A 57671-nucleotide genomic window follows, 5' to 3' on the forward strand; every position below is an offset into this window, starting at 1 on the left:
CTGCTTCCAGAGGTGCATATCCAGCCTCGACTAATCTTACTGGTTCTCCGTCATCAGCTACATTGATCAAACCTGATCCTCCCAATCTAGTGTAGAGATCTAAGCCTTCATTGTCTGCTCGCTGTACGATGGGCTCTCTTACTGATTCTAACAATTGCCCAACAGGCCCGATCACCTCACTTGAAGTAATATTTGCTTGTGCAGCACCTTCTACCACAGCTTGTACAAAAAGATCGTAATCTGCATTGTTGATTCTGCCATTCATACGACTATTTCTCACCGGGTCGTGAGCTGCTTCCATGTCTAAGCCAGTGTATTGAAAATTCTTTGCCCCTGTAGCCTCAGCTAAAAATTCCGTAAAATCTAATACCAAAGTAATAAAACCAGATGTCTCCCCTCTACCTACTTCATTTAGTAAAACAGAAAAATACGGCTGCAATGCATCATATTTTCCACCCTCGTTTTCTGCTATTGTCAAAACTGTATTGGTCACTACAGTTCTAAGATTCAAGAAACCTTGCTCTATGGTCTGTCCTGGATTAAGTGGGTCAGTGACTCTAGCTTCTCCACCAAGCTGAACAGCATAAAACGAGTCATCCATCATCATCGGCCCATCATCATCTCTATTACAGGAGGTGAAAACCAGGGCGGCTATTACCATTGATCCGGTTAGCCATACATTTAACTTTTTCATAATCATAAAATTTAGTGTTAGTTAATTTTCAAATGTTCTTTGGAAGAATGCTCCCAGCTTCCATGTCAAAGAATTCTTATTGATAGCTGGACAACTTTGGGCAAGCATTTCATCTGATGGCTGATAAAGACTTGCGCTGAGGTAAAAATCTTTACTGATTGCATCTACGATCTCCTGAGGAGCTTTTTTGTTTCTATCATAAAGACAAACTATATGACCTGACTCTTTATTGACCCTCACATCTTTTACACCCTCCATCAGACTGGTGTAGGTTTTGATTTTGACCGCACTGAGAGAATCTAGGGGAGATTCAAAGTCAATCCTACTCATGGTCAAATTAGGCATAGCGCCCTGCTTCGGTTGAGTGACCATGTACACATGAACGGCTAGCGTTACGATCAACGCTCCGAAAACAATCATTAATCCTAAAACAATCCTTTTAAACATGGCTCAATTCATTTGATTTTTGTGATATACGAACCCCCCAATTGCTTTGGATTTTGAGGGTCAAAAAAAAATAGAGATAATTTTTAATTGAATGTCTATTTTATTAGTTTTGGGAAAATGATTTAACATGAAAAGACAGCTCAACATTCTCATTTTCTTCACCATAGTGGTTTCATCATGTCTTGGTAGTTTTTCTGAAGGAGAGCTTCTTTTTAGGAATGGTGAATACGAAAAAGCTATTTCTGAATTCTCGAAAACACTTTTTGTCCATGTGACAGACATCAAATCTCTACATCTAAGAGCCAGGGCATACGAAGAATTGGAGAATTTTGAAGAAGCATTTGAAGACTATAAAAGGATCATCAATATAGACCCAAATTATGCTCAAGCACATGCTGGGATTGGTAAGCTCTACTGGAAAATGGATAACTTCAGGGAAGCAGAAAAGCACTTATTAATTGCCGCCAAGCATGACGGTGGAGATTTTGAGATCTTGTTTTTGCTCGGCAGGGCTATGCTTCAAAATGAAAATTATAAAAGTGCTGAAGAGTTTTTAGGCTATGCCAAAGAAAAGCGTCCAAAGGATGCAAGGGTGTATTTTTATCAAGGGATGGCTAGATCAGCATTAGGGGATACATTTGGTGCGGCTGGCTCCTTCAATATGTCATTGTCATTGGACCCAGACAACCTAGTGACACTTTATAATCTTGGAATCGCAAACATGGCAACTGGTGCCTATCATTGGGCATTGGAAGATTTTGAAGCCCTACTGAAGAAAAAGCCTGATCATGTCGACGCACTTGCCCGCAGAGGAATGTGTAAGAAAGTACTCCGAAACCCTACCGCATGTAATGACATTATTCAAGCCGCCAACCGAGGAAGTGAAATCGCTCGAATGAATATGGAAGGGTGCTAAACAAATAAAATATTGAATTTTGATTAATATTATTGTCCACAATTACACGAGTATTTAAATACTTCCCACATTCCACAGCCTTCCGACCACAGCTGATTGAAATGAACCTCATATAATATTATCAAATGGTAACTAGTAAGAAATCGAATATGCTTTTTCTAGCAAAGATAAGCCATGAGATTTTAGATTAGAGCGTATGCTTTAATGCATTGGAGACCATTTTCTTTTTAGCAGCCTTGTCTAAGGAAACATTGATTTCGAAACAAACTAGAATAATCAGAGAGGTAATAAAAAGCCACAACATGACCGCGAGCATGGTCCCGATGGAGCCATAGAGCTTGTTATATGTGGCGAAATTGTTCAAATAATAAGAGAACAAATAAAATCCTAGGGTAATTAACAGTCCCGCAGTAGTAGACCCAGCCGAAAAGAATTTCCACTTATCATGTACCGCAGGTGCAAATCTAAATATATATGCAGTAGCGACCATAAAAACCGTCAAAAGGACAAAAAACCTGAAAAAAGCTAAAAGATAATAATATAGATTACTTGACACTATTTCCCACTCAGAAATATTATACAGTACACTGCTTCCCAAAATCATGATTACCACAGCTCCACAAATCGATAAGACTAACACAAAGATAATTCCCACAGCTATCATTCTAGTCTGGACAAAAGTTCTATTTTCTTTAGTTCGGTAGACAGCGTTGAAAGCACTCATAAGAGACATCACACCATTGGTCGCTAGAAAAAGGGCTAAGAAAAACCCAAGTGATAATAAGCTTTGTCTAGGTTTACTGACTATATCCATGATCGTTGATTCAGCCTCTCCATATATACTTGGAGGGATGATCTCAGCAATGAAAAGCAGGATATTCTGGGTGGTGACATTGGGAAAGAAAAAACCTACATAAGGAATCATATTGAGTAAAAAGAGCAACAATGGAAACATTGCAATCGTGAAACTAAACGCTACAGAACCAGCTCTTTCAATAATCTCATCTTTTCTGATCTGCTCAAGAAAAATCTTGCCCACATCGTAAACATTTTGGTCTGGATTGCCAAAATGAATTGAGCGGAGTTTTTTTGCCTCTCTTGTAAACTTGATCGATAATAGTCTAAGTCTTTTTTTCACCAAATCACTATTCAAAATACGGTTTCAAAATTTCCAAAAGATACTGAGGTGGCCTGCTTGGCCTATGTGTGTCAGTTTTTAGAAAGGTTAAAGTTGTCTTCCCTGTAGTAATCAATTCATGCACTTCGTTGAAAACTTCGTATTCAAAAGTAATCCTAATACCAGGCATTTCAGGAATTTTAACTTTAATTGTCAGCAATTCATCGTATTTACCTGGTTTGAGGTACTTTGTTTGTTGTTCCAAAACAGGCATCATGATTCCATCTGCCTCCATCCTTTTGTATGAAAATCCTACTGACCTCAATGCCTCTACCCTCCCCACTTCAAAGTACATGGCATAATTACCATAATACACGTAGCCCATTTGGTCTGTCTCAGCATAGCGAACTCTGACTTGTGTTTCTGCTTGGAACATCCTTAATAAATTTTCGCTTTGTTCAATGCATTTTGATATCTCCGAGCATTGTTGAGGTGCTCATTGAGATTGGTAGCAAATGCATGATATCCTGAGAAATCATCTTTTGCGCAGAAATAAAGATAGTTATGATCTTCATAATTCAAAACTGCGTCCAATGCTGATATTTCTGGCAAATTTATTGGACCGGGAGGAAGGCCTAAATATTTGTAGGTATTATAAGGACTTTCTATTTCTTTATGGACATTAAGCACTCGCTTGATAGAAAAGTCCCCAACAGCAAAAACCAATGTTGGGTCAGCCTGTAAGGGCATATTGATTCTTAACCTATTAAGATAAACTCCCGCTACCTTAGGTCTCTCATCAGTTTTTTGAGTTTCCGCCTGCACAATAGAAGCCAAGGTAGAAACCTCTGATTGAGAAAGTCCAAGTTCGCTGGCTTTTTGCCTGCGCTCATCGGTCCAAAAACGCTCGTATTCTTTGTACATCCTATCAAAAAGATTCTCGGCACTGGTATTCCACCATACTTCATAAGTATTGGGAATAAACATAGACATGATTGTCTCCTCTTCAAATCCAAATTTTCTGATATAAACCGAATCCGTTAAGAGTCCATAAAAGTCAAGTTCTTGCACTTCTATGTTCTTGGTGATTTTTTCTGCTAGATCTTCTTTTGTTCTCACATTATTGAAAGTAATTCTAACAGGGGTCTGGTCTCCAGATCGAAGTTTTCTCACCAATGCCAGATTATTCATCCTTGGCTGTATGGTATAAAGCCCCGGCTTCACTAGCTCTTGATAGCCTAGCACCTTGGCCACAAAGCTAAAGGTAATCACATCTTGAATAGCCTCAGCATAATACAAACTATCCGACACAGTCTGAAAGGTGACGTTACTCGGAATTTTGAGCAAATAAGGTTCCTCTTTCTCCAATAAAGTATTGGGACTGAAGAATGCTTGATAAAAATAAAAGGACAGCGATGTCAAAAGGACCGAAAAGGTGATGACACCGATGAGGTAATATTTTGTTTTCTTATCGTCAAACATATTTTTAAAGAAATCTCTTTGATAAAGCGCAAAAATAGGGAATTTTGTTCAGCGAGCTTTTCAATTTCAAATTTTGATGTCGACAAGGATACAAGTCACCTGTGCAATTATCTTTTACGAGGGTAAAATCCTATGTGCTCAAAGAGGACAAAATATGTCTCATGCTTTAAAATGGGAATTCCCGGGTGGCAAAATAGAAACAGGGGAAAGTCAACAGGAATGTATAAAAAGAGAAATCAAAGAGGAATTAAACTTAGAAATTGAACCTATCCAATTACTCCAATCAAACTTTCATCAGTACCAACCTGACAAAGAAATTGAACTTATTCCTTTTGTTTGTCGCTATATAAAAGGTAAATTGATTTTGAAAGAGCACAAGAAAATAGTCTGGTTAAGGCCCTGTGACCTATCAAAGCTAGATTGGGCACAAGCAGACATCCCAATAGTCGCTCAAGTCCAAGTGATTGAGTCTTTCAATAATCTTCCTTCGTAAGGGAAGTTATCAAAACAACTACCAAAAACTATGGCTGCAGAACTTATCAAATTATATCCTGAGAATCCAGAAATGAAAAAAATAGAACACATTGTCAATGTGTTAAGAAATGGAGGGATCATCATTTACCCAACCGATACTGTATACGGTATGGGTTGCGATATTCACAATCAAAGGGCTGTAGAACGAATTTGTCAGATTAAAGGGATTAAACCGAAGAAGCACAATTTTTCGTTTATTTGTTATGATCTGAGTAATATTTCCGAATACACTAGAGCACTGAATACCCCAGTTTTCAAAATGATGAAAAAGGCATTACCAGGCCCTTACACCTTTATTTTAGAAGCTAATAATTCAGTTCCGAAGATACTCAATAGCAACAAGAAAACTGTAGGAATCAGGGTTCCTGATCATTCTATTCCAAGGCTTTTAGTCAAGGAATTAGGTCAACCAATTCTCACCACCTCTATCAGAGACGAGGATGATGTCATCGAATACAGTACAGATCCTGAGTTGATTTTTGAAAAATATCAGCACTTGGTGGATATTGTTATTGATGGGGGGTATGGGAATAATGTCGCTTCTACAGTCATCGATTGTAGTGGTGAAGAAATAGAGGTCATCAGAGAAGGCTTAGGCAGTATAGACGAGATACTTTAATTAAATTAGGGGATTTTACTTATGGCCATTATCACGGAGTTGTTTTACCTTCCACCAATTGAATATTTCGCGGCTATATGGGATGAAGATGTAATATATCTTGATTTAGAAGAAAACTATCAGAAGCAAACCTACAGAAATAGAACACAGGTTCAATTAGCCAACAAAACAGAAACCTTAAGTGTACCTGTAATTGGAGGAAATAAAAAGATCAGAACAAGTCAAATAAAAATCGATCATGATCAAAAATGGCTAAATGTGCACCTGAGAGGTATACAAAGTGCCTATGGAAAGGCACCTTATTTCGAATATTATTTCCCCTATTTCGAAAAGGTTTATACAAAAAAATTTGACTTATTAGCAGATATGAATTTGGACCTACTGACAGTTTGTCTGAAAATGCTTCAAAGTAAAATCAGTGTTCAAAAACTGGATCAGTGCATGCCTAATGGAGGAAATAAAGACATCAGAGGGTTAATCAATGCCAAAAAGTCCTACCAAGAGAGGAGTATATACAAAGCCATACCCTATCAACAGCTATTTGGCTTAGACTTTGTTCCTAACTTGAGCATAATCGATCTATTATTCTGTATGGGACCAGAATCAAAAAGCATTCTGACCCAATCACAAAAAAATGATTGAACAATGAGTAAAAGGATTGTGTTTTTAAAACAAAATCGGTAACATTAGAATAGAATTCAAATCATTTAGAAAGGATATAAATGGAAGCAAAATTTTCAAACAGAGTCAAAGAGGTGATCTCCCTAAGTCGCGAAGAAGCTTTGCGTTTAGGACATGATTACATTGGTACAGAACACCTCTTGCTGGGCATGATTCGTGAGGGGGAAGGAGTGGCTGTTTCCATATTGAAGAAGTTGGGAGTTCCTTTGGATGAACTCCGTAATTCTGTGGAACGTGCTGTGAAAGGCACTGCAACCCACAATGTAAAGAACCTTGCCAATATACCGTTGACAAGACAATCTGAAAAAGTATTAAAAATCACCTATCTGGAAGCTAAGATTTTCAAAAGTGCCTTGATTGGTACAGAACACTTATTGCTTTCTATCCTACGTGATGAAGACAATATTGCAACGCAGATTTTGCAAAAATTCGACACCAATTACGATGCTGTGAAGGAGATGTTGGAATTTCAAACAGATGGCCCAAGATCAAAAGCTGAGGCTGATGATCCAGATGAAGATAGCAGTAAGCTATTTGGTTCCTCGGGAAGTGGTGCTTCAGGTTCGTCTAAACCAGGTGCCGAAAAATCCAGGACTCCTGTTTTAGATAACTTTGGTCGTGACTTGACCAAAATGGCTGAAGATGACAAGCTTGACCCAATCATCGGTAGAGAAAAAGAAATAGAGCGTGTAGCGCAGATTTTATCCAGAAGAAAGAAAAACAACCCAATCCTTATTGGTGAACCAGGTGTTGGTAAAACAGCCATAGCCGAAGGACTCGCGCTGAGGATTGTGCAGAAAAAAGTCTCTCGCGTGCTTTTCAATAAACGTGTGGTGACTTTGGACTTAGCATCTCTAGTAGCTGGCACCAAATATAGAGGTCAATTCGAGGAGAGAATGAAAGCCGTAATGAACGAGCTCGAGAAATCTCCAAATGTAATCCTATTCATTGACGAACTCCATACTATTGTGGGTGCTGGTGGTGCAAGTGGCTCTTTGGATGCTTCTAATATGTTTAAACCAGCCTTGGCCAGAGGTGAAATCCAATGTATTGGTGCTACAACCCTAGACGAATACAGGCAATACATCGAAAAGGATGGCGCTTTGGCTAGAAGATTCCAAATGGTGATGGTAGATGCTACCACGCCAGAAGAGACCGTCCAAATCCTGAACAACATCAAGGATAAATATGAAGACCACCACAATGTCATCTACTCTCCTGAGGCTATTGAAGCATGTGTAAAGTTGTCTGATAGATATATTTCCGATAGATTTCTTCCTGATAAAGCAATAGATATATTGGACGAGGCAGGTGCTAGGGTGCATATCAATAATATACATGTACCTGAAGACATCTTGAAACTTGAGGAAGAGGTAGAGCAGATCAAGATTGAAAAAAACAGAGTTGTCAAAAGCCAAAAGTATGAGGAGGCAGCACAACTTCGCGATAAAGAGAAAAAACTACTCGAACAACTTGAGAATGCCAAGGTAAAATGGGAAGAAGAAAGCAAAACCAAACGCTACAAAGTAGAAGAAGAAAATGTAGCTGAGGTGATTGCGATGATGACGGGTATTCCTGCAAAGAGAATCGCTCAAAAAGAAGGAGCTAAATTGCTCAATATGGCTGAGGATTTAAAGGGCAAGGTGATCGGTCAGGACGAAGCTATCAAAAAGCTAACCAAAGCGATTCAAAGGACACGAGTGGGATTGAAGGATCCTAAAAAACCAATTGGCTCCTTCATTTTCCTAGGACCAACAGGTGTAGGTAAAACTGAATTAGCTAAAATGCTTGCCACCTATCTTTTTGACAAAGAGGACTCTTTGGTTAGAATAGATATGTCTGAATATATGGAAAAATTCTCCGTATCCAGACTTGTAGGAGCGCCTCCAGGCTATGTGGGATATGAAGAAGGTGGGCAATTGACAGAAAAAGTCAGAAGAAAACCTTATTCTGTGGTCCTCCTTGACGAGATAGAAAAAGCTCACCCAGATGTGTTCAATATCTTACTTCAGGTTTTGGATGATGGAATCCTGACAGATGGACTTGGAAGGAGAGTAGACTTCAGAAATACGATCATTATCATGACTTCCAATATTGGAGTAAGAGATCTGAAAGATTTCGGTGCTGGAATAGGTTTTGCCAATAAAGCCAAATCTGAAAACATGGATGACATCATGAAATCTACTATTCAGAGCGCTTTGAAAAAGGCTTTCAGTCCTGAATTCCTCAATAGATTAGATGATGTGGTAGTGTTCAATTCTCTTGAAAAATCACATATCCATCAGATCATTGATATCAGCTTGAATAAGCTCTTCAGCAGAATCACTGATTTAGGTTATAATATTGAGCTTACCCCAAAGGCTAAAGATTTCTTAGCCGAAAAGGGTTACGATCAACAGTACGGTGCCAGACCATTGAATAGAGCTATTCAGAAATATTTGGAAGATGCACTAGCAGAGGAAATCTTAAAAGGAGAACTTTCAGAAGGTGATATCATCCTTGCAGATTATTCTGGTGAAGGTGAAGAATTGACCATTCAGGTTCAGAAAAAAGAAAAGGCTGAGTAAAATACTCTACTATATAATTAAAAAAAAAAGCGGCTAGGTAATCCTAGTCGCTTTTTTGATTTTAAGAGTTATTTGTATGAAGAAAAGCTTAAAGGTATTATTTTTCTATGCTAATCGACCCAGAGCTGACGGAGCCATTGACCATTTTTGAAGAACCATTATTGATCTGTAGCACTTTCCCTTTCGAATTATTCCCCACTCGCAATGATCCTGAAGAGGCTCTTAAATTATAATTGTAATCCTCAATATTAGACGTAGTTTTAATCTTTATACTCCCAGAAGTAGACTTTAAATTGGTCAGGTCTGATAAGCCTGATTGTGTAAACTCCGCAGAGCCTGAGACTGAATTTACAGATTCAATTTGTTTAACCTCTGATAGTTTCGCACTCCCTGAGCTAATCTTAAGTGATAAAGGTCCATCAATCTGACTCCCTTTCACTGATCCACTCACCAAACTAAGGCTAGCCTTGCCCATGATGTCTGTGATGGAAGCAGAACCTGACGAGGCACTCATGACCAAATCACCTTTCAATCCACTTATGTTTATTCTTCCTGACGAAGCTTTGGCTTCTAAAGCACCTGTAATATGAGAAACATTCATGCTACCAGAAGCTACACTGATCTTTGTTTGTGCTGCTGACACCCTTTCCACTTTGATAGAGCCTGAACCCGCACTTAGTTCCAAAAGCATTTGCTCTGGCCCTACTATTTTAATATAGCCTTTAGTTTGACTACCTCTCCAAGAATTACTGCCACTATTATTTTGCTGATAAGTGATTTTCAACACATCTCCAACGGCTACAAAAATAACATCCTGATTTGTATTGGTGGACTCCAAGTAGACATCTACGCTTACATCTTGTTTACTCGGATCTCCTAAGTATTCCATCTCCAACATTCCACTACTCACTTCGATCCTCTGGATTCCAGCAAAATTCCTTTGTGTATCAATCAATACCTCCTTTTGAGCCATTGATTCGGATGAAATTATTAGAGTAAGTATACCACAAATTGTATAAAATATGTTCTTAAATATTTTCATTGGTTTTTTAATTATAAGATGATACCAAAACTAATTGCGTTTACTCTGGGGCCTTTGTTCTTTTGGAAATATTCGTTCAAATCATAATTGAAAAAGAAGTCTGTCCCTCCTACTCCTAATGCTAACCTTGCACCATATCTATAATTGTTAGCAAACATGTTATTCCGATCAAAGGTCTTGTTTTTAGAACCTGATTCGTCTTCAAAGACAAATTTCCCCCTCCCACCTAATCTATAACCAGCATATGGCCCAACTCCTATTCTGAACTTGCCATTGCTAGAATGGAAAGTTGGAATTAAACTCAAGTTCACATATGAAGAAGTAATTTTAGATTTTGTTCCTTCTCCATCTTCAAACTGTTCGAAAAGAATTCCATCAGCCCCTCTTTGGGCGATCAAATTCCTGTCTTCAAATTTAAAATTGAACCAATTTACACCTATGGCTGGATTCAAAGAGAAGTTTTTGCCAAGCTTATATTGATGCTGATAATTGATCCCCACCATCCAACTACCCCAAGGTTTTACTTGTGGCGCTGCATCATTTTCCAGCCAAGTGTTGATCCCCAAATCAAGATTGAGGGATCGCTCGTGCCTACGCTTCTTTTTCCCTTCCATATCAATTGCACCACCTTCTGTCTTTAAGCTCCAGGTTTTATCTTTATACTTTTCATAATGCCATTCCTCACCAAACATTTTAAAATCACGAGTCTTCACAACATCTTTACCAACAGTATCTTGCTCTTGAGCCAAGATGCCCCCTAGACACAACATAACCATGGTCATTGTTAAAAAAAGCTTTGTCATATAATTATATTTTACTTTTCGGATTTAATAAAACTTTCAACTTTGTATTTTAAAATATCACACCAAATGTGATTGGGTGTAATTCAGGTCCTCGACCGTCTTGGAAGAGTGTATTGAGATCATATGTTGAGAAGAAATTGAATCTACCTACACCTACCTCTCCTCTCAAACCATATCTTAAATTGTTCAAATAAGTGCCTGTATTAAGCTTCTCTTTTCTTCTTCCTCCACCATCAAGTTCTCTATAAACATACTTGCTTCTACCACCTACACGGTACCCAACATATGGCCCTGCAGCTATCCTCAGCCCTTTATCACCATTATCATTCATCCTTCCAAAATCCAATTTGAGTAAAGACTGAGCAGTCAAATAAGATGCGGAAATCTTGCTTTTGAAACCGTTCACATCTGTTCTTTGGATGAAATCTATTTCTCCATCACCTCTCACGGCTTGAAAATCTCTATTCTCAAATTTGAAATTATACCACTGGAAACCTATCCCAAAATCCCAATAAAAACCTTTAGAGATTCGTTGAGATGCCATCCAGTTCAATCCAACATTCCAACTTCCCCAGCCTTTAGTTGCATAAGGCTCTGCTGAAGAAGGGAAATTACCGTCTCCATCCAAATAAGTATTGATACCCAGGTCTATGTTAAAAAAGGTGCGAAATGTTTGTTCTTTTTTTACTTTTTTCTCACCTGACTCAACCTTCACTTTGGTATTTCCTCCTGATTCGTCTACAGTCACCCTTACCCTTCCGACTGTCACTTCAGTCTCGGGTCCTTGTTCTCTGACTGTGATGATTTCCTTGTTTCCAATCATAGCTTTTTGTTCTACAATATTCCACTCACCGGTTTCTTTATCTAGCTCTACATCCAATTGACGAATGATTTCATTCACATCCATTGACTTGAGTTTATCGAAGTCCTCTTTACTTTCTATGATTAAAACAATCTTACCAGATTTACCAAACTCAACAATGATGCTGTCTTTTTCTGCAAATCTTTCCATGCGGCTGTTTCCAAAAGCAAACTGTACTACAGCCATAAAACCGAATAACAACAAATATTTTTTCATAAGTCTTTAAATCAAATTTTGCTTATTTACTTCTCTCTTTTCTAGTGGTGATTGTGGCAAAAAGATTGTTCTTTGCATCCTGCAGTTCTGCAAAACCCTGATCTACTTTGTTTAGAAACCCACCTATTTTTTCTACTTTTTCCTCAATTTCATCTATTAGTCCTTGCTTGGCAGGTTCGGCTTCTTTGATGCCACTTCCTCGGATGGTGATAGTGTATGACACTTCTTCCTGCGTATCCTCAATTTTGGCTTCTGCCAAAGACTCGTCAATTTTTAAATCAGGCAACTTCAATTCTGGCAAATTCAGAAGCGCACTGCTCATATCTATCTCATTCTTAACTTCAGCTACCAAACCCTGCTTTTTCTCTGCTCCCTCTTTCCTAGAAACTTCAACATTCATAGATGCTGCTTTTGATGATGGTTTAGAATATGCTCTATTAATCTGTGGTTGTATTTGATTTTTTGAATCATCGTTAGTAGCTTCCTCAACTTGTATAAGGTCAACATCTACTCTGCTTTCGGTCTCTAGATTAACTTCGGCAGGAACAGATTCATTTATGGCTACCTGAATATCCTCTTGGACTAAGTCATTTGACAGGAACCAACCTAGATATGCTAGACCAAGTAATACCACAACTGAGGCCGCTATTCGCATGAATGGGAAATAAATCCCACCCCTCCTTTGAGACAGTTGACCTTCCAATTTTTCCCAAGCAAGTGCTGAGGGATTTATTTCATGATTAGCAAGTTTATTTCGGAACAACTCGTCTAATTTTTTATCTTGTTTAGCCATTGATTCTCCTTTCTTTAAGTTCTTGCGCGGCTATTTTTTGCTTTAGCAAATTTCTACTTCTGTTCAATTGGGACTTTGAGGTACTTTCAGATATCCCCAAAAGTTCTGCAATCTCTGCATGACTGTAACCTTCCACTGCATAGAGATTAAATACGGTTCTGTAACCTGTGGGTAAGCTAGTCACTAAATCCATCAGCTCTTCAGCTTCAAGATGGTTAGATTCATAACTTGGTTGAATGTAGTCTCCTTCTTGATCTAAATTGACTTCCATAAGTAAGTTCTTATTATTTCGGAGCGTAAGCAGTGATTGGGTTACAATCACCCTTTTCATCCATCCTTCAAAGCTTCCTTTGGACTCAAACTGATCGATTTTCTCAAAGATCTTCATGAAAGCTTCTACCAATACATCCTCTGCCAAGTCTCTATCTTTGATATATCTGAGGCAGATCGAATAGAATTTTTTAGAGTAGCTATCATAAAGCATACGTTGAGCCTTTCGGTCTCCCTTTCTGCATCCTTCGATGATATCTTGTTCACTTCTAAAAATTCTATTTCCAAACATTGTAAATCGTCTTTCAAGTAGGTAGATGCAGGTTCTCAAAAATTGGTTGCATGAAGTTGTGAAAAAAAGTTAAATTTTATCAATCATTCTTAAATGGATTAACAAAAATGATTAAAAAATAAGGCAAGAGCATAAAAAAGGGAGTTTTGAAAACCCCCCAAATGATCAATACTTAAATTAACAGCAATATATACTGCTCACTCAAACATATCTTTGACTACCAGTACCCAGTCCTTATCCAAAACCAAGTATCCAAAATCAAAGCAAAACTCATACTGACCACCTTTATAATTGACTAATAGGTGGGTATGATAAAGAAAATTATAACCTAGCTTCAGCATTTTATTTCTCGGAACTCTCACATTTCCTACTCCCTCAGCATACACCTTTTCTAGAATTTTCCTATTTAACCGTAATTGCTTGTAAATTTTGACAACGCAATCATTGGTTTCCTTACGATGGATGTTGTTATAAGCATTTCTACATCCATCATCGCAAAACACCTTGTCCGAACGACCATAAATAGGTTCGTTGCACTTTTTGCAGTACCTTTTTTCTATTATCATAAAAGTAGCAGGTTTAAAAGTTATACAACAAATTGAATTACAGCATTTTAAAATTAACTAAATAATCACTTTGAAAAAATACCCTGTACAGGGTATTTTTTACCAATTCAAAAAGTAAGATATGGCTTAATCTTATTAACCCATTCTTCTGTAAATATCCGAACTTTGAATAAATCCTCGGCCGAGGTGTATGGTCCATGTTGATCTCTGTAAGCTACAATTACCTTTGCAGATCCATAATTGATGTATGGATGCGTGGCAAGTAGCTGAACGTCTGAAGTGTTTATATCAATCTTTTTTTTGACACCAGGTATAAATTCAAAATAATCAAATATTCTTTCGCTTACTTCTGGCGTCATCCCAAAGACATCAAGCAACTGATCCATGCTGTGCATCCCTCCTAGTCCATCTCTGAATTTAATAATCCTTCCAGCCATAGTTTGCCCTACTCCAGGCACAATTTGAAGAACAATTGAGTCTGCTTCATCAAAGCTTAATTTCTTATAGACCTCTTGTCTTCTATTACTAGAATTTTTTCGAGAGGTGTCAGAAATATAGTTTTGATAGGTAGGCATAGACCCTATCTTCATCCAACCACTCTTTTCCAAACTATCTAATTGAGCATGAAAATTAACCAAATCCAAAGGATCTTCTCTTAAAAAAATTTTCTCATATACAATTGGAATCGCATAGAGTATCACAATAATTGGCAGTAATAAAACGAATCCTCTAGATTCCCTATTAGTGAATCCAAAATAGGTTTTGAAGAAAAAATAAATCTTTTTGACCATATCTATGAACAATAAAATGAATGAAAAATAAATCCAATCCCACCTAATAGATCGTATCTATAAGTCATAAGTTAATAAAATTGGATTATGAAGTCAAGAATGTCGACATTTGTGTTCGTAGTAAGAAGATAAAACCGATTATTTAGACAGATTTTAAATTATTCAGACATTCTCCAAAATTTTCTTTTGCTCTGTTTAATGAATTAAATTTGTACCGTAAATTACCTGAAATGCAAAACAACTTTAGAGCTATAAGTTTATCCCACAAGAATGCACCTGTACAAATCAGGGAGATCATTTCTTTAGACGAGGCATCTATTCATTCCCTTTTGGTTAAGCTTAAGGAGTTTTTCAGCATTACAGATACTTTAATCTTATCCACTTGTAACAGAACTGAGATTTACTATTCCCACGACCTTGACTTAAGTACTGAGATCATCAAACTTATAGGTGTGGAAAAAGGCATCACAGGTATAGTAGATTACTTAGAATACTTCAAAATATTTAACAACGACAGAGAAGCCATTGATCACTTATTCAAGGTTTCAATGGGGCTAGAAGCTCAGGTGATTGGTGATATGCAGATCGCAAGTCAAGTAAAGAGAGCTTATCAAGCATCTGCTGATCTAGATATGGCGGGTCCATTTTTGCATCGATTGATGCATACTATATTTTTCACAAATAAAAGAGTGGTGCAGGAAACGGCTTTTAGAGACGGTGCCGCATCTGTATCTTATGCAGCTGTTGAGTTGATTGAAGAATTGACCTCAAATACTTATCAACCAAGAATTTTACTCATAGGTGTTGGAGAAATCGGTGAGGATGTGGCTAAAAACATGGTTCATTTGCCAGAGGCGAAGGTCACCATCACTAACAGAACCTATGATAAAGCAAAGGCTTTAGGTGAAGAAATGGGCTTTGAAGTGATCTCTTTCGAAAATGCTGTTGACGCAATGAAAGGTGCAGATGTGATTGTATCTTCTATCATGAAATCTGAGCCTTTTATCACCAAGGAATTGGTGAGTCAGTTTGAAATTGCCAGCTATAAATTGTTCATCGATCTATCTGTACCAAGGAGTATTGAGACTTCAATCGAAGAAGTTCCAGGGGTGTTACTATATAATGTAGATAATATCAGAAGTAAAGCTTCCGAAACGTTAGAGAAAAGATTAGAGTCGATTCCAAAAGTAGAAGCTATTATCGAGGAAAGTATAGAAGAGTTCTACAATTGGAAAAAAGAAATGATGGTGTCTCCAACCATCAATAAATTGAAAAATGCTCTGGAGCAAATCAGATTAGAGGAAATGGAAAGATTCCTTAAAAATGCTGATGATAATGAAAAAGCTATCGTTGAGAAGGTAACAAAGAGCATGATGCAAAAAATTCTTAAAGTGCCCGTAGTTCAGTTAAAAGCTGCTTGCCAAAGAGATCAGGCTGATCAAATGATAGAAATTCTCTCGGACTTATTTGACTTAGAAAAAGTCAGCGATAAAAAAAGCTGAAAATATTTAGAGGATGCTAAATAGCATCCTTTTTTTATTTCTCCATATGTCCTGTTATTTTTTGAATTGCAGATTCAAAACGCTTATTTTACCACCCAAATTACTTGATTTATGAAGATTATGAGTTTGATGAAGCTAGGACTTCTTGGAATAGGCTTAACTGTTTTTTCTTTTTCTACTATAGGACAAACTTGGGAAATTTATGATCAAAATCTAGAGCTGAAGTCTCGTATCTTGAATGAAGATATCAAATTCTTGAGCGAACAAATTAGAATCGGAAAAACTGATAACACAGTAAATTTATTAAGTAAAGATTTCAGGCCATTCCTAAATCTCAAAGGACACAGTATCAATCAGATTATCGAACCTTGGATCATCGTAGAAAGTAAGCAGGGTTTTGGAGCATTTCACGAGTATGGAGAAGAGATTCTCCCCCTCGAATATGATGAAATCCAAACATTCTATACTCGCCTACTTGCGAAAAAAGGAAATAAATACTGGGTCTATGATCGCACAAATAGAACCAATAAAATGATTGGCGAATTTGAAAACGCAACACTCGCACTTAATGGCCAAGTCATAGCAAGGGGACCACTTGGCTATTTCTTACCAATTTCAACTGATCCAGATCGAATCTATAAAGAAATAAAAGAAGTCAATGAGAATTTTATAATATCTAAGGAGGAGAGCGGCTATGGCTTAATCAATAGAGAAGGGCGATATGTATTGGAGCCGATCATTGACCATATGGTTCATTTAGAAGATGATTACTTTTATGCTTTCGATGGCAACCAATATATGCTAATCAAAGGTCGAGAAGAGAAAGTTGACATCAATTACACCAGTTATCATAAAATCACATTTGAAAATGATATTCTACTCGAGTATATCCACGGCAAACTCAGAAGAGTCATGAAAAATGATGGTATACTTTTAGACATGACGGGGATGGAAGCTGTGAAGCAAGTTGGAAAAAACTGGTACAACATCTACACTAGAGAGAAAAAAGTGGGGCTTTTAGGAAATTCTGGCTGGGAAGTAAATCCGATCTCAGGAGTAGATGCTATACTGCCTGGAAGTGAAAACCTCTATCCATCCATCAAGGATGGCAAATTGGGATATATCAATAAATCAGGATCTTGGGTAATTGAAAATAAATTTGAAGAAGCGAGACAGTTTTCAAATGGCTTGGCAGCCGTAAAACTCAATGGTCAGTGGACTTACATCAATAGGCAAGGAAATCTAAACCTTCAAAACACCTATGAAGATGCTAAAGATTTCCATAGAGGACTGGCGATAGTCAAAAAAGAGGGTAAGATTAGCTTAATTAACACAAATGGGGACAATATCACAGAACATGCTTATGATAAAATCTCCTTACTACCTGACAACTACTACCTGACAGAGATTGGGGGGAGTTTTGGATTAATTAACCCTAATGGAAAAGAAATTCTTTATCCTCAATACGAGCTTCTGAGAAGAGAGTCTTCTGATGTTATTCTAGCACGAAAAGATGGGAAATATGGAATTCTTGACGAGGAAGGGAATTTTAGACTACCCATCCATTATCAACAAATCCTCTTCGACCCTTCTTCCAAAAGTATTCTTGCCGAAGACATTACACCTATTTTCCCTATTGAAATTGACGTAAAGGCCAATAAAAAACGAAAAGCAGATTAAATACATGATGATTATCCTCAATTATACCAGTAGGTGAATATTTCAAATGTAATCATACAGAAATAAAAAAAATACAAATACTTCTTAGCCACTACCCTACTCCTTCAAAATATAACATGAAGGATGATCCCCATTTTATATTATTCATCTCAACTAAGCAAATAGAGATCTTTAATTTCTATATTTGAATTTGAACCTCTTCTAATGAATATACAGCTCAATCAGAAAAAAGTATTTTTCGCCTCTGATTTTCATCTAGGTGCACCTGATGAAACATCTAGTAAACAGAGAGAAGATAAAATCATTCGATGGCTAAGCAGTATTGAAAATCAGGCAGCCGCCATTTTTTTGGTAGGTGATATATTCGATTTTTGGTTTGAATATGACAAAGTAATCCCTAAAGGATTTATCAAATTCATTTCCAAAATCTCCAACTTAAGAGATAAAGGAATTCCCATCTTCTTTTTCACTGGCAATCATGACTTATGGATGAAGGATTACTTCAGCCAAGAATTAGGTATACCCATCTACCATCAACCTATTGAGATGACCATAGAAAACAAGCATTTCCTAATTGGTCATGGAGATGGGCTAGGGCCTGGAGACCAAACCTACAAGATGCTTAAAAAGCTGTTCACTAACCCCTTTTGCAAATGGTTGTTCAAATGGCTTCATCCTGACATCGGCATCAGAATTGCTCACAGATGGTCTAGCAATAGTAGACTAACTAATATGGGTAAAAATGAAGATCATTTTAAAGGAGATGATGAATGGCTCTGGGCATATTGTAAGCAAATCAACCAAATTAAAACAGTTGATTATTTCATCTTTGGCCATAGGCATTTACCATTAGACCTACCTGTGAGTGACAATTCTAGATACATCAATCTAGGAGAATGGGTAAGCCAATTCACCTATGCTGTTTTTGATGATGACGGACTAAACCTCAAAAAATTCGAAGGATGAAAAAGCTATTTTTGATCATTCTATTCTTATGGCAATGTCCAAATCTTTGGGCGCAAGAAAATGAATGGCCTGAGCCTATTGTAATTAAACAAAACCGGATAAGTGCTGTATCCTTGGACAATCAGGACTTCATCATGATGGCCAATCAAGAGGGTGACATTTACCAATATGACAGGTTTGGTGAATTTGTCAATAACTTTTCCCCGAGTCGCCAAGGACGTATAGACTTTTTAGAAGCTACTTGGACTGTCAATATTTTCACATATTCTATAGATCTCCAAGAATACAGGATTCTAGACAGGTTTCTCAACCCTATAGCCGAAAATAGAGTTCAGACCAAGGGTATCAATTTAGGGAAAGCTGCCACCTTAGGCAACAATAATATCATCTGGATCTATGACGAATCAGATTTTAGCCTTAAGCAATTCGATCATCGAAGAAATCAAATCATTCAGCAACAACCACTCAATTTGATCTTGACAAATTCTGATTTGATGATTCAGGAAATCAAAGAATATCAAAACTTGGTATTTCTACGCATCAAAGACGAGGGCATTAGTATTTTGGACAACCAAGCCAACCTAATCAAAATACTTCCATTCAATACAAATCAACCATTAGCTTTTAGAAAACAAGAATTGATTTATGTACAAAATGGACTAATTAATTTTGTGGATTATATCAATGCTACACCCTCCTCTTTCGCAAATCCAAAAGAAGTGAAGAATCATGCAATTTTAATTTCTGATAAGGCTGTCATTTTTTACAACTTATCAGAAATTTTGATCTATGACAAGGCTTTTTCACCTTTAAATCAGCGATAAACGATACATCTTATAAAAAATTGTTAAAAGCTTTCATTTTTCTGCAATAAACTGGTTTGATTTTTGCAATTTTGCACTTCATGAACAAACCTATAAACCTTAAGCCTAAAGTGACCATTTTAGCATCAGCTGTGATGTTAACTCTGTTGTCTTTTTCGTTTGATGCTTTTGGTCAGATTTTTAAGAAAAGAACTAAAGTCGAAACTGAAATCTCTTTCCCCTCTTCTCTGAATAGAGAAATGGTGGCCTTTGATTTACAATCTGAAGGAATAAAAAAATTCACCATTATTCTAGAAAAAAAACCGACAGTAATTACAAAAATTAAAGTATTCGATACACTTGGAAACTTAATTCACGAAGACAGAATCAATCCGGAGGATGGGAACAAGAAGACCTTCGACTTTTCAAACGTTCAAAGTCAACTATTTGTAGTAGAAGTAGGAAACGCGAAATACAATATTACCAAAAGTATCTACGCTATTCCTCCTGGAAAACGAAGTGGTAGTAATGCACAGGTAAATGAATAAAAAAGTCGCTGAATTAAAAATTTCAGCGACTTTTTTATTAACATGATTAAACTTTCCTTAAGCAATTTCTACTAAAGTGATATCGAAAATCAAATCCTCACCAGCAAGAGGGTGATTAGCATCCAAAGTAATCTTCTCTTCATCTACAGCTACTACTTTTACTGGCATAGGCTGACCTTGAGGCCCTTGAAGTGTCAAGTCCATCCCCACTTCAGGACTGATATTAGCAGGAACCTCTGCTCTTGGAATATCCACCATCATATCATCTCTTTTTTCACCATAGGCTTCATCAGAAGGGATAGTAACAGATTTTGCTTCCCCTACTTGCATTCCATGAACAGCCGCATCAAAACCTTTGATCATATTTCCATCTCCCAAGGTAAACTGAAGTGGCTCTCTATTTTCAGAAGAGTCGAACACTATTCCGCTTTTCAATTTACCAGTGTAGTGAACTTTTACTGAATTTCCTTTACTAGCTAATGACATAATTATTTTTTTGTTATTTATTGTAAATCATAAAGGTAGGTATTTTTGATAGGGATAAAAACCTAAGCGGACAGTATCCTTAAAAGCGTTCATAATCGATCTAAATTTGTTCGTTTTTGAACAGTATATTTTGTAATATTGCCTAAAGAGACCTCAAATAAGCCTTTTTTGGGAATGGCATTATTTTGACTGAATATCAGGAAAACAATCAGTAAACATGGACAATCAGCAACTCGGCAAAATCTTAATCATTGATGACAATGAAGACTTACTTTTTGCAGCCAAAATGCACTTGAAAAAGTATGCAAAAGAAGTTACTATCGAGAAAGATCCGCGACGTATTCCATTTTTGGTGAATAACAATAGTTATGATGTGATTCTTTTGGACATGAACTTCACAGAAGATACTACCTCTGGAAAAGAGGGTTTTCATTGGCTGAAACAAATCAAAGAGATAGACCCTAAGGCTGTTGTGATTCTGATTACTGCCTTTGGTGATGTAGAAATGGCAGTCAAAGCCCTGAAGGAAGGCGCGTCAGATTTTATTCTAAAACCATGGCAAAACGAAAAACTTTTAGCCACCCTTACCTCAGCCAGTAGACTCAAAGAAAGCTATGATCAGGTCGATAAGTTATCTAAAAAACAAAAACAACTTCAATCTGACCTTAAGAAACCATACTCAGACATTATTGGAACGAGTGCTTCCATGAAAAACATCTTCTCTATTATAGATAAAGTGGCGCAAACAGATGCCAATGTCTTAATATTGGGAGAAAATGGAACAGGAAAGGAGCTGATAGCAAGAGCTATACATGACAGGTCATTGAGAAAGGAGGAGATTTTTGTGGGAGTAGATATGGGGGCAATCACTGAATCACTATTCGAATCCGAATTATTTGGTCACAAACGTGGTGCCTATACAGATGCAAAAGAAGACAGAGCTGGAAGATTTGAGATTGCAGATAAAGGCACCCTTTTCCTAGATGAAATCGGAAACTTGAGTATGCCGCTACAATCCAAACTCCTCACTGTCCTTCAAAAAAGAGAAGTGACTAAAATTGGCACTAACAAGGCTATTCCTGTAGACATCAGATTGATCTGTGCTACCAATATGCATGTGCACGAAATGGTCATGGACAATACATTCAGACAAGATTTACTTTACAGGATCAATACAGTTGAGATATTCCTTCCTCCTCTAAGAGAACGTCAAGATGATATTCCCTTGCTTGCTGAACACTTTTTAAAAATCTACGGGCAAAAATATAGAAAAGACTTCAAAGGCTTCAAATTTGCAGCTATGCAACTTTTGCAGCAATATAATTGGCCTGGTAACATCAGAGAGCTTCAACACGCTATCGAGCGTGCTATTATCATGGCAGAAGGAGATGAATTAGATAGCAGAGATTTCTTTTTTCTTTCCTCCAAGCCTACAAATGATAAAGTTACCAGCCCAGCATCATACAATTTAGATGAAGTAGAAAAAAATGTCATACAAAAGGCCATTGATAAAAATGGTGGAAATATATCAAAAGCAGCAAAAGAGCTGGGATTGACAAGAGCCTCCCTATATAGAAGACTTGAAAAATATGGATTATAAAGTAGGGCTGGCAGGCAGGATCATTCTACTGGCAGCATCGATTTTCTTACTTTCATACTTTATCCTCAACGGCGCGGGGGTGTTTGCTACATCCCTTTTTATTATTATCATACTAGCACAGATCATATTCTTGATCAGTTATGCAGAAAGTTCTTTCAAAAAAGTCCGTCAATTTTTAGATAACATCAAACAGGATAATTACAGCAGTGTATTTCCAGTCAAATTTGATGGTACAGAAACAGATGACCTCCATATAGAGTTCAACGCTATTCTTGCCAAACTTAAAGAAGATCAAGCTGAGAAAGAGGCTAACTATCAATATTTCCGATCTGTATTCCAACACCTTAGCATTGGCCTGATCACCTTTGAGGAAGATGGTAAAATCCAAATTCTGAATACCGCTGCCAAGAGAATGCTGAATATCAATCAACTCGTATTTATTTCTGAAATTGAGACAGTCAATAAAGAACTCCATCAAGCGATCCACGGACTAAGAACAGGAGGTAGCGAATTGATCAAAATCGCACATCCAGATGGCATTATGCAGCTTTCTGTTTATGTCATAGAATTAGTAATGCGTGATGTGAAAATCAAATTGGTTTCACTTCAAAATATCCAAAGCGAATTGGAGGAAAAAGAAATGGAAGCATGGCAGAACCTTGTCAAAGTATTGACACATGAGATCATGAATTCCATCGCTCCAATATCCTCACTTGCTTCTACCATCAAAGGAGAAATAGAACATAAAATAGAGCAAAACGTCCCGGCTTCTACCGACGAATTAGAGGATTATCAAATGGGAATGGCTACCATCGAAAAGCGAAGTGAAGGTCTGATCAATTTTGTATCGGACTTTAGGAGTCTTGCCCACATTCCTAATCCCAAGTTCAGTACCATCCACCTAAAGACCTTACTGCAGCAACTTGAAACCCTAATGCAGCATCAATTTGAAAGTAACCAGATTATGACCAAATGTACGGTCACGCCTGATGACCTTATTCTATTTGGGGATCAAAACCTCATCGAGCAGGTACTTATCAATCTCATTCACAATGGTATTCATGCAATGGAAACTTCCATTACAAAAGTCCTTTCGATTGATGCATTTATAGATGAATCTGGTAAAATCATTATTGAAGTGACAGATAGTGGCAAAGGGATAGAGGAAGAAGCACTTTCAAAAATCTTTATCCCTTTCTTCACCACCAAGAAAAAGGGTTCTGGCATAGGATTAAGCCTTTCAAAGCAAATTATGAGAAGACATAAAGGAAACATTCAAGTGAGGTCAGAACTGGGAAAAGGGACTACTTTTAAATTAATCTTTAATGCTTAATCAAAACCTGCTAGAATTTTTTTGGTAAACAAAATGTAAACCATCACAGGCAGACCAAGAATTGTTAACTAGTCTGTTTTCCCTAGTAAAGAGTAAGTTTTCAACTCCTTCGTTTCCACAATTTGCAGCCATTCCTCGATTAGTTTCAAAAATTAAAGTAAGCTCAAACACATAGCTAGGGTCTAAAGCATCTTTCATTTCGTACAAGCCTAATGCCTGAATTGGTTCAGACAATGGCTCTATTGAGCGATTATTCCGTGTAGAAAACTTGATAAAAGTACCATCATCATTGAAAATATAGCGTTCTGAAAAAACGATCTGATCACCTGATAGAACTGTATTTGTCATGGGAGCGCTTACTAGGCTTACATTCCAATAGCCCAAAATATTAAATTGTGGATCTTTGTCATCTTGGCTACATGACAAAAAGCAAAGTGATGCTATAAAAATATATATTAAATTTTTTTTCATTTCATTTTCAATAATTTAAGACAAATTACAAACGATTAGCCTGAGTTCAAAGTTTTGGAAACAATAGCCATGCTTGAATTTAATATTCACTTAACTCAGATTTCATAAACTTAGTTTTCTAACCTTCAAACATCTCATTTTCATAACCCTACATTCATCATCAGTTTATAGTGAGCTACTACCTTGCAAGCAAAACTGATAGACTTTGAAAACACACTTCAAAACCATCGTGATCTCAGATGTACATTTAGGGACTAAAGGATCCAAAGCCAAAGAAGTAGCCCAATTTCTCAAGCAGTACAGCTGCGAAAACCTGATTCTCAATGGAGATATTATTGATGGTTGGCAGCTAAGGAAATCTGGCTCTTGGAAGAGGAAACACACCCGGTTCTTTAATAGAATGCTCAAAATGATTGAGCGAGATAATACAAAAGTTTTTTACCTCAGAGGCAATCATGATGACTTTTTAGACCAAATTCTGCCTCTACACATAGGGAATTTATCAATCCTTCCTGATATGATCTACGAATCAAATGGCAAAAAATACTTTATCACCCACGGAGATATATTTGATAGTGTCACTACTAACTTGAGATGGATAGCCTACCTTGGAGATATAGGCTATACTTTTCTGCTTTGGCTCAATAGACTAGTCAATTACCATAGGAGAAAAAGAGGACTTCCGTACTTTTCGCTAAGCCAATATATCAAGGGAAAAGTCAAGTCAGCAGTATCCTACATCGACCAATATGAAGCAGAGCTTGCGAAAATGGCACACGCCAAAGGTTGTGACGGCATCATCTGTGGTCACATTCACAAAGCTGAGAATAGAAATATAGAAGGAATCGAGTATCTCAACTCGGGAGATTGGGTAGAGACTATGTCCGCTTTGGCTGAAGATGAAAATGGAAATTGGCAATTGATCTACTATAACGAGATTGACTTTAGACATAAAGGGATACGTGATGAAAATATCTCAGATGACACTCTGACCAATCGCTATCAAGACTTAAAGATTGTGGCATTTGAAAAGCTTGCAAGTGATCAAAAACCACCATTCCTTTTCTAGACATGAAATTTCTATTCATTGTACAGGGTGAGGGGCGAGGGCATATGACGCAAGCTATTTCCTTAGCATCCATATTAGAAGCGCAAGGACATCAAATCGTAGCAGTTTGCATTGGCAAAAGTAATAGAAGAAAAATACCGAAGTTCGTCTACGATAGCGTATCTGCTCCTATCATCACTTTTGAAAGCCCTAATTTTATCAGCGATAAGGCTCATAAGAATATCCTACTGAGGAAAACAATTACCTACAACCTACTAAAAACTAATAAATTCCTAAAATCGCTCAAGCTTATCAACCAGATTGTTGCCAGTCAACAACCAGACGTGATTATCAATTTTTATGATTTACTTGCAGGAGTATATAATTATTGCTTTCGTCCAAAAACTGAATTTTGGGTAATAGGACATCAATATTTGACTTTACATCCTGAATTCAAGTTTGCACCTTCTAAAAATTATGAAAAAGAGCTCTTCTTGATCAATAATAAGCTCACAGCTTTAAAGGCCGACCGAATCCTGGCGCTATCTTTCAGGAAACTGGAATCTGATGATCCCAAATTCACTATCATTCCTCCACTTTTGCGCAAATCACTTTTCGAGCTAAGTCCAAGTCAAGAGGATTTCATCCTTTGCTATATGGTGAATTCTGGATATGCTGATGAGCTCATTCAATTTGGAAAAACTAACCCATATCTCAAAATAGAAGCATTTTGGGATAATCCTAAAGCCCAAAAAATAGAACATCCACTTCCCAACATCACATTTCATCAAATTGATGATCACTTATTCTTATCCAAGATGGCGGCTTGTCGAGGACTTTTGAGTACTGCGGGATTTGAGTCTATTTGTGAGGCCATGTATCTTGGCAAACCTGTGATGATGGTCCCTGTGGCAGGGCAATACGAGCAAGCTTGTAATGCCATAGATGGGGAGGCTTCAGGGGCAGGAATTGCTCATCATCAATTTGACTTTGTCGTATTTGACAAATATATCACTGCGCATGACCAATCCAAAAATCAAATATCTGAGTGGATCAAATCATTAGACAAAACCATAAATCAACTGATCAATCGCTCCTTGAATTCTAAAATACTCTAATCAAAACCCTTCTTAAAAGAGCATTTGGCAATGATTCAAAAAACTTAAACAACTTAAAGTCTGCCATTTGAATTTTCAAAAGGCAGTTTTCAAACGATTTCGGAAAAATAATTATATCTATTTCATACATCCTTATCTTTTTACCCCCTCTAGTCTGCTAAAAATTGGTAAATTTCGAACTGATAGTTTGCATTCGAAATTCATGAATATAGAAAAACAGAGGCTTTTAGAGGATAGGGAGCGTAAGAAGCATTGGAAAAAATGGGGGCCTTACCTGACAGAGAGACAGTGGGGAACTGTGCGCGAAGATTACAGTAAGGATGGTTCTGCCTGGGAAAATGTCACACATGAAGATGCTCGTAGTAAAGCGTATCGCTGGGGAGAGGAGGGAATAGGTGGCATCAGTGATCATAAGCAAAAGCTTTGCATCAGCTGGGCATTCTGGAATGGTAAGGATCCTCAGATCAAAGAAAGGCTATTTGGCTTGACCGGTAATCAAGGGAATCATGGAGAGGATGTCAAAGAACTTTATTATTACTTAGATAGCACTCCTACCCACAGCTATATGAAGATGCTGTACAAGTATCCTCAGAATGAATTCCCCTATGGGAAACTAGTAGATGAAAATAGAAAAAGAGGTAAAAAAGAAAGGGAGTACGAGCTGATTGATACAGGAATCTTTGATCAAGATGAGTACTTTGATATTTTTATAGAATATGCCAAAAACGATGCAGAAGACATTGTAGGGAAAGCTACAATTCATAATAGAGGAGATAAAGACGCTGAAATAGTCGTCATGCCCACCATTTGGTTTCGAAAAACTTGGTTTACAGGTCACGAACCCTTCCTTCCCAAGTTGAGTAAAGTCAAAAAAAACCGAATCAAGGCATTTACACCTAAAAATGGCAACTACTTTTTTACTTTCGAGGGAAAACCTAAACTGAAGTTTTGTGACAATGAAACCAATAGGGAAAAACTTTATCATATACCTAACGAAAAGCAATACCTTAAGGATGCTATCAACGATTATGTGGTCGATGGTAATAAAACTCACTTAAATCCGGAGCATTTCGGAACCAAGGCGGCAGCCATATACAAATTGATCATACCTGCCAAAGGAAGCGCATCTGTAAAGTTCAGAATGATGCATCAACAATTTGATGATGCTACGGAGCATTGTGAATCTATCCTTGCCACAAGAAAAAAGGATGCAGACGATTTTTATGCACAGATTCAAGAGAACATCCAAGAAGAAGAATTAAGACAGATTCAGCGTCAAGCTTTTGCAGGCATGATGTGGGGTAAGCAATTCTACTATTACAATGTAGAAAGATGGCTTGATGGGGATCCTGGTAGATACATACCTCCTGTTGAAAGAAAAAAGGGGCGGAATAACCATTGGCGTCATCTACAAAATTATGACATCATATCCATGCCGGACAAATGGGAATACCCTTGGTACGCTGCTTGGGATTTGGCTTTTCATTGCATCCCTATAGCTAGAATTGATCCTGATTTTGCGAAAGATCAACTGATTCTCCTACTCAACGAATGGTATATGCACCCCAATGGACAAATCCCAGCATACGAGTGGAATTTCTCTGATGTCAACCCACCTGTACATGCTTATGCTGTGGAGCGAGTCTATCAGATTGATAAGAAAATGAATGGAGGCAAGGGTGATCAAGAATTTCTTGAAAGAGCTCTTCACAAACTGATGCTTAACTTTAATTGGTGGGTCAATAGAAAAGACAATGACGGCAAAAACCTTTTCGAAGGTGGCTTCCTCGGCTTGGACAATATCTCTTTGATAGACAGAAGTCATGCAGCCTTGTACAAAGGCAAGCTGGAACAGGCCGATGCAACTTCTTGGATGGCCATGTTTTCATTGAATTTGCTCAGAATATCACTGGATTTATGTGAATTCAACAAGGTTTATCAGTTTACAGCCACCAAATTCTTAGAACACTTCCTCTACATAGCGGGAGCTATGAACAATATCTCTGGAGAAAACATCAGCCTTTGGGATGATGCAGACAATTTCTTCTATGACATCTTCCACCTACATGGCAAAGACCCTAAGGTCATGAAAGTGCGATCAATAGTTGGGATTATTCCTTTTTTCGCTGTGGAACCCATACGCGAAGAAATGTTTGAAAACCTCCCTGAATTCAAAAAGCGCATGGAATTTTTCATGAAAGAAAAGCCCAAACTTGCTTCTTTGGTGACAAGCTGGGAACAACCGGGACATGACAAAAGAAGGTTATTTGCCCTTCTGAGAGGACATAGAATGAAAAGTATTTTACAGAAAATGCTAGATAGTGATGAATTTCTCAGCGAATATGGGATTCGTTCTCTCTCCAAATACCATGAAAAGAACCCCTATTCTATGCAAATCAATGGGGATGTCTCTACGATCTCTTATATCCCAGGAGAATCAGACTCTTTAATGTTTGGAGGAAACTCAAACTGGCGAGGTCCAATTTGGTTTCCTATCAATTATCTAATCATAGAATCATTGAAGCGATATGACTTCTACTACGGTGGCGAATTCAGCATCGAATATCCTACAGGGTCTGGCAACTTCCTAACCATGGATTTGATCGCCAAGGAACTTTCCCTACGCTGTATGAAAATCTTCATGAAGGATCAAAATGGACATCGCCCATTCAATGGCGACTACAAGAAAATGCAAGAGGATCCACATTTCAGAGATTATATACTCTTTTATGAATATTTCCACGGAGATAATGGCAGAGGGCTTGGTGCTTCACATCAGACAGGTTGGACTGGGTTGGTCGCTGAGATGATCTACAAATACAGTAAAGACGATTCGGATAAAAAATATGCTACTCCCCTTTTTAGAATCTGATAGATTGGAAGCTGGATGTGACGAGGTGGGCAGAGGCTGTCTTTGTGGTCCAGTAGTGGCCGCAGCAGTAATACTACCTCCTGACTATGCCCACGAATTGATCAATGATTCCAAAAAACTTACGAAAACCAACCGAGAATCTTTGGTCCTTGAAATAAAAAAACATGCCATAGCCTGGGCAGTAGCAGAGGCAAGCGTGGCTGAAATTGACGAAATCAATATCCTCAATGCTTCTTTTCTAGCTATGAATCGCGCCATCATTAGTCTGACTCAATCACCAGCGCATTTGCTTATCGATGGCAATAGATTCAAAACAGATCTGGAAATCCCATATAGTTGCATCATCAAAGGAGATGGAAAATACGCCAGCATCGCCGCAGCTTCCATTTTGGCCAAAGTGTATCGAGACCAGCTGATGGCAGAATATGCCATGCAATACCCAGGTTACGGATGGGAAAAGAATGCAGGGTACCCAACTAAGGCGCACAGAGATGGCATCATCAAACTAGGACTGACCCCTATCCATAGAAAGTCCTTCAAACATTTGCCAGAGCAAATGAAACTTTTCTAGAACCGCATCAGCATATACCCTTGTGGTACATACTTGGTGAGTGTAGTAAGCATCGAAAGCGCTATCTCTGCTCCTTCCCAAACATCCGTGGTTAACATGTCTCTTGCAATCAGTGACTGTCCACAAACATAGAATTCGACCACACCGCTTTCCTTCAAGGCTTCAAATACTGGAAGGTTGGGATTTTCTATGCCATAAAGCTTTTTATAAAAATCATTGTTCAAGGCGCTAAACACCGCCCCACCATGGATCGCCACCTTTACCTTGATATTATCTTTGGATACACCTGCTATCCCATGTAGGTTGACCATTCTGGCAATATTATCTACCATTCTATTGACTGTGCCTGGAGACTCCGCAGCCGATACAAGGTCGATGATAATTTTATATGTCCCATCAGGATCTGGTCTTTCGGTTGCCTCAGGAATTTCGTAAATCCCTCCAAATCCTTTTACAATTGGGAATTGAGGTGTTTGGGCATAAGAAAAGGTTGAAAAAGCAAGAGAAAGTAAGATGATGATTAGGGAGAATTTATTCATTTGGAGTTTGAGTTTGAGGGTGTTTTTTTAAAAATCATTAATCATACTTACTATTGCTTCAACGGGATTCAGCTTGGAGACGGAGGGATTTCGGTACCGTTCCTTTCCTGCATACTCCTAACTTCCAAAAGATACTGATTTTCATAATTTTTCATTACCGCCAGCTGTATCCACGGTGATGTTAGCAAAATATTACTTTTATTTTCTTGCTTGATACATCGAAAATGCAGTATTTTTAACATAATCATTAGGGTCATTTTGTAATTCATAAACAATTTCCAACGGCGTCAATTTATTGGATATAACAGCCATTCTAACTTCATATTCAGGGTCTGATGAAAGTTTTGTTAAGAGGTCTTTCGAATCAGTCTCCCAAGCAATTTTTCTTCTTACTTCCATAATCTCAGAATCCGATAATTTCACTTGAATTGAATCAGGAAGATTTGGATGAATAGCAATGTTTGAAATCGCTAGAACATCGTCTTTTTTCATTGCTTTATTGAGTATCTCAACTACTTGAAATGAATCCAAAGTTTTATCTTCTGTCAATTCGTATAGATTAGAACTTTGTATTTTTCGAATTTCTGGCATTCCTATTAATAAAACAATTATTTAGCCTGATGATATGTATAGAATCAGTCGTTTTGATTTATGTTTGGAAAATAGAACTATAAAAGAGGTTATGGTATAGCTAAGTGCAGCGAAAAGTAAAAACAACTTTATAAGTAATTCTGGCAACATGAATAAAATAAATAAATTGCTTTCATTTATCTCAAATCCATTAATTTCTAGAAGTAAGATATAAGTCAATACTGCAACGAATCCTATTGCAACTGAGAAAATCAACCGAGTCCTTTCTTTATTAAATTTCATTTGTCATCACTTTCGTTTGATGTAGTACCTTCCTGCAATTTTCACTAAGATTATATCTTTACAATATTGTTTGTTTAATAAAATCTTCATTGTTTGTTTAATAAAATCTTCACGTTTAATATTGATGTATTTAAATATTGATTAATATCTTAATATAATGCCATAATCATCGAAATATGTTAGTTTATTTAAATTCTATATTTCTTAGAAAATTTCTTAGAAACAAATGATGAAATTCTCTTATGTTCCTTAAAGTAAATCTCTTTTCTATTAAACTATTATCTGAAATTTAAAAAGGAAAATAATCGAAGAACTAAATCCCCTATTTGAACAAATATTGATAAATATTTTTTAAAACTTTTAAAAATATTTATTGAAGAAATTTTTTCCTTTTTGAAGGATAGATCATTAAGCGAAAGTGAATTAGAAATATAACCTTGAAAATTTCTATTTCTAATAGGAATTAGATCTTTAGAATAAATAAAATTATCAATTAATTCCTTAGTCTGATTAAAGTTCCCATTATTAATTTGAAGTACTTGATCGAATGTAACTTGCAGTTTCATAATTTTTAAAGTTTTTGTGTGTCTAAAAGTAAAAACTTTTTTCAACTAATGTGTTATTTATAAATATAAACTTAAACATAATCAATTGATTATCAGATTAAAAAGTTTCAATATTATTATGAATTGTGACTTTTACTCCTTAAGAAATTACTCGAATTCTGCAATAATAAAAAAAGCCCCAATTTCTTGGAGCTTTTTGTGCGCACGAGAAGATTCGAACTTCCACACCCGTAGGGCACCACCCCCTCAAGATGGCGTGTCTACCAGTTTCACCACGTGCGCGGTACAAGGGAGATCAAAAGTAGAAAGGAAAGCCTTTCTCTGCAAATCTTATTTGTGATTTTTCAAGCTCAGAAAGCCTGAATACTCATTATCAATCTTTTATTTTGAATACACCTTTCCCTCTGCAGCCAGAAGGGTATTGTATAGCAGGGATGCTATCGTCATCGGACCAACTCCTCCTGGTACAGGTGTGATCGCAGAGGCTTTTGCAGCCACTTCGTCAAATTGCACATCACCAATAAGCTTGAAGCCTGACTTTTTACTTGCATCAGCAATTCTATGAATCCCAACATCAATAACCGTAGCACCCTCTTTGACCATATCAGCTGTCACAAACTCAGGCTTCCCAATCGCGACAATCAAAATATCCGCTGTCTTGGTGATCTCAGGAAGATTTTGAGTTCTGCTATGTGTTAGGGTAACGGTACAATTACCCGGATATTCATTTCTTGCCATCAAGATACTCATAGGCGAACCTACAATATGACTTCTTCCTATGACTACGCAGTGCTTCCCTGATGTCTCAATATTGTATCTCTTCAAAAGCTCTACAATCCCATAAGGTGTCGCCGCCACATAAGCAGGCCATCCTAGGGTCATTCTTCCCACATTGGCAGGAGTAAATCCATCCACATCCTTTTCTGGCTTGATCTTATTAGTTACTTTCTCTACAGAAATATGCTTTGGCAAAGGCAATTGCACGATCAATCCATCAATTTCATCATTTTGATTGATCTCTTCTACCACTTTCAACAATTCCTCTTCAGTTACAGTCTCTTCAAGTCTCACTAGAGTAGATTCAAAACCAACTTGCTCACAAGCCTTCACTTTAGCTCCTACATAAGTCTGACTTGCTCCATCATTCCCAACCAATATTGCAGCTAGGTGCGGCGCTTTACCTCCTTTTTCCTTGATTTGAGCTACACTTGCCCCAATTTCTGATTTGATTTCTTCTGAGGTTTTTTTACCGTCGATTAATAACATGTTGATTGAAGGTTGTAAAATTGAAAGATTTTAAAATTTTGTTTGAGGTGCTTTTTCGTATTTGATGATTGTAAAGGTAAAAAGTTTGGAGTAACACCTCCAAACTTTCATAATTAGTAACTCGATATCACAGTCTTGTATCTTATGTCTTGTGTCTTAAATCTTAATCCAACTTCAATACAGCCATAAATGCCTCTTGAGGAACTTCTACGTTACCTACTTGACGCATTCTCTTCTTACCTTTTTTCTGCTTCTCGAGTAGTTTACGCTTACGGGAGATATCACCACCATAACATTTCGCCAACACGTTCTTACGCAAAGCCTTCACTGTTTCTCTAGCAATGATCTTCGTACCAATAGCTGCTTGAATTGCAATCTCAAACATTTGACGTGGTACAAGTTCCTTCAGTTTTTCACAGAGACGCTTACCCCATTCGTAAGCTTTGTCTCTATGAACAATAGCTGAAAGCGCATCGACTGCTTCTCCATTGAGCATGACATCGAGTCGAACCATGTGTGATGGCTGATAGCCTTTTAGTTCATAGTCCAAAGAGGCATAGCCTCGTGAAATGGTTTTAAGCTTATCAAAGAAATCAAATACGATCTCTGCTAATGGCATATCGAACTGTAATTCTACTCGCTCGGCAGTCAAATAAACTTGGTTTTTGATCTGACCCCGCTTATCCATACAAAGCTGAATAACTGGCCCAACATATTCGGATGCGGTGATGATCGAAGCTTTTACAAAAGGCTCCTCTATATGCTTGAATTTGGTAGGATCAGGCATGTCTGAAGGGGCATTGATCACTTGATAGGTATCATTGGTCATCAGAGCTCTAAACTGCACCGAAGGTACAGTAGTGATTACCGTCATATCAAACTCCCGCTCCAGTCGCTCTTGGATGATCTCCATGTGGAGCATTCCCAAAAACCCACAACGGAAACCGAAGCCTAAAGCCGCAGAAGTTTCTGGCTCCCATACAAGAGAGGCATCATTCAACTGTAACTTTTCCATAGAAGCTCGAAGTTCCTCGTATTCGGTTGTATCTACAGGATAGATCCCTGCAAATACCATGGGCTTTACGTTTTCAAAACCTTGGATGGCTTTTTCACATGGGCGTTTTATATGGGTAATTGTATCACCTACCTTGATTTCTTTGGCAACTTTCACCCCTGAGATCAAATAACCTACATTTCCAGCAGACATGGTTTTCTGAGGAATTTGATTAAGACCTAAAATCCCAATTTCATCTGCTTCGTATTCTCGACCTGTATTGACAAATTTGATTTTATCGCCTTTGCTAATCGTTCCGTTGAAAATTCTAAAAATCACCTCCACTCCTCTGAATGGATTATAGACAGAATCAAAAATCATCGCTTGAAGTGGCGCTTCTGGATCTCCAGCTGGGGCGGGGATACGTGTCACTACAGCCTTCAAAATATCATCGATACCAATCCCTGTTTTACCCGAAGCCAAAATGATTTCTTCCTTGTCACATCCGATCAAATCAATCACTTCATCAGCTACGGAGTCAGGATCTGCTCCTGGTAGATCTATCTTATTCAAAACAGGGATGATCTCTAAGTCATGCCCCAAAGCTAAATATAGATTTGAGATAGTTTGTGCTTCGATACCCTGAGAGGCATCTACGATCAATAGTGCGCCTTCACATGCTGCAATAGACCTAGATACTTCATAGGAAAAATCCACGTGTCCAGGAGTATCTATGAGGTTGAGGGTATATTCCTCACCTTCATGCATGTATTTCATTTGGATAGCGTGAGACTTGATCGTGATACCACGTTCTCTCTCCAGATCCATATTATCCAACAACTGATCTTGCATGTCACGATCTGCGACCGTGTGTGTTTCTTGCAACAACCTATCCGCCAATGTACTCTTCCCATGATCAATATGGGCGATGATACAGAAATTTCTTATATTTTTCATACGCATTCAGGGCGCAAAAATAGGTAATTTTATGTGGATTATCAGTATATCAACAACGTATCCTATAGAATTTAGAATTACTACCGCTAATATTTTTTTTAAACCATGTCAACTCCCCATTCTTTAAGCTTCTTTTGTCCAATGTATAAAAAGCTTGTCAAACCTCTTTGTTTAAGTTTTGTATTTGTTCCTTACTTTTGTCCAAAAAATAACATGAAATGAAAGCTGTAGCCGAAAAAAAACTCGATCTAAACATCCCAGAATACATCATCTACATGTATCAAATGGAAGATTTGATCAGAGCTTATGAACTCAATCTTGAAGATATTAAGCAATATGTGGTCGATCACTATCCTATTTCCATTGAAGAAAAAGAGGCTACTACAGCTTGGTTTTCGGATTTGATTGAGCAAATGAAAGTAGAGCATATTACTTCAAAGGGACACTTGAAAATGACCCAGTCACAAGTAAACTTATTGGCTCAAACTCATTGGCAACTTCTCAAAGAAGATAAAGCTTATTTTTGCATTTATAATCAAGCCAAACCATACATCATCCAAATGATTATGGATGCAGAAGGTGTAGATATCGGTCATGAAATCCAAATATGCCTCAATGGAATCTATGGTCTATTATTAGCGAAGCTAAAGGGTAGAGAAATCCCGAAAATTTACCAAGAAGCCACTGAAGCATTTGGCACTGTTTTGAGCTACTTGAACAACTATTTACAAATCAAAACTCGATAAATTCATAAATACTTTTGTATTCTCCACTCGCTTCTATATAACCAAGTAGGTCGTTGTAAAAAGGATGATGGCTTAGGGTGGCACTATCCCCAATGATGACCAGTTTTCTTTTTGCTCTTGTGAGCGCCACATTCATCCTTCTAGTATCGGATAAAAAGCCAATTTCACCAGTAGCATTAGATCTCACTAGACTAATGACAATGATATCTCGCTCCTGCCCTTGAAAACCATCTATAGAGTCTACCGTCAAAAGTTCAGCAAATGATCTGATATTTGGATATTGATAACTTTCAAAAATCAGGTCTTGAAATTTTCTAACTTGAGCTCTGTAGGGTGAGATCAATCCTATATTCCAATTCTCCTGCTTTATTTTACCAATTCCGATTCGCTTAAGCAATCCCTCCAAAAAAGAAAGTGTGAATTTGGCCTCTTCTGCATTGAGTGTACTCAGTGATTCTTTTTCCTGATGCTCACTATAGCCACTCCCAGCAGTATCTATGAATTCTAGCACTGCTTCACTTTCATTCAACTTATGACTCAGCGTATTCTCCGCAGCCTCCAGTTTACCATTATAAAATTGAATGCTAGAAAACCCCATAATCGCCTCTGGCATTCTATATTGTAATGTCAACATGGTAGTCGAAGACGTCTGTCTATTGATAGCTTTTTCGAAAAGCGTCTCATTAAGACCGGCCTTCGCTGCCTCGAAAGATTTGATTGTCGGTGGAAGTTGGCAATGGTCTCCAGCCATAACGACTTTTTTGGATTTTAGAATTGGAATCCAAGTGGCTGCTTCTAGGCCTTGTCCTGCTTCATCGATAAAAACTAAAGGGAAGTCAATTCCTTTCAAAACTTGGTTTGCTGAACCAACAAGTGTAGAGGCAATAACTTGGGTATTTTGAAAAACATCATATGTTATATAGTTCTCTAAGTTTTCCGCATCTTGTTTGATTCGACTAGCTTCATCAAAAAGCCGCTTTCTCTGGGCGCGCTCCTCAGGCCCAAAATTCCTTTTGTATTTATTGCCTAGTTTCCGATATTCTTCTGCAGTTTTCCTGAGCTTTTTAAGGTCTTTATAACTATCATGCGCGGCTATTTTGGCATCCAAAGTTTGAGCTAAGAGCTTCTCCTCCACGCGAGCAGGGTGCCCAATTCTAATGGTATTAACACCTCTATCTAATAATTTTTCGACTAGTAAATCTACAGCAGCGTTGCTAGGAGCACAAACTAACACTTGCCGATTCTTTGTCAAAGTATGACAAATAGCCGCTATCAAGGTTGTTGTCTTTCCTGTACCAGGAGGCCCATGTATGATAGCAAGATCTTCTGCTGCGTCGATCAATTTTATAGCTTGATTCTGAAAAAAATTCAATTCTGGAATTTCTTGAAATACTTTTTCTGAAAACGAGGCCTCTCTAGCTCCCAATAAAACTTCCTTTAACTCACCAAGCCTTCCCTTTTCAGCTTTGATTACTGCCTTGAGCGTATGCTCCATCTCTCGATAACTAGCTTCATCAAAAAGTAAATCGACCCCAATTTTCCCATCTTCTATCCAATCAGGAAACTCATCGCCTTGAAGGGTCACCACCATGAGTTCTTTCTTCACCACATTGATTACGGCATTTACTCGGAATTCCTGACCTTGATGATCTCCATGGTTTGAGAAAATTGACACGGATTTGCCCGACTGAAAGACATGAGACTGATTTGTATCAAAACGCTCCAATTCGAGTAAAATCCTGTCCCCAAAACCAATTTTAGATTTTTTTATCTGCACAGGGTACCAGCACACTCCTTGCACCTTTTTATCTGATATAGAAGTATATAGGAATTTTTTCCGGTATTGATCCAGATCTTCTTTCCATTCTTCTTTCAAAAGTTTTAATGAAATTTTTAATTCTTCCTGTATATTGGACATCAATGTTAGTATTTAGAGCTAGAACCAAAGTCAAGGGAAAGTGGTTTTAACCCAATAAATAAATTATAATCATTTGTGAATTTTCTTGCTCACGCTTATTTATCCTTTGAAGATCCAAAGGTACTGATTGGAAACTTTATTGGCGACTTTGTCAGGGGACCTGTTGAAGAAATTTATGAACGAGATATTGTCATTGGAATTTTATTGCATCGGGAAATAGACAAATTCACAGACACGCATCCTGTAGTCAAGGATGCCCAGCAATTACTCAAGCCTGAATATGGACGCTACTCATCTGTAATTACGGACATGTATTTTGACTATTTTTTGGGGAGATATTGGAAAAACTATCACCATCAGCCACTTGACGAGTTTGCGCAGGACGTATACAAAGTGATAGAAGCCTACCACCAAATCTTACCCGAAAGCTTTCTCAAAGCTTACCAGTATATGAAGCATTATAATTGGCTTTACTCCTATTCAGAAATAGACGGCATCAGAAGGGCCTTGACAGGTATCTCTAAGAGAACTAGATTTGATTCCAAAATGGAAACAGCTCACCTTTTCTTGGATGAAAATCACGAAGTACTCAAAAAACATTTCGGTGACTTCTTTGAGGATTTAGTAAGCTTTTCTAAAAAAAGATTGAGCGTATTGAAAGCAGAAATATGATTCATTGTAAACCAAAACCAAATACTTATTTCGCCCTCTCTCTTGTTCTTTTGATCTTGATCAGTGGGTTGATCTACATTCTCAATGAATTTGCTACGACGAGAAGTTTTGGTCTTTTTTTCTACCTATTCAGTGCCCCATTGATCACAGTGGTCATTCTGATGCTATTAGTGAAAATGATGGCTGGTTTTAAATTTATCTCAGCTGGAAAAGAGAAAATCATTACTAGACTCCCCTTGCGAGGCCAAACCAAAACCTATCAAATAGATGAAGTGCTAGCTTGGGAGGAAGAAAAAGTGATCGCAAACAAAAAAGAATTCAAGCAACTCACCGTGGCCTTTGCTGATAAAACTTCATTTTCAATGAGCAACCATGAACACCAAAACTATGAAGAGTTCGTGTCCTATCTTTCTAAAAAAGCAGGAAAGAAAAAGGTAAAATCTCGTTAGAAAGAGATTGAAAAAGATGTGGTCAACGCCGTATTTCCATAGCTAAACTTTGCACCTGGCAATTCAAAATAAGAATCATCTCCAAAAAACTGCCTCAGTTCAATCCTGACTAGCCCTCTTGGATGGATAGCATAATCTAAATTTGTGGATAGACCAGAAATTCTCATCCCTTGGTCTAAGATGATTACCTGCTGATCAGCATAATACTCCGCCCTACCAGCAAGCTTGAATTTTTCACCCAAATCCCTTCTTAATGAAGCTGTTAGACCAATCCAATGATTGATTTGAGAAAAAACTGAGGATTGAACGCCATAATCAAATCCTATCGTCGCTCCCCATTTGCCTGGTGAATATTGCGTATAGAAATTGTTGAAGAATCTAAGCTCAGAGGTTGGGTTGACTCCTTCATTCCCATAGTAATTAGCATAATGAATTTCAAGGTTTGAAACAGGGCGGTAATTAGCTGCAAACCCTAATCCAATCCCTTGATTCCTGCTTTGTCTTTGTACATTTTGCCAGCCATTGGTTGCCCAGAGTGTGAAATCCAGCTCCTCGTTCCAAGCATAACTCAACCTCGCTCCAGTAAGAAAGTATGGGGAGTTCTCAGCCAGCAAGCTTCTGCTCAAATGCCAACAATCTGCTCCTATGGCACTTTCAAAACCAATATGTGAAGGCATTACTCCAACATCTAGCCAAAGCTTATCCAATAACTTGAATCCTATGGAGGCTTCATAGACCAATTGAGCCCATTGTGGTTCCTCTGCTAAGTTAAATTGCGAATAATTACCCAGCATCAACCCCAAAGTGGATCTGATATTATCCTCTTGAAAAGAGACCTGTACCAACGCAAAATTAACACTGAATTCATTGTGCCTTTTGAAATTATATAAAAAATCAGGCCTAAGATGATCAGCAGGCTGACTGAAGTCATAAGAATAATAAGTTTCTAAGTATCCTGAAAAGGTGAATCCTCGATCCTCCTGTGCAAGACTTAAAAAAGGGACTGATAAAAAGAAGAATAATAAAACTTTCCGCATCCTTAAAATTAAAAAAACCTGAATCTAAATTGATTCAGGTTTGAATTTTTATCGTTTTGTTCTGAAATTTTTATCATAGAGTTCAATACTCTCTCTAATGATTTTGTAAGCTTCCTCTCTACCAAGGAAATCTTCTACCTTCACTTCCTTACTTTCTAATTTTTTATAGTCCTCAAAGAACCTGTGTACTTCTTTCATCAGGTGAGGAGGTAATTCATCGATATCTTCAATGTAATTGACAGATTGATCATCAGCCGCTACAGCAATAATTTTGTCATCAGCCTCTCCACCATCTATCATTCTCATCACACCTATAACCTTAGCTTTGACCAATGTCATAGAAGGGATATCGATTTGTGAAATGATCAAAATATCCAATGGATCATGGTCCTCACAGAAAGTCTGTGGGATAAATCCATAATTTGCAGGATAGTGTACGGCAGAGAAAAGCACCCTGTCTAAAAGTAGCATTCCTGTTTTTTTGTCTAATTCGTACTTCCCCTTGCTACCTTTAGGAATTTCTATTACGCCCATTACAAACTCCGGAGCGTCTTTACCTATTTGCACATCGTGCCATGGATTAATCATATCTAAAAACTGTTTTCGTTCTACTTTTTAAATGGGGCGCAATTTACTTCCTATTCCCATTTTTATCAAAGTATCCCCCCTGAATTTTGTAATATTTATAGAATTTGGCCAATCTATGATCAAAATCATTAAAAATCAGATTGAATTTTTGAATTTATGCCTTCAGTGATGGTAGGGTAATAGTGAATATAGTTCCATGGTCAAGTTTTGACTCTAATTGAATCTTACCGCCCATTTGGGTTACAGACTCCTTTACCATGTATAGCCCTAAGCCAGAGCCAACATTTCTTTGTGTTGCTCGATGAAAAAGATTGAATACCTCAGTATGGTACTTTTCGTCTATTCCTATTCCATTATCCTCTATTTGCACTAAAGCTAATTTATCTTTTACCTCTACAGTTAATTTGATAAACTTAGAATCTGACTCAAGCTTTTGAAACTTGTAAGCATTGCTGAAAAGGTTATTAAGAATCACACGCAACTTAGCATCATCAGAATAGAAATCAGAAGTTTGATTGACATCAATAGCGATGTTGATATCATTCAATCCCCATTTCTCTTTATAAGCTTCTAATTGTTGATTGACAATTTCTTTAAACTCTATCTTACTAACTTTATTGTCGATTTTGGTAGACCTATAAAAGTCCAGCATTTTATAAATGAAGTCATCCAACCTTAGGGTGGCTGAATCTATCATATCAAAATACTCAATAATATTGGGGTCCTTTGCCTCCATTTTTGCTAATTTGGACACCCCAGAAATACTCATCAATGGCCCTCTAAGCTCGTGGGACAAACTATAGACAAACTGATTCATTTCAGAATGTACTTTTTTCAATCTTTCATTTTTGTCTTTGAGCTCTCTTTTGGTCAGGTATATTTCAGCCGCATTTTTAATGGCATTTTTGATCTGCTCTAAGTTCCAAGGTTTATCTATAAACCTATAAACTTCACCTTTATTTATTGCATCAATGACACTAGCAATATCAGAATATCCAGTCAATAAAATTCTGACTGGATCAGGATTGACTTTCATTAATTTTTCAAAAAATTCCACACCAGTCAACCCTGGCATGCGCTGATCAGCAATGACCACATGTAATTCTTCACTCTCGGCAATTTTCAGACCTTCCTCTGCATCGATCGCAGTGATGATGTGGAAGTCCTTTCTTAAACTTGCCTTAAAAGAATTAAGATTATTATCCTCATCGTCAATATATAAAACGCGGATTTTATTGCTCATTTTGTGGTGTATTTTGATAAATCGGCAATGTAATTATGAAATTTGTTCCCTGACCTTCTTTAGTTTCTACTTCTAATGTACCCTTATGATTTTCAATAATAGTATAAACAATTGACAATCCAAGACCAGTCCCCTTCCCTACGGCTTTCGTTGTAAAGAAAGGCTCAAAGATTCTTTGCTTTACAGATTCTGGCATACCCGGACCATTGTCCGCTATTTCAATTTGAATGTGATCATCTATTTGCTTTGTTCGAATGGTAATTTCAGGATTTGGGTTGGTATCCAAATGATCTTGAAGAGCATGAATGGCATTGGTAATAATATTCATAAATACTTGATTGATTTTGCCTGCTAGACATTCAATCATTGGGATTTCATTATATTCCTTATTTACCTTAATCCTTCCAGACATGGAGCTATTGAGTAAGACCAAGGTACTGTTGATCCCATCATGGATATCAACTTTCTTAACATCTTGTTCATCTACCCTAGAGAAAAGTCTAAGACCTTTTACAATTTCAACTGTTCGCTTAGCTCCATCCTCCATGCCCTTGAGTAACTGGTCAATTTCATCCAATACATAATCCAACTCGATATCATCTTCAAGGTCTTTTAGCTCTTTTTTGGTCTTATCATCAAACTGCTCTTCCCCTTTATCTTTGTAAGATTGAACTATTTCCAAAAGGTCCTTGATGTCTCTTTTGAGCGGAGATATATTTGAACTTACAAAGTTGATTGGATTGTTGATCTCGTGAGCTATGCCTGCTGTAAGCTGACCTAATGACGCCATCTTTTCTTGATTCACCAGCTGAGTTTGGGTGTTTTGAAGGTTGTGAAGTGTTTCCTCCAGTTCCTCCGTTCTGGTTTTAACTTTGGCTTCCAAAATTTCATTTTGTTCCAAAATCAAACTTTCATTTTCTTTAAGTATGCGCAACTTTTCGGCTTGCTCATCCTCTTTTTCCTTTTTGAGTATATTGATCTTGTCGGCCAATGCCAAAGAAAGTAAAATCGCTTCCATTGCGGTCCCTACCAACATAGGAAAATTAGCTATCATATTTAACTTGATGACCCCATTAGTATGAAGGATAAAGACAAGTAACCCAATAAAGAAAAAGAACCAACCAATTATAAAATACACAGCAGGTCTATAGCCTTTCCTAGCGATAATACTCGCCGTAAAAGCAAACAACACAATCACCATCAATCCTGAAATATCTGTAAGCATATAGCTTATTTTGACATTATCGATTAACCTGACTAAAAAGGCAATCCCGTAGACTATAATATTTAGAACAAGAAACTTATCTAATAGAGGAGTGAAGTCTCTAGTTTTTAAAAATTTTCGCATAAAAGTAATTCCAGCAACACCTGAAATTGAAGAAAATCCAATTATGCTCAATTCATAAATCCTAGGATTTAAGTTTAAAATGTAATAATAAGAATAACCTAATAATGATGTTTGGGCTAGTGCTATAAATAAAATGTACAAGGAGTAGATAAAATAAATCTTATCCCTGATAAGAAAAAATAAAATGAAATTATACAAGAAAAGTGCAAACATTATCCCCATATAAACACTTACAATCAGTGTTTTTTGACTGTATACAAAATGGAAGGTATCATAAGAACTAAGTACTATTTCTACTGTAATAGGCTCATTACTTTTAACCGAAATAAAAAAATTTCCAGAAATTTCATTGCCTTCGATTTTAAATATTGGATTAGGACTTGAAAAGGGATTAGACCTACCAAAATTAGTCCCAGACTTTCCTATTTGTTTTAAGTCTCCTGATGCTTGTTTTTTATATAATACAACTTCTCTAAAAGTTGGATTTCTAAGCTCAAGAGCCAACTCTCCATTAAAAGATAATTCTTCTGAAATACTAAAACCGAGATAGGCTGTTTTCTGATGCCCTAAATTAAGTGAAGTACTACTTAATTCAATTTCATCCACTGCATCTTCAAAACGCTCGTCGTCATAAATTATAAATTTATTTACTTCATAAGAATCTATATTCCCAGTGGCCTTTAAAAATGCAATAACAGGTGCTAAAATAAAAATGATGACTACTAAACCAATAACTAAAGGCTGCTTACTATTTTGAGTTCTAATCATAACATCTCTAAATTCAAATCAAACTCAACTTCCATTTCCCCCATTTTACTCTCAAGTATTTTCACTTGTTTTGGGTTTTTTCTAAGATCAAAAATAAAGTCTTTTTCGGCAGGCAAAGCACGCTCTAATGTATCTACATCTTCCACCTCCATTATGGTTGCAACCAAGCCTTCTTTAGGGTATAAAAATGTACCATTCACTCCAAGTTCTTCAATAATTCTTAACCCAACTGATTGTGAATTTGCAACTGTAAAAGGAGAGCAAAAAGCCATAAGGCAATTTAAATTCAAAAAAGATGTCAAAGCAACTCCAATTCTGATCAAATATATACTTCCAATGCCATAACCTGAAACTTCTTTTGAATTCCATAAACCACAATATTCTGCAACTTTCAAGTCTTCAAATCTTGTCATGTAATCAACTATCCTTTCGTCCTTTTCGAAGATTGCTCCTTCTAAAGGCAAGGGGTATTCTGAACTTCTCAGCTGAACCCTTCCACCACCTAAAACCTTCTGCCCATCTTCAGATTCAACTATAAGGAGATATACATTTGGATTATTGACCCATGATCTATCTGCAGAGGTCACTTTGGTCACACCATAAGATTCCAACACCTTAAAATGACCCGCAATATACTTCTCTGTTTCTTCAGGAGAGGAGATCGCTCTCACAACTCTAATTTTAACTTTCATCTGCTTTCCTAAAGAATTTATCTAAATCAACATATTCTCTACCTGATTTAATATTGTACCCACAGAGAATATTTCTTGCAAAATGAGCACACATCGCCCCGCCCATTATAACTGAGGTCCCTAGTTGGGGCCAATTAGTAATGGTTTTCCCTAACTCTGAAAGGCTATACTTACCTCTATCAGAAATATTTTTATAATCTAATATTGCCATTATTAAAGAAGGAGTGAGTTCACCAAGATTTTTAAGAATCTCGATTTCATTTCCAAATTCTTTTAAAAATCCATGAAATATAGGCCTATTTTCCTCCAAATCAAATCGCTCAATATCCATCATTCCTCGATCACTTGTATCCATCATGACTGGAATTCTAAGTTCTTTTGCTTTGATTCTAGCTTTTAATTTGACCTCAATACTGTCACATTCCTCGATCAATAAATCTAAGTTGCCTCCTTTTGTGAAAAATTTATCCAAGTTCTGGTCTGTTATTCCCTCTTCAAAAACTGTCACTTTCAAGAAAGGGTCTATCTCTGCTATTTCCCTTTTAACTAAGGTGGTTTTTGGTACACCTAAGTTTGTAACACTATTTCGGAGGCGATTCATATTTCCTAACTCAAGCGTATCGAAATCAGCAATTCTTAACTCTCCAAATGAACGTTCCATTGCCAAACTTATAGCAACGCTTTGCCCTACAGACAACCCAATAATGCCAATTTTTTTTGTAGCAAGTAGATCCTGTTCTTCTTGAGTGATTTTATATTTATTCCTGACTGTTCTGACAGCAATAAAATCTTTCTCTTGCAGCAGGTGAACAAGTGCTTTTCTCCATGGATAATAAACCCAAACACCATATGTCTCAGCTTCAGTTTTTTTAAAAAATCGCTCCACCTCGGTATTTAGCTTTTGGGGGCTAAATTTCAGACTAGGGTTTTGAAGCTTGATCAACTCTGCCACTTGGCTTTGAATTTGATCCACAATCGTAATTTGAGGATCACTCTTGATTTTCTCAAGATTACGCATTTCACATGGATTATGTGGATCTAGAAATAATAATTCAGTTTGATCCTTCAAATCAAATTCAGTTTGGGCAATCATTTACATTCGTGGTGGGTGGTAGATAGTGGTAAAGTTATATTTTTGAAATCATTTTCATATTAAAAATGCCAAAAATGTTCTATGAAATGAATTTTATTTAGATATTTGGTAAAAACCATGGCTAAATAAGTTAACTAAGTTGATTAAGTATCAAAAACTTACCTAATTAACTCGGTTTTTCATCAAGCTTCTTGGCTTTATATTGTACAAACTGCTTAAAACCCATGTCTGAGACTAAAGAGGAAAAAATAAGAATTCTATACGTAGATGATGAAGAAAATAATCTTCAAGCTTTCAAAGCTACGTTTCGAAGAGATTATAAGGTTTCTATTGCTATTTCTGCTCAAGAGGCAAGAGAATTCTTAAAAACTCAGGAAGTAGATATCATCATCACAGATCAAAGAATGCCAGATGAGACTGGCGTAGATTTTTTAGCCTCTATCATTCCCCTTTATCCTGACCCTATAAGAATTTTACTTACAGGATATACTGATATCCAAGCCGTAATAGACGCCATCAATAAAGGTCAAGTCTATCACTATTTGACTAAACCATGGGAAGAAGATTATCTCCGTACAGTCATAAATAATGCCTTTGAAGTTTTATCTTTAAGAAGAGAAAATAAAAAATTAACTGAAGACTTGATAAAGGCCAACGACCAGTTGGAATTCCTATTAAGGCAAAATTTACTTTCCTAATATCGAGCTGCAAGTAATAATTGCAGCTCTTTGTGCGTCATTGCAAATTTCCTCGCTAAATGAGCATTTGTCAAGCTCCCTCTGTAGGTGTATACCCCTTTCATAAACCACTTGTAATTAAATATCATCTCTTCTGCCCCTTTCAAATCGGCCATTTGCAGTAGAATTGGGGTAAAAATATTACTTAATGCTACTGAGGCTGTCCGAGAAACTCTAGAGGCAATATTAGGTACGCAATAGTGGATGATTTCATGTTTTTTGAAAGTGGGTTCAGAATGAGAGGTCATCTCCGCTGTTTCAATACAGCCACCTTGGTCAATACTCACATCAATGATTATACTACCTGGCATCATTGCTGCTACCATTTCCTCCGTTACTACAATTTTATTCCTGCCCTTTTCAGCCCTTAATGCACCAATCACCACGTCTGCTTCCTTGAGTGCCTGTGCAAGCGTGATGTTATCAATGGTAGAAGTAAATACTTGTTGACCAAGTAGCTGCTTGATCCTCCTCAATTTGTAGATGTGATTATCAAACACTTTGATATTTGCACCTAGTCCAAGTGCTGTCCTTGCTGCATATTCAGCCACTGTACCTGCCCCAATAATTACGACTTGCGTGGGAGGGACTCCAGTGACTCCTCCAAGTATCAGACCTTTACCATCATTGACACTTGAAAGGTATTCTGAAGCAACCAACATCACAGTTGAACCTGCGATTTCACTCATCGCTCTTACTACTGGCATACCACCAACCTTATCTTCCAGATTCTCGAAAGAAACAGCCGTGATCCTTTTTGAATTGAGTGCATGAATGTAATCTGCTGATTGCCTTCCCAGTTGAAGCGCCGAAATCAGGCAAGACCCTGGCTGCATAAACTCTATCTCCTCAATGGTTGGGGGCTCTACCTTCAAGATAACTTCTGACTCAAAGGCTTCTTTAGCCGAATAGACAACTTTAGCACCAGCATCTGAATAGTCTTTGTCTTCAAACTTAGATTTTTTACCAGCTTCAGTTTCTACGACAACTTTAAGACCATTATTGGTCAATAGACGCACAGCCTCCGGGGTAAGCAAGACTCTCTTTTCTTGCGAATCAATTTCTTTAGGAATTCCAATCACAAAATCCCCTTTTGACTTTTTGACTTTTGCAGAAGCTTCTTTAGGAAGTATCTCAACAGTTTCGCTAACATCAACCATGCTGTACGCCATTTACAATTTTTGATATACCTATCACTCTCCTACCTTCTTCATCTACTTCTATTACTATCAGATGGAAGGTGTCTGGAATAAACTCTGGAATTCTTTCAGCCCACTCAATCCAACAATACGAATCACTGTAGAAATATTCTTCTACACCAATCTCCAGTACCTCCTCTGATTCATCAATTCGATAAAAATCAAAATGATAAAATTTTTGACCTTCCTCATTTTTGTATTCATTTACAATAGAAAAAGTGGGGCTAGAGACCAAGTCTTGAATTCCCATTTCCTTTGCAATTGCTTTGATTAAAGTGGTCTTACCAGCTCCCATTTGCCCCTTAAAAACCCAGATTTTTTCACCTTTACAGGTTTCTATTATTTCTTGGGCTACGGCTGAAAGACTAGCTAAATTATCACAATAGATTTTTCTCAAGTTATTAATTATTCTTCGGTAAAAGATGCACCACAGGAATTATTATCTCCTCCAAAGATACACCACCATGTTGGAAGGTATCCTTGTAATAGTTTACATAATAATTGTAATTGTTTGGATATGCAAAGAAATAATCTTCTACTGCAAAAACATAACTCGTAGAAACATTAAATCTAGGGAGTTTAGCATCTTCTGGTTTATTGATCTCAAAAACCTTCCCACTTTCAAAATTTAAATTTTTCCCTTGCTTATATCGGAGATTTGTAGTCACATTCTTATCTCCAATGATTTTATAGGGCTTGTTAACCCGCTTAGTGCCATGATCGGTAGTGACAATAAGCTCTGCCCCTGCTGCACTGATTTTTTTGAAAAGCTCAAACAAAGAAGAATGTTCGAACCAACTCTTGGTCAATGATCTGTAAGCTGATTCATCCGGAGCTAACTCTCTAATCATTTTCATATCAGTTCTTGCATGAGACATCATATCCACAAAATTGAACACAATCACATTGAGATCATTGTTCATTAAAGAGTGAAATTGATCAACTAAATTCCTTCCCTGATAAGCCTGCAAAATTTTGTGATAACTATATCTGATATTGAGCCTATTCTTATGAAGATTTTCAGCCAAAAACTCCTCTTCCTTGTTATTCTTCCCTTCATCGGTATCTTCGCCCTCCCACAAGTCTGGATGGAACCTCGCCATATCAGAAGGCATCAAGCCACTGAATAATGCATTCCTTGCAAAAGCTGTGGTAGTCGGTAGAATGCTGTAATAAGTATCATCTTCTTTAGCATTGAAATGCTCTAAAACCAAAGGCTCTAGATCTTCCCATTGATCTAATCTTAGATTGTCAATTACCACAAAAAATAATGGCTTACCTTCTTTTACATGTGGAAATACTTTTTCCTTCATCAATTGATGTGATAGGAGAGGACTATCTGCTTTAGAATCATTTAACCAATCAAGGTAATTATTCTTAATGAATTTTGCGAAAGCAGCATTGGCCTCAACTTTTTGAGTTTCCAACACCTCTTGCATACTTTTATTTTCAGTCTTATCAATCTCTAACTCCCAATATGTAAGCTTTTTATAAATATCAGTCCACTCTTGATGCGTAGAGGCATCACTACAAGCCATACTGATATTCATGAAATCCTGCCTGTAAGAAAGATTTGTTTTCTCAGAAATCAATTGCTTATTCTGAAGAATTTTCTTGACAGAAAGTAATATTTGATTAGGGTTGATTGGCTTGATGAGGTAATCAGCAATCTTACCTCCAATAGCATCATCCATGATGTGCTCTTCTTCACTTTTAGTGATCATCACAACAGGGATTTGTGGTTTGATCATCTTGATCTGCTGAAGCGTTTCAAGCCCAGTCATTCCCGGCATCATCTCATCCAAAAAAATAACATCATAATTATTCCCTTCTACTTTTTCAATCGCATCAATCCCGCTATTGACCGTACTTATATCATAGCCTTTTTGCTGAAGAAAAAGTATATGCGGTTTTAATAGATCTATTTCGTCATCAGCCCAAAGGATTTTGTATTTTTGCATAAAATTCTGTTTATATCGTTTAAAATTATAATTACTTTTGACTCCAATCAAATGTCAGAGACATTGAAAAGCCGTAAAATCTTAAATGATCCTGTCTATGGATTCATTACAATTCCAAGTGAGTTGATTTTTACCATTATAGACCATCCATACTTCCAAAGGTTACGTCGTATCAAGCAACTAGGTTTGACTGACTACGTCTATCCTGGGGCTCTTCATACTCGATTTCATCATGCTATAGGAGCTATGCACCTGATGAGCATCACTTTGGACAATCTGAGAAATAAAGGTAATGAAATTAGCGATGCAGAATATGAGGCGGCCTTGATTGCTATTTTGCTTCATGATATAGGACATGGACCATTTTCTCATGCATTGGAATTTTCACTTTTGAAAAACATCCATCATGAATCGCTTTCATTATTGATCATAGATGAATTAAATAAACAATTACATGGCCAACTTGATCTTGCATTGAAAATTTTTAAGAATCATTATGAAAGAAAATTTTTCCATCAATTAGTTTCTAGTCAACTTGACATAGATAGACTTGATTATTTGCAGCGGGATTGTTTTTTCACTGGTGTCTCAGAGGGAACTATCGGTGCAGATCGGATCATCAAGATGATGGCTATAAAAGATGACCAGCTAGTGGTTGAAGAAAAAGGTCTCTACAGCATAGAGAATTTTTTAAGCGCTCGAAGGCTTATGTATTGGCAGGTCTATCTCCATAAGACTACTGTCTCTGCCGAGAAAATGCTAATCAATTTGATTAGCAGAGCTAAAGATCTAGCCCAAGATGGTAGGGATGTTAAAGCTACAGACGAATTTCTGCATTTTCTTAAAAATGATTTCACAATTGAGGACTTCCAAAACTCTGAAGTTTTAATCAAGACCTTTTTAGAACTTGATGATTACGACATTTGGGGAGGAATCAAGTTTTGGAAAAAAGACAGCGATTATATCCTTCGTAATATATCTAATATGTTTCTTTCTCGTAATCTATTTAAGATCAATTTGAATAGCGAAGCATTCTCAGAAGAGGAATTAGAGACTATCTGGAAGAAAACTCAAAACAAGCTTCAAGTGCCAGCTGAAGACATGAAATATTTCTTTTCACATGGCTCTATCAGCAACAATGCTTATGTAGCTAAGGAGCGAATTCATATTTTAACAAAAAAAGGAGAAATAATCGATGTAGCACAAGCTGCCGATCTTCCCAATATCAAAGCGATGAGTAAGATTGTTAAAAAACACTATGCTTGTCGAGCTAAAAATTTAACTTTGTAGCCAAAAAACAACAATAATAATGGAATTTACCGTAGAACAGGTAGCTTCACTTCTCAATGGCAAAGTAGAAGGAGATGGATCTACAAAAGTCAATAGGTTAGATAAGATTCAAGATGGGCAACCTGGAGGAATTAGTTTTTTATCTAATGAGAAATATGAAAACTACATCTACGAAACAGCAGCATCTGCGGTAATTGTATCTGAAAATTTCCAACCAAAAAAAGCAGTAAAACCCTCGTTAATCAGGGTCAAAGATGCCTACACTGGGTTTACTCAGATTCTAGAAGCTTATTCCCAATTTACCAAAAATAATAAAACTGGTGTTGAGCAACCTGCATTTATACATGAAAGTAGTTCCATAGGAGATGGTCACTACAGAGGAGCCTTTTCCTACATAGGTCAAAGGACAACAGTTGGAGATAATGTGAAAATTTACCCTAACTCTTATATTGGTGACAACGTGAAAATCGGCCACAATTGTATTATACACCCTGGTGCAAAAATTTGTAATGATACAGTCATTGGCTCATATTGCGAGATCCACCCAGGAGCTGTCATTGGCTCTGATGGTTTTGGCTTTGCTCCTCAAGAGGATGGTACCTACAAAGCAATCCCTCAGGTAGGGAATGTGATTATTGAAGACTTTGTGAGTATAGGAGCAAATACTACAGTTGACTGTGCCACTATGGGGTCTACGATTATCAAAAAAGGAGCAAAAATAGACAATCAAGTACAAATTGCTCACAATGTAGTCATAGGAGAGCATACAGTAATCGCAGCACAAGCTGGGATATCTGGCTCGACAGAAATTGGCAAAAATTGTGTTATTGCAGGAAAAGCAGGGATCGTAGGGCATCTTAAAATCGCTGATAAAACTACTATAGGAGCAAATACTGGAATCAGTAGATCGATTGACACCTCTGGGCAGACACTTTTCGGATATATGGGATTTGAACTGAAAAGCTTCCTAAAAGCTTACGCTATTTTCAAAAATCTGCCTCAGCTTCAGGATCGATTGAGAGAACTGGAAAAAAAACAATAAATTTACGCACTCAAATCAAATTCAGGATTCAATACCTATGAGGGTAAAACAACATACCATTAAAAAACAAGTCACTGTATCAGGTGTCGGACTCCACACTGGAGTGATTTCAAATATGACTTTTTTGCCTGCTCCTCCCAATCACGGCTATAAGTTTCAAAGAATCGATATTGAAGGTCTGCCTATCATTGATGCAGATGTAGACAATGTTGTTGATGTATCAAGAGGGACTACCTTAGAGCAAAGTGGGGCAAGAGTTTTCACTGTAGAACATGTCCTTGCTGCATTAGTGGGTTTGGAGATTGATAATGTGCTTATCCAATTGGATGGTCCAGAGCCTCCTATTTTGGATGGATCTTCGATTCAGTTTATAGAAGCTTTAGATGATGCTGGCATAGAGGAACAAAATGCCTTGAGGAGATTTTTTGAAATTCCAGAAAGCATCACTTATCGCGATCCTTCTAGAGAAGTTGAGATGGCTGCCCTGCCTTTGGATGATTACAGAGTTACTGTCATGGTAGATTATAACTCACCAGTCCTAGGGTCTCAACATGCCTCAATTACGGACATCAGCCAATTCAGATCTGAAATCGCATCTTGTCGTACATTCTGTTTTCTCCACGAGCTGGAAATGCTTTATAATCAAAACCTAATTAAAGGTGGCGACTTGAATAATGCAATTGTAGTGGTCGACAGAGTTGTGGAAGAGAAGGAATTAGCGCATTTGGCCAAAATGTTCAACAAAGAAAAAGTAGAAGTTCGCAAAGAGGGAATCCTAAATAATGTGGACTTAAGATATAAAAATGAACCTGCAAGACACAAACTCTTAGATGTTGTAGGTGATTTAGCCTTGGTAGGCAGGCCGCTAAAAGCTCAAATACTTGCAGCTAGACCAGGCCATGCTGCCAATGTGGCTTTTGCGAAAAAGATAAAAAGAGCTATGGAAAAGGCTGGACCAAGCCATATCCCATATTACGACCCCAAGCTCCCTCCAGTGATGGATATTGCTCAGATCAGCAATATCCTCCCTCATCGCTATCCATTTCAGCTACTTGATAAAGTCATCTATTTGGACGAGACTGTTGTAGCCGGTGTAAAAAACGTAACGATGAACGAACCTTTCTTTATGGGCCACTTTCCTAATAACCCTGTAATGCCTGGAGTTCTTCAGGTAGAGGCAATGGCACAAACTGGAGGCATATTGGTGCTTAGCACAGTGGATGATCCAGAGAATTATTGGACTTATTTTCTGGGGATAGAAAATTGTAAGTTTCGAAAAATGGTTATCCCTGGAGATACCTTAGTTTTTAAATGTGAATTGCTTGCTCCTATCCGAAGAGGAATAGCAAAGATGAAAGGCGAAGCATACGTAGGCAATACACTCGTCTGCGAGGCCGTTATGACCGCAAGCATTGTAAGAAAAGAATCATGATCAGTAAACTATCCCAAATACACGAAGACGCAATCCTTGGAGAAGGTGTTCATGTAGACCCTTTTACCATGATCCATGAAGATGTCATTATTGGAGAAGGTACATGGATAGGTTCTAATGTAACTATATACCCAGGTGCTAGGATAGGCAAGAACTGCAAGGTTTTTCCTGGAGCTGTTATTTCAGCCATTCCTCAAGATTTAAAATTTCAAGGTGAAAAAACACTCGTGGAGATTGGTGATAATACCACCATCAGAGAATGTGTCACGATCAGTCGAGGTACAGTAGACAAAATGACCACTAAAGTAGGTGGCAACTGCCTATTAATGGCTTATGTACACATAGCACATGACTGCATAGTAGGGAATAATGTCATCATCGCTAATGCAGTTCAAGTTGCGGGGCATGTAATCATAGATGATTGGGCGATTGTTGGAGGTAGTAGCGCAATTCACCAGTTTGTAAAAGTTGGAATGCATTCCATGATTTCAGGTGGCTCACTCGTGAGAAAAGATGTGCCTCCATTCACTAAAGCAGCAAGAGAACCACTTAGCTATGCCGGAGTCAACAGTCTTGGTCTAAGAAGAAGAGGATTTTCAAGTGAGACAATTAGTCATATTCAGGATGTCTACCGTTACCTCTTCCTCAATAGCCTTAATAACAGCAGAGCTTTGGAAGAAATAGAGGTAAATCTACCAGCTACCAAAGAGAGAGATGAAATAGTAAACTTTATTCGTTCTTCTGAACGAGGAGTGATGAAAGGTTACATCCAATAAGATGATTCAGATAGCGCTGGTCAATGCTTCCAAACGATTTCAATATGAATGGATATTCAGAAATCTGAGCACTAATATTCCAGCAGGGTCAAAGTGGGCAATTACCGGAAGCAATGGATCTGGAAAGTCTACTTTGATCAAATCTATAGCAGCTCTAAACCCTTTGACTGAAGGGTCTGTAAAGTATTTTTTTGAAGGTAAAGGTATTTCTGAAGAACACATCTATCAATATTTGACCATTTCCGCTCCATACTTAGAGCTACCTGAAGAATTTAGCTTACTAGAGATTCTTAAATTTCATTTTCATTTTAAAAAAGTATTCCAAAATCTTTCTTTTGAAGAAATGATTGAAGAGATGTATTTGGAAAATCACAGCCAAAAACCAATCAATCAATTTTCTTCGGGAATGAAGCAAAGACTGAAATTAGGGCTTTGCCTTTTTTCAGATGTCCCTCTTGTTCTGTTAGATGAGCCTACCTCCAATCTTGATGAAAAAGGAGTGAACTGGTACCTCCAATTAATAGATAAATTTGGTAAAGGCAGGACTATTCTCGTTTGCTCTAATGATCCAAGAGAATATACTTACTGTGAAAATGAAATACGCATCGAAAACTATAAGTTAAAATAAGTGTTTGATTCTTCGGTCATATGTTTAAATTTACAATTCTCAAATAATTATAACCCTATTATGAATAAGTTAATACTTAATCTTTTATTGATATCAGCTTTTGGCTTGGTGCTTTTTGGATGTAAAAAAGGTGACGATCCTGCTCCACAAAAAACTCCCGAAGAATTGGCAATAGAAGACCTAGCCGGTAGTTCTTCTATCACATGGACTGTTGCTGGAGGTGGTAGTGTAACGAGAGACAGCAGAGCGGAAACCAACCTTTATGCTAATTTCGAAATAACTTTTGCTGCAAATCAAAATAGTAAAACCTACAATACTGTCAATGGAGGAGATCTTTTTGATGGCTCAGGAAACTGGAATTTTGTAGGAACAGATGTTTCGAAAATCATCCTAGCGGGAACAAGGCCTGCATCTGGCCCTGAAATTTCTTTTACGAGGTCAGGTTCAGATCTTGTTCTGACTTTTACCATCGTTGCTCCAGGTTCTGGGGAAAAAATCACTCCCCCTAATGCCGCTATTGCTGGTAATTATAGATTTTCGCTGAAAAGAAAACCTTGATATAATTTATATCGGAAATAAGAAAGCCTTGATTTCATCAATGAATCAAGGCTTTTTTGATTTTAATATTTCTTTAGCTTATGATTTAAGCTCAATCAAGGTCACTCCTGCACCACCTCGATCTGCATGTTCGTCAGAAACTTTCTTGACCTGAGACATATTGTGTAGAATATTTCTTGTGATATTCTTGAGGATTCCGTCCCCTTTTCCATGTACAACTCTTAGATCTTTGAGACCTAACATATGTCCATCATCTACAAAGTTTTGCAACAGAGGTAAAATTTCTTCCCCTCTTCTTCCTCTGATATCCAAATTAGGAGAAAAATCCATCATCTTAGCATTAGTATCAAAGCCTGACCTTTTGGCAATTGATTTTTTTTCCTTTTTCATTTCAGAAGAAGATATTTTCTCCAGTCTTTTGAGTTTCACATTGGACTTCAAGTCCCCTATGCTTATCTCCACATCCTTGCTCTTGATTGCAAGTACTTCTGCTACAGCACCATTATCTTTCACTCTAACAAAATCTCCCACTTGAATTTCTCCCCCTATCACCTTGATTTCAGGAGCCATAATTGCTTCTTTTTCAGGCTTAACCTTTGCTTTGAATACTTCCAAGTCAGCTCTCAATTTCTTGGTGGCTTCTTTATCAGCTTTTTTCTCCTTGATGGACTTGATGGTGATCTCAATCTTTTTATTTACTTCATCTAGTAGGGCTTTTGCTTCAGCTTTAGCTTCTTGGATATATTGCTTTTTATTAATATCTATGGTTTCTTTCAGCTGCGTATACTCCTTCATTCGCTGATCTAGCAGTCGTTCCTTTCTTGCATTTTCGCTAACCAATTGCTCATACTTAACTTTTTCATTTTCAAGCTTATTGAGCATGCGGTCATACCGTACACGCTCTTCACCAATATTGGCCTTAGCATAATCAATAATATCTTTGGATATCCCAATTTTGGACGCTATCTCAAGAGCGAATGAACTACCAGGCTTACCTATTTCTAACTGATAGAGGGGTTCAAGCCTATCTACATCATAGCGCATGGCGCCATTAACCAAGCCTTGGTTTTTAGATGCAATTTCTTTCAAATTCCCATAGTGCGTAGTAATGATGCCATATGCTCCAGATTTATTCAATTCCAAAAGTATGCCCTCTGCTATGGCTGCACCAAACTGTGGCTCAGTCCCAGTTCCAAATTCATCAATAAAAAGAATTGTTTTTTTGTTGGCAAACTGTGTGAAGTACTTCATACTCATCAAATGAGAACTGTAGGTACTAAGGTCATTTTCTATATTTTGTTCATCGCCTATGTCGATAAAGAAATTATCAAAGACCGTACATTTTGAATGCGGATCCAAAGGGATCAGTAAGCCACATTGCAACATATATTGCAACATGGCCACAGTCTTTAAGGTCACTGATTTACCTCCAGCGTTTGGTCCTGATATCACCAAAAGCCTCCTATTGTGATCCAGTTGGATATTGAGAGGGGTAACTTTTTTACCCTGCTGGGCTAAAGCAAACTGTAATAAGGGATGCTTTGCATTGTACCACTCGATTTGCTTTGCTTTTTCAACGAGCGGCTTGGCAGACTCTGTTTTTAAAGCAAATTTGGCTTTTGCTCTAATAAAATCTACCAAACCCAAGAATTGGAATGCTTTCCTCAAATCTGGGATATAACTTCTGAGTATATCCGTCAATTGAGTAAGGATTCGCTGGATTTCCCGGCGTTCCATATATTCTAAATCCTTGAGTTCATTATTGATATCTAGTACTTCAGCAGGCTCTAGAAATACAGTCTGACCAGTAGCAGATTCATCATGGATAAATCCTTTTATTTTTCTTTTATTCTCTGCCAAAACAGGAATTACCATCCTTCCTCCTCTGATAGTAACAGAAGCATCTTCTGGTGTCAAGCCCTTGGATCTAGCTTCTCTAAAAATTCTATCCAATACCTTTCTTAACCGACTTTCTTCATAAAGTATTTGTGAGCGAATCAAAGATAAATCCTTAGATGCATTATTTCTGATTTTCCCTTTTTCATCTATCACCCGCTCAATTGCCTTCAGCAGCGTTTGATCCAGCTGTACTAACCCAAGAAGTTGATGAAGATTGGGGTATTCTTCTGAGAATTTATTGAAAAAATTCACACATCCCACCAATGTAAAAAGGGATAGCTTGATTTCATGAAAATCATCCTCGTATAAAAAAGTACCTTCAACCTTAGCCTTATCGAGGTAAGGATGAATATTAGTATAATTAGAAGTGGGAAAAGTCTCTCCTGAAATTAATATATGTCTAAACTCTTCCGTTTGATCAAGAAGTCGTACAATCAAGCTCAAATCTTTTGAAAAAGTCATTTTATCAACAAAGGCAGTTCCTAAAGAACTGGAGCATTCTTCTTTGATCAATTCTCTGATTTTGTCAAAATTGATCTTCTCTTCCAGACTAATTGGGTAATTCATCACTTTCTTTTACGTTCCCTTCTTTTTCGATTACATTCAAAGAATCGATTACTCTAGCATAAACTCTATCTATGATTCTAGGTCTTGCCAAGTAGTATTCTAAACTCCTATGGAAAACTGAATCTATCACCTGATGTTTTCGA

General features: G+C 37.3%; 56 protein-coding genes and 1 tRNA gene (2 of these 57 cut by a window edge). 26 read left to right on the forward strand and 31 right to left on the reverse strand.

What is annotated here, in order from left to right:
• Both CHB66_RS12245 and CHB66_RS12250 read right to left on the reverse strand, forming a co-directional pair.
• A protein-coding gene (locus tag CHB66_RS12245; RefSeq protein ID WP_170932487.1) for a globin family protein crosses the window boundary here: on the reverse strand, nucleotides 1-694 show its 5' portion. The gene continues 383 nt to the left of window position 1, outside the view; only the first 694 of its 1077 coding nucleotides appear in the window; the start codon lies at nucleotides 692-694; its stop codon lies off the left edge, out of view.
• Nucleotides 695-715: 21 nt separating this feature from the next.
• Nucleotides 716-1141 carry a hypothetical protein gene (locus CHB66_RS12250; RefSeq protein WP_089241348.1) on the reverse strand — a complete coding sequence of 142 codons (426 nt, stop codon included), beginning with the start codon at nucleotides 1139-1141 and terminating at the stop codon, nucleotides 716-718.
• 127 nt (nucleotides 1142-1268) lie between these two features.
• On the opposite strand from CHB66_RS12250, the gene CHB66_RS12255 reads away from it, so the two are divergent.
• Complete coding sequence (locus tag CHB66_RS12255; protein ID WP_089241350.1) at nucleotides 1269-2057, forward strand: tetratricopeptide repeat protein; 789 nt, start codon at nucleotides 1269-1271, stop codon at nucleotides 2055-2057.
• Nucleotides 2058-2244: 187 nt separating this feature from the next.
• Here CHB66_RS12255 and CHB66_RS12260 read toward each other — a convergent pair whose 3' ends face one another.
• From CHB66_RS12260 to mltG, 3 genes are read right to left on the reverse strand one after another with little or no spacing between them, the layout of a single operon-like run.
• Nucleotides 2245-3195: a YihY/virulence factor BrkB family protein gene (locus CHB66_RS12260; RefSeq protein ID WP_089241471.1), complete on the reverse strand. Its 951-nt coding sequence runs from the start codon at nucleotides 3193-3195 to the stop codon at nucleotides 2245-2247.
• A gap of 7 nt (nucleotides 3196-3202) precedes the next feature.
• Nucleotides 3203-3610: an acyl-CoA thioesterase gene (locus tag CHB66_RS12265; RefSeq protein ID WP_089241352.1), complete on the reverse strand. Its 408-nt coding sequence runs from the start codon at nucleotides 3608-3610 to the stop codon at nucleotides 3203-3205.
• Nucleotides 3611-3612: 2 nt separating this feature from the next.
• Nucleotides 3613-4656, reverse strand: coding sequence for an endolytic transglycosylase MltG (gene mltG, locus CHB66_RS12270; RefSeq protein WP_089241354.1), 1044 nt, complete (start codon nucleotides 4654-4656; stop codon nucleotides 3613-3615).
• A gap of 76 nt (nucleotides 4657-4732) precedes the next feature.
• Here mltG and CHB66_RS12275 point away from each other — a divergent pair, with 76 nt between their 5' ends.
• The 4 genes from CHB66_RS12275 to CHB66_RS12290 all read left to right on the forward strand — a co-directional run bounded on the left by CHB66_RS12275 (nucleotide 4733) and on the right by CHB66_RS12290 (nucleotide 9057).
• Entirely contained in the window at nucleotides 4733-5149 is a 417-nt protein-coding gene (locus CHB66_RS12275) for a (deoxy)nucleoside triphosphate pyrophosphohydrolase (RefSeq protein ID WP_089241356.1), read from the forward strand.
• A 30-nt stretch (nucleotides 5150-5179) separates the two neighbouring features.
• Complete coding sequence (locus CHB66_RS12280; protein ID WP_089241358.1) at nucleotides 5180-5809, forward strand: L-threonylcarbamoyladenylate synthase; 630 nt, start codon at nucleotides 5180-5182, stop codon at nucleotides 5807-5809.
• A gap of 21 nt (nucleotides 5810-5830) precedes the next feature.
• Nucleotides 5831-6451: a WbqC family protein gene (locus tag CHB66_RS12285; RefSeq protein ID WP_089241360.1), complete on the forward strand. Its 621-nt coding sequence runs from the start codon at nucleotides 5831-5833 to the stop codon at nucleotides 6449-6451.
• An 80-nt stretch (nucleotides 6452-6531) separates the two neighbouring features.
• Complete coding sequence (locus tag CHB66_RS12290; protein WP_089241362.1) at nucleotides 6532-9057, forward strand: ATP-dependent Clp protease ATP-binding subunit; 2526 nt, start codon at nucleotides 6532-6534, stop codon at nucleotides 9055-9057.
• Nucleotides 9058-9154: 97 nt separating this feature from the next.
• On the opposite strand, the gene CHB66_RS12295 is transcribed toward CHB66_RS12290, so the two are convergent.
• The 7 genes from CHB66_RS12295 to CHB66_RS12325 all read right to left on the reverse strand — a co-directional run bounded on the left by CHB66_RS12295 (nucleotide 9155) and on the right by CHB66_RS12325 (nucleotide 14692).
• A complete protein-coding gene (locus tag CHB66_RS12295) occupies nucleotides 9155-10030 on the reverse strand; it encodes a DUF4097 family beta strand repeat-containing protein (protein ID WP_089241364.1) in 876 nt (291 codons plus the stop codon).
• Nucleotides 10031-10110: 80 nt separating this feature from the next.
• Nucleotides 10111-10902 carry a porin family protein gene (locus CHB66_RS12300; RefSeq protein ID WP_089241366.1) on the reverse strand — a complete coding sequence of 264 codons (792 nt, stop codon included), beginning with the start codon at nucleotides 10900-10902 and terminating at the stop codon, nucleotides 10111-10113.
• A 49-nt stretch (nucleotides 10903-10951) separates the two neighbouring features.
• Nucleotides 10952-11980, reverse strand: coding sequence for a hypothetical protein (locus CHB66_RS12305; protein ID WP_089241368.1), 1029 nt, complete (start codon nucleotides 11978-11980; stop codon nucleotides 10952-10954).
• A gap of 22 nt (nucleotides 11981-12002) precedes the next feature.
• Nucleotides 12003-12773, reverse strand: a complete 771-nt coding sequence (locus CHB66_RS12310; RefSeq protein WP_089241370.1) for a hypothetical protein — start codon at nucleotides 12771-12773, stop codon at nucleotides 12003-12005.
• Nucleotides 12766-13335, reverse strand: a complete 570-nt coding sequence (locus tag CHB66_RS12315; protein ID WP_089241372.1) for an RNA polymerase sigma factor — start codon at nucleotides 13333-13335, stop codon at nucleotides 12766-12768. Before CHB66_RS12315 ends, CHB66_RS12310 begins: the two co-directional genes overlap by 8 nt.
• 197 nt (nucleotides 13336-13532) lie before the next feature.
• Nucleotides 13533-13901: a hypothetical protein gene (locus CHB66_RS17225; protein ID WP_089241374.1), complete on the reverse strand. Its 369-nt coding sequence runs from the start codon at nucleotides 13899-13901 to the stop codon at nucleotides 13533-13535.
• Nucleotides 13902-14008: 107 nt separating this feature from the next.
• Nucleotides 14009-14692 carry a ComEA family DNA-binding protein gene (locus CHB66_RS12325; RefSeq protein WP_089241376.1) on the reverse strand — a complete coding sequence of 228 codons (684 nt, stop codon included), beginning with the start codon at nucleotides 14690-14692 and terminating at the stop codon, nucleotides 14009-14011.
• A 230-nt stretch (nucleotides 14693-14922) separates the two neighbouring features.
• Between CHB66_RS12325 and hemA the strand changes: the two genes are divergently transcribed.
• From hemA to CHB66_RS12350, 5 genes are all read left to right on the forward strand, one after another.
• Nucleotides 14923-16194: a glutamyl-tRNA reductase gene (hemA, locus tag CHB66_RS12330; RefSeq protein WP_089241378.1), complete on the forward strand. Its 1272-nt coding sequence runs from the start codon at nucleotides 14923-14925 to the stop codon at nucleotides 16192-16194.
• A 111-nt stretch (nucleotides 16195-16305) separates the two neighbouring features.
• Entirely contained in the window at nucleotides 16306-17874 is a 1569-nt protein-coding gene (locus CHB66_RS12335) for a WG repeat-containing protein (RefSeq protein WP_245812724.1), read from the forward strand.
• Nucleotides 17875-18078: 204 nt separating this feature from the next.
• Nucleotides 18079-18840 carry a UDP-2,3-diacylglucosamine diphosphatase gene (locus CHB66_RS12340; RefSeq protein ID WP_089241380.1) on the forward strand — a complete coding sequence of 254 codons (762 nt, stop codon included), beginning with the start codon at nucleotides 18079-18081 and terminating at the stop codon, nucleotides 18838-18840.
• Nucleotides 18837-19664: a hypothetical protein gene (locus CHB66_RS12345; RefSeq protein ID WP_089241382.1), complete on the forward strand. Its 828-nt coding sequence runs from the start codon at nucleotides 18837-18839 to the stop codon at nucleotides 19662-19664. The genes CHB66_RS12340 and CHB66_RS12345 overlap by 4 nt, the downstream gene beginning before the upstream one ends.
• Nucleotides 19665-19744: 80 nt before the next feature.
• A complete protein-coding gene (locus CHB66_RS12350) occupies nucleotides 19745-20191 on the forward strand; it encodes a T9SS type A sorting domain-containing protein (protein ID WP_245812725.1) in 447 nt (148 codons plus the stop codon).
• A 57-nt stretch (nucleotides 20192-20248) separates the two neighbouring features.
• Here CHB66_RS12350 and CHB66_RS12355 read toward each other — a convergent pair whose 3' ends face one another.
• The gene (locus CHB66_RS12355) at nucleotides 20249-20677 is read right to left on the reverse strand and encodes an FKBP-type peptidyl-prolyl cis-trans isomerase (protein ID WP_089241386.1); all 429 of its coding nucleotides are present in this window, start codon (nucleotides 20675-20677) and stop codon (nucleotides 20249-20251) included.
• A 217-nt stretch (nucleotides 20678-20894) separates the two neighbouring features.
• Between CHB66_RS12355 and CHB66_RS12360 the strand changes: the two genes are divergently transcribed.
• Both CHB66_RS12360 and CHB66_RS12365 read left to right on the forward strand, forming a co-directional pair.
• Nucleotides 20895-22277 carry a sigma-54-dependent transcriptional regulator gene (locus CHB66_RS12360; RefSeq protein ID WP_089241388.1) on the forward strand — a complete coding sequence of 461 codons (1383 nt, stop codon included), beginning with the start codon at nucleotides 20895-20897 and terminating at the stop codon, nucleotides 22275-22277.
• Nucleotides 22267-23610, forward strand: coding sequence for a sensor histidine kinase (locus CHB66_RS12365; RefSeq protein WP_089241390.1), 1344 nt, complete (start codon nucleotides 22267-22269; stop codon nucleotides 23608-23610). Before CHB66_RS12360 ends, CHB66_RS12365 begins: the two co-directional genes overlap by 11 nt.
• Here the strand turns inward: CHB66_RS12365 and CHB66_RS12370 are convergent, their stop codons facing one another.
• The gene (locus CHB66_RS12370; RefSeq protein ID WP_089241392.1) at nucleotides 23611-24081 is read right to left on the reverse strand and encodes a hypothetical protein; all 471 of its coding nucleotides are present in this window, start codon (nucleotides 24079-24081) and stop codon (nucleotides 23611-23613) included.
• Between the two features lie 205 nt (nucleotides 24082-24286).
• Between CHB66_RS12370 and CHB66_RS12375 the strand changes: the two genes are divergently transcribed.
• The 4 genes from CHB66_RS12375 (at nucleotide 24287) to CHB66_RS12390 (ending at nucleotide 29690) form a co-directional block, all read left to right on the forward strand.
• Complete coding sequence (locus tag CHB66_RS12375; RefSeq protein ID WP_089241394.1) at nucleotides 24287-25150, forward strand: UDP-2,3-diacylglucosamine diphosphatase; 864 nt, start codon at nucleotides 24287-24289, stop codon at nucleotides 25148-25150.
• Nucleotides 25151-25152: 2 nt separating this feature from the next.
• Nucleotides 25153-26247: a glycosyltransferase family protein gene (locus tag CHB66_RS12380; RefSeq protein WP_089241396.1), complete on the forward strand. Its 1095-nt coding sequence runs from the start codon at nucleotides 25153-25155 to the stop codon at nucleotides 26245-26247.
• Nucleotides 26248-26449: 202 nt separating this feature from the next.
• Nucleotides 26450-29119, forward strand: coding sequence for an MGH1-like glycoside hydrolase domain-containing protein (locus CHB66_RS12385; protein ID WP_089241398.1), 2670 nt, complete (start codon nucleotides 26450-26452; stop codon nucleotides 29117-29119).
• Nucleotides 29094-29690, forward strand: coding sequence for a ribonuclease HII (locus CHB66_RS12390; RefSeq protein WP_089241400.1), 597 nt, complete (start codon nucleotides 29094-29096; stop codon nucleotides 29688-29690). The genes CHB66_RS12385 and CHB66_RS12390 overlap by 26 nt, the downstream gene beginning before the upstream one ends.
• Here the strand turns inward: CHB66_RS12390 and CHB66_RS12395 are convergent.
• The 5 genes from CHB66_RS12395 to lepA form a co-directional block, all read right to left on the reverse strand.
• Nucleotides 29687-30229, reverse strand: coding sequence for a DsrE family protein (locus CHB66_RS12395; RefSeq protein ID WP_089241402.1), 543 nt, complete (start codon nucleotides 30227-30229; stop codon nucleotides 29687-29689). The genes CHB66_RS12390 and CHB66_RS12395 overlap by 4 nt on opposite strands.
• Nucleotides 30230-30427: 198 nt before the next feature.
• Complete coding sequence (locus CHB66_RS12400; protein ID WP_089241404.1) at nucleotides 30428-30820, reverse strand: hypothetical protein; 393 nt, start codon at nucleotides 30818-30820, stop codon at nucleotides 30428-30430.
• 1047 nt (nucleotides 30821-31867) lie between these two features.
• Nucleotides 31868-31950: transfer RNA gene (locus tag CHB66_RS12415), tRNA-Leu, on the reverse strand.
• A gap of 99 nt (nucleotides 31951-32049) precedes the next feature.
• Nucleotides 32050-32934, reverse strand: coding sequence for a bifunctional 5,10-methylenetetrahydrofolate dehydrogenase/5,10-methenyltetrahydrofolate cyclohydrolase (locus tag CHB66_RS12420; protein ID WP_089241410.1), 885 nt, complete (start codon nucleotides 32932-32934; stop codon nucleotides 32050-32052).
• A gap of 163 nt (nucleotides 32935-33097) precedes the next feature.
• Entirely contained in the window at nucleotides 33098-34891 is a 1794-nt protein-coding gene (gene lepA, locus CHB66_RS12425; RefSeq protein WP_089241412.1) for a translation elongation factor 4, read from the reverse strand.
• Between the two features lie 212 nt (nucleotides 34892-35103).
• Here lepA and CHB66_RS12430 point away from each other — a divergent pair, with 212 nt between their 5' ends.
• Complete coding sequence (locus tag CHB66_RS12430) at nucleotides 35104-35631, forward strand: DUF4924 family protein (RefSeq protein ID WP_089241414.1); 528 nt, start codon at nucleotides 35104-35106, stop codon at nucleotides 35629-35631.
• Here the strand turns inward: CHB66_RS12430 and CHB66_RS12435 are convergent.
• Nucleotides 35618-37549: an AAA domain-containing protein gene (locus CHB66_RS12435; RefSeq protein WP_089241416.1), complete on the reverse strand. Its 1932-nt coding sequence runs from the start codon at nucleotides 37547-37549 to the stop codon at nucleotides 35618-35620. The genes CHB66_RS12430 and CHB66_RS12435 overlap by 14 nt on opposite strands.
• A gap of 75 nt (nucleotides 37550-37624) precedes the next feature.
• Between CHB66_RS12435 and CHB66_RS12440 the strand changes: the two genes are divergently transcribed.
• Both CHB66_RS12440 and CHB66_RS12445 read left to right on the forward strand, forming a co-directional pair.
• On the forward strand, nucleotides 37625-38221 hold the full coding sequence (locus tag CHB66_RS12440) for an acyl carrier protein phosphodiesterase (RefSeq protein ID WP_089241418.1): 597 nt from the start codon (nucleotides 37625-37627) through the stop codon (nucleotides 38219-38221).
• Entirely contained in the window at nucleotides 38218-38670 is a 453-nt protein-coding gene (locus CHB66_RS12445; RefSeq protein WP_089241420.1) for a hypothetical protein, read from the forward strand. Before CHB66_RS12440 ends, CHB66_RS12445 begins: the two co-directional genes overlap by 4 nt.
• Here the strand turns inward: CHB66_RS12445 and CHB66_RS12450 are convergent.
• The 6 genes from CHB66_RS12450 to CHB66_RS12475 form a co-directional block, all read right to left on the reverse strand.
• Nucleotides 38667-39707 (reverse strand): outer membrane beta-barrel protein, encoded by a 1041-nt coding sequence (locus CHB66_RS12450; protein ID WP_089241422.1) that lies wholly within the window; start codon nucleotides 39705-39707, stop codon nucleotides 38667-38669. The two genes, CHB66_RS12445 and CHB66_RS12450, sit on opposite strands and share 4 nt — an antisense overlap.
• A gap of 48 nt (nucleotides 39708-39755) precedes the next feature.
• Nucleotides 39756-40295 carry an inorganic diphosphatase gene (locus CHB66_RS12455; RefSeq protein ID WP_089241423.1) on the reverse strand — a complete coding sequence of 180 codons (540 nt, stop codon included), beginning with the start codon at nucleotides 40293-40295 and terminating at the stop codon, nucleotides 39756-39758.
• Between the two features lie 154 nt (nucleotides 40296-40449).
• Nucleotides 40450-41538: a hybrid sensor histidine kinase/response regulator gene (locus tag CHB66_RS12460; protein ID WP_089241425.1), complete on the reverse strand. Its 1089-nt coding sequence runs from the start codon at nucleotides 41536-41538 to the stop codon at nucleotides 40450-40452.
• Nucleotides 41528-43654, reverse strand: coding sequence for a 7TM diverse intracellular signaling domain-containing protein (locus CHB66_RS12465; RefSeq protein WP_089241427.1), 2127 nt, complete (start codon nucleotides 43652-43654; stop codon nucleotides 41528-41530). The genes CHB66_RS12460 and CHB66_RS12465 overlap by 11 nt, the downstream gene beginning before the upstream one ends.
• A complete protein-coding gene (locus CHB66_RS12470; RefSeq protein ID WP_089241429.1) occupies nucleotides 43651-44346 on the reverse strand; it encodes a hypothetical protein in 696 nt (231 codons plus the stop codon). Before CHB66_RS12470 ends, CHB66_RS12465 begins: the two co-directional genes overlap by 4 nt.
• Nucleotides 44336-45415, reverse strand: coding sequence for a ThiF family adenylyltransferase (locus CHB66_RS12475; protein WP_245812726.1), 1080 nt, complete (start codon nucleotides 45413-45415; stop codon nucleotides 44336-44338). The genes CHB66_RS12470 and CHB66_RS12475 overlap by 11 nt, the downstream gene beginning before the upstream one ends.
• Before the next feature lie 248 nt (nucleotides 45416-45663).
• Here CHB66_RS12475 and CHB66_RS12480 point away from each other — a divergent pair, with 248 nt between their 5' ends.
• Nucleotides 45664-46137, forward strand: a complete 474-nt coding sequence (locus tag CHB66_RS12480; protein WP_089241433.1) for a response regulator — start codon at nucleotides 45664-45666, stop codon at nucleotides 46135-46137.
• On the opposite strand, the gene CHB66_RS12485 is transcribed toward CHB66_RS12480, so the two are convergent.
• Genes CHB66_RS12485 through porX form a run of 3 tightly spaced genes read right to left on the reverse strand, consistent with a single transcriptional unit; the run spans nucleotide 46134 to nucleotide 49336 of the window.
• Nucleotides 46134-47348, reverse strand: a complete 1215-nt coding sequence (locus tag CHB66_RS12485) for an alanine dehydrogenase (protein ID WP_089241435.1) — start codon at nucleotides 47346-47348, stop codon at nucleotides 46134-46136. The two genes, CHB66_RS12480 and CHB66_RS12485, sit on opposite strands and share 4 nt — an antisense overlap.
• Complete coding sequence (tsaE, locus tag CHB66_RS12490) at nucleotides 47329-47772, reverse strand: tRNA (adenosine(37)-N6)-threonylcarbamoyltransferase complex ATPase subunit type 1 TsaE (protein WP_089241437.1); 444 nt, start codon at nucleotides 47770-47772, stop codon at nucleotides 47329-47331. Before tsaE ends, CHB66_RS12485 begins: the two co-directional genes overlap by 20 nt.
• Nucleotides 47773-47776: 4 nt before the next feature.
• Nucleotides 47777-49336 carry a T9SS response regulator signal transducer PorX gene (gene porX / locus CHB66_RS12495; protein WP_089241439.1) on the reverse strand — a complete coding sequence of 520 codons (1560 nt, stop codon included), beginning with the start codon at nucleotides 49334-49336 and terminating at the stop codon, nucleotides 47777-47779.
• Nucleotides 49337-49387: 51 nt separating this feature from the next.
• On the opposite strand from porX, the gene CHB66_RS12500 reads away from it, so the two are divergent.
• The 6 genes from CHB66_RS12500 to CHB66_RS12525 are packed head-to-tail and all read left to right on the forward strand — an operon-like array spanning nucleotide 49388 to nucleotide 55062.
• On the forward strand, nucleotides 49388-50626 hold the full coding sequence (locus CHB66_RS12500) for an HD domain-containing protein (protein ID WP_170932488.1): 1239 nt from the start codon (nucleotides 49388-49390) through the stop codon (nucleotides 50624-50626).
• Between the two features lie 19 nt (nucleotides 50627-50645).
• Nucleotides 50646-51668, forward strand: coding sequence for a UDP-3-O-(3-hydroxymyristoyl)glucosamine N-acyltransferase (gene lpxD, locus CHB66_RS12505; protein WP_089241441.1), 1023 nt, complete (start codon nucleotides 50646-50648; stop codon nucleotides 51666-51668).
• Nucleotides 51669-51705: 37 nt separating this feature from the next.
• Nucleotides 51706-53100, forward strand: a complete 1395-nt coding sequence (locus CHB66_RS12510) for a bifunctional UDP-3-O-[3-hydroxymyristoyl] N-acetylglucosamine deacetylase/3-hydroxyacyl-ACP dehydratase (protein ID WP_089241443.1) — start codon at nucleotides 51706-51708, stop codon at nucleotides 53098-53100.
• Nucleotides 53097-53876 carry an acyl-ACP--UDP-N-acetylglucosamine O-acyltransferase gene (gene lpxA / locus CHB66_RS12515; protein ID WP_089241445.1) on the forward strand — a complete coding sequence of 260 codons (780 nt, stop codon included), beginning with the start codon at nucleotides 53097-53099 and terminating at the stop codon, nucleotides 53874-53876. Before CHB66_RS12510 ends, lpxA begins: the two co-directional genes overlap by 4 nt.
• A 1-nt stretch (nucleotide 53877) precedes the next feature.
• Nucleotides 53878-54504, forward strand: a complete 627-nt coding sequence (locus CHB66_RS12520; protein WP_089241447.1) for an ABC transporter ATP-binding protein — start codon at nucleotides 53878-53880, stop codon at nucleotides 54502-54504.
• A 60-nt stretch (nucleotides 54505-54564) separates the two neighbouring features.
• Nucleotides 54565-55062 (forward strand): hypothetical protein, encoded by a 498-nt coding sequence (locus CHB66_RS12525; RefSeq protein ID WP_089241449.1) that lies wholly within the window; start codon nucleotides 54565-54567, stop codon nucleotides 55060-55062.
• 78 nt (nucleotides 55063-55140) lie between these two features.
• Here the strand turns inward: CHB66_RS12525 and CHB66_RS12530 are convergent, their stop codons facing one another.
• Together CHB66_RS12530 and CHB66_RS12535 are read right to left on the reverse strand one after the other, a co-directional pair.
• Nucleotides 55141-57528, reverse strand: a complete 2388-nt coding sequence (locus CHB66_RS12530) for an endonuclease MutS2 (RefSeq protein WP_089241477.1) — start codon at nucleotides 57526-57528, stop codon at nucleotides 55141-55143.
• Nucleotides 57512-57671, reverse strand: the end of a protein-coding gene (locus CHB66_RS12535) for a DUF4296 domain-containing protein (RefSeq protein ID WP_089241451.1). 203 nt of this gene lie beyond the right edge of the window; only the last 160 of its 363 coding nucleotides appear in the window; the start codon falls outside the window, past its right edge — the gene reads right to left on this strand; it ends in the stop codon at nucleotides 57512-57514. The genes CHB66_RS12530 and CHB66_RS12535 overlap by 17 nt, the downstream gene beginning before the upstream one ends.

This window comes from Belliella buryatensis, assembly GCF_900188245.1.
In the GTDB taxonomy this organism is placed as follows: Bacteria; Bacteroidota; Bacteroidia; order Cytophagales; family Cyclobacteriaceae; genus Belliella; species Belliella buryatensis.

What these genes read in the sequence shown, in the direction of transcription:
- CHB66_RS12250 (WP_089241348.1), bottom strand. Translation starts at nt 1,141, where the DNA reads ATGTTTAAAAGGATTGTTTTAGGATTAATGATTGTTTTCGGAGCGTTG.
- CHB66_RS12255 (WP_089241350.1), top strand. Translation starts at nt 1,269, where the DNA reads ATGAAAAGACAGCTCAACATTCTCATTTTCTTCACCATAGTGGTTTCA.
- CHB66_RS12265 (WP_089241352.1), bottom strand. Translation starts at nt 3,610, where the DNA reads ATGTTCCAAGCAGAAACACAAGTCAGAGTTCGCTATGCTGAGACAGAC.
- mltG (WP_089241354.1), bottom strand. Translation starts at nt 4,656, where the DNA reads ATGTTTGACGATAAGAAAACAAAATATTACCTCATCGGTGTCATCACC.
- CHB66_RS12275 (WP_089241356.1), top strand. Translation starts at nt 4,733, where the DNA reads ATGTCGACAAGGATACAAGTCACCTGTGCAATTATCTTTTACGAGGGT.
- CHB66_RS12280 (WP_089241358.1), top strand. Translation starts at nt 5,180, where the DNA reads ATGGCTGCAGAACTTATCAAATTATATCCTGAGAATCCAGAAATGAAA.
- CHB66_RS12285 (WP_089241360.1), top strand. Translation starts at nt 5,831, where the DNA reads ATGGCCATTATCACGGAGTTGTTTTACCTTCCACCAATTGAATATTTC.
- CHB66_RS12290 (WP_089241362.1), top strand. Translation starts at nt 6,532, where the DNA reads ATGGAAGCAAAATTTTCAAACAGAGTCAAAGAGGTGATCTCCCTAAGT.
- CHB66_RS12295 (WP_089241364.1), bottom strand. Translation starts at nt 10,030, where the DNA reads ATGGCTCAAAAGGAGGTATTGATTGATACACAAAGGAATTTTGCTGGA.
- CHB66_RS12300 (WP_089241366.1), bottom strand. Translation starts at nt 10,902, where the DNA reads ATGACAAAGCTTTTTTTAACAATGACCATGGTTATGTTGTGTCTAGGG.
- CHB66_RS12305 (WP_089241368.1), bottom strand. Translation starts at nt 11,980, where the DNA reads ATGAAAAAATATTTGTTGTTATTCGGTTTTATGGCTGTAGTACAGTTT.
- CHB66_RS12310 (WP_089241370.1), bottom strand. Translation starts at nt 12,773, where the DNA reads ATGGCTAAACAAGATAAAAAATTAGACGAGTTGTTCCGAAATAAACTT.
- CHB66_RS12315 (WP_089241372.1), bottom strand. Translation starts at nt 13,335, where the DNA reads ATGTTTGGAAATAGAATTTTTAGAAGTGAACAAGATATCATCGAAGGA.
- CHB66_RS17225 (WP_089241374.1), bottom strand. Translation starts at nt 13,901, where the DNA reads ATGATAATAGAAAAAAGGTACTGCAAAAAGTGCAACGAACCTATTTAT.
- CHB66_RS12325 (WP_089241376.1), bottom strand. Translation starts at nt 14,692, where the DNA reads ATGGTCAAAAAGATTTATTTTTTCTTCAAAACCTATTTTGGATTCACT.
- hemA (WP_089241378.1), top strand. Translation starts at nt 14,923, where the DNA reads ATGCAAAACAACTTTAGAGCTATAAGTTTATCCCACAAGAATGCACCT.
- CHB66_RS12335 (WP_245812724.1), top strand. Translation starts at nt 16,306, where the DNA reads ATGAAGATTATGAGTTTGATGAAGCTAGGACTTCTTGGAATAGGCTTA.
- CHB66_RS12340 (WP_089241380.1), top strand. Translation starts at nt 18,079, where the DNA reads ATGAATATACAGCTCAATCAGAAAAAAGTATTTTTCGCCTCTGATTTT.
- CHB66_RS12345 (WP_089241382.1), top strand. Translation starts at nt 18,837, where the DNA reads ATGAAAAAGCTATTTTTGATCATTCTATTCTTATGGCAATGTCCAAAT.
- CHB66_RS12350 (WP_245812725.1), top strand. Translation starts at nt 19,745, where the DNA reads ATGAACAAACCTATAAACCTTAAGCCTAAAGTGACCATTTTAGCATCA.
- CHB66_RS12355 (WP_089241386.1), bottom strand. Translation starts at nt 20,677, where the DNA reads ATGTCATTAGCTAGTAAAGGAAATTCAGTAAAAGTTCACTACACTGGT.
- CHB66_RS12360 (WP_089241388.1), top strand. Translation starts at nt 20,895, where the DNA reads ATGGACAATCAGCAACTCGGCAAAATCTTAATCATTGATGACAATGAA.
- CHB66_RS12365 (WP_089241390.1), top strand. Translation starts at nt 22,267, where the DNA reads ATGGATTATAAAGTAGGGCTGGCAGGCAGGATCATTCTACTGGCAGCA.
- CHB66_RS12370 (WP_089241392.1), bottom strand. Translation starts at nt 24,081, where the DNA reads ATGAAAAAAAATTTAATATATATTTTTATAGCATCACTTTGCTTTTTG.
- CHB66_RS12380 (WP_089241396.1), top strand. Translation starts at nt 25,153, where the DNA reads ATGAAATTTCTATTCATTGTACAGGGTGAGGGGCGAGGGCATATGACG.
- CHB66_RS12385 (WP_089241398.1), top strand. Translation starts at nt 26,450, where the DNA reads ATGAATATAGAAAAACAGAGGCTTTTAGAGGATAGGGAGCGTAAGAAG.
- CHB66_RS12390 (WP_089241400.1), top strand. Translation starts at nt 29,094, where the DNA reads ATGCTACTCCCCTTTTTAGAATCTGATAGATTGGAAGCTGGATGTGAC.
- CHB66_RS12395 (WP_089241402.1), bottom strand. Translation starts at nt 30,229, where the DNA reads ATGAATAAATTCTCCCTAATCATCATCTTACTTTCTCTTGCTTTTTCA.
- CHB66_RS12400 (WP_089241404.1), bottom strand. Translation starts at nt 30,820, where the DNA reads ATGCCAGAAATTCGAAAAATACAAAGTTCTAATCTATACGAATTGACA.
- CHB66_RS12420 (WP_089241410.1), bottom strand. Translation starts at nt 32,934, where the DNA reads ATGTTATTAATCGACGGTAAAAAAACCTCAGAAGAAATCAAATCAGAA.
- lepA (WP_089241412.1), bottom strand. Translation starts at nt 34,891, where the DNA reads ATGCGTATGAAAAATATAAGAAATTTCTGTATCATCGCCCATATTGAT.
- CHB66_RS12430 (WP_089241414.1), top strand. Translation starts at nt 35,104, where the DNA reads ATGAAAGCTGTAGCCGAAAAAAAACTCGATCTAAACATCCCAGAATAC.
- CHB66_RS12435 (WP_089241416.1), bottom strand. Translation starts at nt 37,549, where the DNA reads ATGTCCAATATACAGGAAGAATTAAAAATTTCATTAAAACTTTTGAAA.
- CHB66_RS12445 (WP_089241420.1), top strand. Translation starts at nt 38,218, where the DNA reads ATGATTCATTGTAAACCAAAACCAAATACTTATTTCGCCCTCTCTCTT.
- CHB66_RS12450 (WP_089241422.1), bottom strand. Translation starts at nt 39,707, where the DNA reads ATGCGGAAAGTTTTATTATTCTTCTTTTTATCAGTCCCTTTTTTAAGT.
- CHB66_RS12455 (WP_089241423.1), bottom strand. Translation starts at nt 40,295, where the DNA reads ATGATTAATCCATGGCACGATGTGCAAATAGGTAAAGACGCTCCGGAG.
- CHB66_RS12460 (WP_089241425.1), bottom strand. Translation starts at nt 41,538, where the DNA reads ATGAGCAATAAAATCCGCGTTTTATATATTGACGATGAGGATAATAAT.
- CHB66_RS12465 (WP_089241427.1), bottom strand. Translation starts at nt 43,654, where the DNA reads ATGATTAGAACTCAAAATAGTAAGCAGCCTTTAGTTATTGGTTTAGTA.
- CHB66_RS12470 (WP_089241429.1), bottom strand. Translation starts at nt 44,346, where the DNA reads ATGAAAGTTAAAATTAGAGTTGTGAGAGCGATCTCCTCTCCTGAAGAA.
- CHB66_RS12480 (WP_089241433.1), top strand. Translation starts at nt 45,664, where the DNA reads ATGTCTGAGACTAAAGAGGAAAAAATAAGAATTCTATACGTAGATGAT.
- CHB66_RS12485 (WP_089241435.1), bottom strand. Translation starts at nt 47,348, where the DNA reads ATGGCGTACAGCATGGTTGATGTTAGCGAAACTGTTGAGATACTTCCT.
- porX (WP_089241439.1), bottom strand. Translation starts at nt 49,336, where the DNA reads ATGCAAAAATACAAAATCCTTTGGGCTGATGACGAAATAGATCTATTA.
- CHB66_RS12500 (WP_170932488.1), top strand. Translation starts at nt 49,388, where the DNA reads ATGTCAGAGACATTGAAAAGCCGTAAAATCTTAAATGATCCTGTCTAT.
- lpxD (WP_089241441.1), top strand. Translation starts at nt 50,646, where the DNA reads ATGGAATTTACCGTAGAACAGGTAGCTTCACTTCTCAATGGCAAAGTA.
- CHB66_RS12510 (WP_089241443.1), top strand. Translation starts at nt 51,706, where the DNA reads ATGAGGGTAAAACAACATACCATTAAAAAACAAGTCACTGTATCAGGT.
- lpxA (WP_089241445.1), top strand. Translation starts at nt 53,097, where the DNA reads ATGATCAGTAAACTATCCCAAATACACGAAGACGCAATCCTTGGAGAA.
- CHB66_RS12520 (WP_089241447.1), top strand. Translation starts at nt 53,878, where the DNA reads ATGATTCAGATAGCGCTGGTCAATGCTTCCAAACGATTTCAATATGAA.
- CHB66_RS12525 (WP_089241449.1), top strand. Translation starts at nt 54,565, where the DNA reads ATGAATAAGTTAATACTTAATCTTTTATTGATATCAGCTTTTGGCTTG.
- CHB66_RS12530 (WP_089241477.1), bottom strand. Translation starts at nt 57,528, where the DNA reads ATGAATTACCCAATTAGTCTGGAAGAGAAGATCAATTTTGACAAAATC.